The organism is Epilithonimonas caeni DSM 17710 (assembly GCF_000426465.1).
Taxonomy (GTDB): domain Bacteria; phylum Bacteroidota; class Bacteroidia; order Flavobacteriales; family Weeksellaceae; genus Epilithonimonas; species Epilithonimonas caeni.
Map to the genome: position 1 here is coordinate 1 of NZ_AUFK01000020.1, position 57,671 is coordinate 57,671.

Annotated in this window: 53 protein-coding genes and 2 tRNA genes (1 of these 55 running past the window's edge); 32 read left to right on the forward strand and 23 right to left on the reverse strand. The window is 36.9% G+C overall.

Going from position 1 to position 57,671, the window contains the following annotated elements:
- Positions 1–245: 245 nt before the first annotated feature.
- Both K319_RS20530 and K319_RS0114160 read right to left on the reverse strand, forming a co-directional pair.
- Entirely contained in the window at positions 246–1,175 is a 930-nt protein-coding gene (locus tag K319_RS20530; RefSeq protein WP_051230716.1) for an AraC family transcriptional regulator, read from the reverse strand.
- 74 nt (positions 1,176–1,249) lie between these two features.
- Positions 1,250–3,268 (reverse strand): M3 family metallopeptidase, encoded by a 2,019-nt coding sequence (locus K319_RS0114160; protein WP_027384183.1) that lies wholly within the window; start codon positions 3,266–3,268, stop codon positions 1,250–1,252.
- A 390-nt stretch (positions 3,269–3,658) separates the two neighbouring features.
- Between K319_RS0114160 and K319_RS0114165 the strand changes: the two genes are divergently transcribed.
- The gene (locus K319_RS0114165; protein WP_027384184.1) at positions 3,659–4,189 is read left to right on the forward strand and encodes an SRPBCC family protein; all 531 of its coding nucleotides are present in this window, start codon (positions 3,659–3,661) and stop codon (positions 4,187–4,189) included.
- Positions 4,190–4,250: 61 nt separating this feature from the next.
- Here the strand turns inward: K319_RS0114165 and K319_RS0114170 are convergent, their stop codons facing one another.
- Positions 4,251–7,073, reverse strand: a complete 2,823-nt coding sequence (locus tag K319_RS0114170; RefSeq protein WP_027384185.1) for an alpha-amylase family glycosyl hydrolase — start codon at positions 7,071–7,073, stop codon at positions 4,251–4,253.
- Between the two features lie 428 nt (positions 7,074–7,501).
- On the opposite strand from K319_RS0114170, the gene K319_RS0114175 reads away from it, so the two are divergent.
- Both K319_RS0114175 and deoC read left to right on the forward strand, forming a co-directional pair.
- On the forward strand, positions 7,502–7,972 hold the full coding sequence (locus tag K319_RS0114175) for an Lrp/AsnC ligand binding domain-containing protein (RefSeq protein ID WP_027384186.1): 471 nt from the start codon (positions 7,502–7,504) through the stop codon (positions 7,970–7,972).
- A 63-nt stretch (positions 7,973–8,035) separates the two neighbouring features.
- Positions 8,036–8,779, forward strand: coding sequence for a deoxyribose-phosphate aldolase (gene deoC, locus K319_RS0114180; protein ID WP_027384187.1), 744 nt, complete (start codon positions 8,036–8,038; stop codon positions 8,777–8,779).
- A gap of 57 nt (positions 8,780–8,836) precedes the next feature.
- Here deoC and K319_RS0114185 read toward each other — a convergent pair whose 3' ends face one another.
- From K319_RS0114185 to K319_RS0114220, 6 genes are all read right to left on the reverse strand, one after another.
- Positions 8,837–9,997 carry an FAD-dependent oxidoreductase gene (locus tag K319_RS0114185; protein WP_027384188.1) on the reverse strand — a complete coding sequence of 387 codons (1,161 nt, stop codon included), beginning with the start codon at positions 9,995–9,997 and terminating at the stop codon, positions 8,837–8,839.
- A gap of 25 nt (positions 9,998–10,022) precedes the next feature.
- Positions 10,023–10,772, reverse strand: coding sequence for a helix-turn-helix domain-containing protein (locus tag K319_RS0114190; protein WP_027384189.1), 750 nt, complete (start codon positions 10,770–10,772; stop codon positions 10,023–10,025).
- 20 nt (positions 10,773–10,792) lie between these two features.
- Positions 10,793–11,194: a VOC family protein gene (locus K319_RS0114195; protein ID WP_027384190.1), complete on the reverse strand. Its 402-nt coding sequence runs from the start codon at positions 11,192–11,194 to the stop codon at positions 10,793–10,795.
- Between the two features lie 36 nt (positions 11,195–11,230).
- The gene (locus K319_RS0114200) at positions 11,231–12,700 is read right to left on the reverse strand and encodes an alpha-amylase (protein WP_027384191.1); all 1,470 of its coding nucleotides are present in this window, start codon (positions 12,698–12,700) and stop codon (positions 11,231–11,233) included.
- A gap of 311 nt (positions 12,701–13,011) precedes the next feature.
- Positions 13,012–14,100 (reverse strand): DNA polymerase IV, encoded by a 1,089-nt coding sequence (gene dinB, locus K319_RS0114215; protein ID WP_027384192.1) that lies wholly within the window; start codon positions 14,098–14,100, stop codon positions 13,012–13,014.
- Between the two features lie 53 nt (positions 14,101–14,153).
- Positions 14,154–14,669 carry a TlpA family protein disulfide reductase gene (locus K319_RS0114220; protein WP_027384193.1) on the reverse strand — a complete coding sequence of 172 codons (516 nt, stop codon included), beginning with the start codon at positions 14,667–14,669 and terminating at the stop codon, positions 14,154–14,156.
- A 163-nt stretch (positions 14,670–14,832) separates the two neighbouring features.
- Here K319_RS0114220 and K319_RS0114225 point away from each other — a divergent pair, with 163 nt between their 5' ends.
- The 6 genes from K319_RS0114225 to K319_RS0114250 are packed head-to-tail and all read left to right on the forward strand — an operon-like array spanning position 14,833 to position 18,568.
- Positions 14,833–15,468 (forward strand): Crp/Fnr family transcriptional regulator, encoded by a 636-nt coding sequence (locus tag K319_RS0114225; protein ID WP_027384194.1) that lies wholly within the window; start codon positions 14,833–14,835, stop codon positions 15,466–15,468.
- Between the two features lie 56 nt (positions 15,469–15,524).
- Positions 15,525–16,364 (forward strand): DUF5777 family beta-barrel protein, encoded by an 840-nt coding sequence (locus tag K319_RS0114230; protein WP_027384195.1) that lies wholly within the window; start codon positions 15,525–15,527, stop codon positions 16,362–16,364.
- A 9-nt stretch (positions 16,365–16,373) separates the two neighbouring features.
- Positions 16,374–16,733 carry a c-type cytochrome gene (locus tag K319_RS0114235; RefSeq protein ID WP_027384196.1) on the forward strand — a complete coding sequence of 120 codons (360 nt, stop codon included), beginning with the start codon at positions 16,374–16,376 and terminating at the stop codon, positions 16,731–16,733.
- Between the two features lie 18 nt (positions 16,734–16,751).
- Complete coding sequence (locus tag K319_RS0114240) at positions 16,752–17,294, forward strand: YceI family protein (protein ID WP_027384197.1); 543 nt, start codon at positions 16,752–16,754, stop codon at positions 17,292–17,294.
- A complete protein-coding gene (locus K319_RS0114245; RefSeq protein WP_027384198.1) occupies positions 17,294–17,815 on the forward strand; it encodes an ankyrin repeat domain-containing protein in 522 nt (173 codons plus the stop codon). The genes K319_RS0114240 and K319_RS0114245 overlap by 1 nt, the downstream gene beginning before the upstream one ends.
- A 3-nt stretch (positions 17,816–17,818) precedes the next feature.
- Positions 17,819–18,568, forward strand: a complete 750-nt coding sequence (locus tag K319_RS0114250) for a T9SS type A sorting domain-containing protein (protein WP_027384199.1) — start codon at positions 17,819–17,821, stop codon at positions 18,566–18,568.
- 39 nt (positions 18,569–18,607) lie between these two features.
- On the opposite strand, the gene K319_RS0114255 is transcribed toward K319_RS0114250, so the two are convergent.
- The gene (locus K319_RS0114255; RefSeq protein ID WP_027384200.1) at positions 18,608–19,423 is read right to left on the reverse strand and encodes a purine-nucleoside phosphorylase; all 816 of its coding nucleotides are present in this window, start codon (positions 19,421–19,423) and stop codon (positions 18,608–18,610) included.
- Entirely contained in the window at positions 19,407–20,432 is a 1,026-nt protein-coding gene (gene lpxK / locus K319_RS0114260; protein ID WP_027384201.1) for a tetraacyldisaccharide 4'-kinase, read from the reverse strand. The genes K319_RS0114255 and lpxK overlap by 17 nt, the downstream gene beginning before the upstream one ends.
- Positions 20,433–20,668: 236 nt before the next feature.
- Between lpxK and K319_RS0114265 the strand changes: the two genes are divergently transcribed.
- The 6 genes from K319_RS0114265 (at position 20,669) to K319_RS0114290 (ending at position 25,556) form a co-directional block, all read left to right on the forward strand.
- Complete coding sequence (locus tag K319_RS0114265; protein ID WP_027384202.1) at positions 20,669–21,526, forward strand: YicC/YloC family endoribonuclease; 858 nt, start codon at positions 20,669–20,671, stop codon at positions 21,524–21,526.
- Positions 21,527–21,637: 111 nt separating this feature from the next.
- Complete coding sequence (locus tag K319_RS0114270) at positions 21,638–22,234, forward strand: hypothetical protein (RefSeq protein ID WP_027384203.1); 597 nt, start codon at positions 21,638–21,640, stop codon at positions 22,232–22,234.
- A 10-nt stretch (positions 22,235–22,244) separates the two neighbouring features.
- On the forward strand, positions 22,245–22,811 hold the full coding sequence (gene gmk / locus K319_RS0114275) for a guanylate kinase (RefSeq protein ID WP_027384204.1): 567 nt from the start codon (positions 22,245–22,247) through the stop codon (positions 22,809–22,811).
- A gap of 15 nt (positions 22,812–22,826) precedes the next feature.
- Complete coding sequence (gene nadA, locus K319_RS0114280) at positions 22,827–23,843, forward strand: quinolinate synthase NadA (RefSeq protein ID WP_027384205.1); 1,017 nt, start codon at positions 22,827–22,829, stop codon at positions 23,841–23,843.
- Between the two features lie 461 nt (positions 23,844–24,304).
- The gene (folB, locus tag K319_RS0114285; protein ID WP_027384206.1) at positions 24,305–24,667 is read left to right on the forward strand and encodes a dihydroneopterin aldolase; all 363 of its coding nucleotides are present in this window, start codon (positions 24,305–24,307) and stop codon (positions 24,665–24,667) included.
- A 157-nt stretch (positions 24,668–24,824) separates the two neighbouring features.
- Positions 24,825–25,556: an SIMPL domain-containing protein gene (locus tag K319_RS0114290; protein WP_027384207.1), complete on the forward strand. Its 732-nt coding sequence runs from the start codon at positions 24,825–24,827 to the stop codon at positions 25,554–25,556.
- A gap of 26 nt (positions 25,557–25,582) precedes the next feature.
- On the opposite strand, the gene dtd is transcribed toward K319_RS0114290, so the two are convergent.
- Both dtd and K319_RS0114300 read right to left on the reverse strand, forming a co-directional pair.
- Positions 25,583–26,032, reverse strand: coding sequence for a D-aminoacyl-tRNA deacylase (dtd, locus tag K319_RS0114295; RefSeq protein ID WP_027384208.1), 450 nt, complete (start codon positions 26,030–26,032; stop codon positions 25,583–25,585).
- 3 nt (positions 26,033–26,035) lie between these two features.
- The gene (locus tag K319_RS0114300) at positions 26,036–26,482 is read right to left on the reverse strand and encodes a hypothetical protein (protein ID WP_027384209.1); all 447 of its coding nucleotides are present in this window, start codon (positions 26,480–26,482) and stop codon (positions 26,036–26,038) included.
- A 98-nt stretch (positions 26,483–26,580) separates the two neighbouring features.
- Here K319_RS0114300 and greA point away from each other — a divergent pair, with 98 nt between their 5' ends.
- From greA to K319_RS0114335, 7 genes are all read left to right on the forward strand, one after another.
- The gene (gene greA, locus K319_RS0114305) at positions 26,581–27,048 is read left to right on the forward strand and encodes a transcription elongation factor GreA (RefSeq protein ID WP_027384210.1); all 468 of its coding nucleotides are present in this window, start codon (positions 26,581–26,583) and stop codon (positions 27,046–27,048) included.
- Positions 27,049–27,104: 56 nt separating this feature from the next.
- Positions 27,105–27,494, forward strand: coding sequence for an HIT family protein (locus K319_RS0114310; protein WP_027384211.1), 390 nt, complete (start codon positions 27,105–27,107; stop codon positions 27,492–27,494).
- Between the two features lie 48 nt (positions 27,495–27,542).
- Positions 27,543–28,718: an ATP-dependent Clp protease ATP-binding subunit ClpX gene (gene clpX / locus K319_RS0114315; RefSeq protein WP_027384212.1), complete on the forward strand. Its 1,176-nt coding sequence runs from the start codon at positions 27,543–27,545 to the stop codon at positions 28,716–28,718.
- Between the two features lie 88 nt (positions 28,719–28,806).
- Positions 28,807–30,786: a hypothetical protein gene (locus K319_RS0114320; protein ID WP_027384213.1), complete on the forward strand. Its 1,980-nt coding sequence runs from the start codon at positions 28,807–28,809 to the stop codon at positions 30,784–30,786.
- Between the two features lie 12 nt (positions 30,787–30,798).
- Entirely contained in the window at positions 30,799–31,023 is a 225-nt protein-coding gene (locus tag K319_RS21575) for a hypothetical protein (protein WP_156907111.1), read from the forward strand.
- A gap of 55 nt (positions 31,024–31,078) precedes the next feature.
- Positions 31,079–32,359 carry a peroxiredoxin family protein gene (locus tag K319_RS0114330; protein WP_051230718.1) on the forward strand — a complete coding sequence of 427 codons (1,281 nt, stop codon included), beginning with the start codon at positions 31,079–31,081 and terminating at the stop codon, positions 32,357–32,359.
- 45 nt (positions 32,360–32,404) lie between these two features.
- Positions 32,405–32,478, forward strand: a tRNA-Met gene (locus tag K319_RS0114335).
- A gap of 265 nt (positions 32,479–32,743) precedes the next feature.
- On the opposite strand, the gene K319_RS0114340 is transcribed toward K319_RS0114335, so the two are convergent.
- From K319_RS0114340 to K319_RS0114355, 4 genes are all read right to left on the reverse strand, one after another.
- The gene (locus K319_RS0114340; protein ID WP_027384215.1) at positions 32,744–33,820 is read right to left on the reverse strand and encodes a DUF3810 domain-containing protein; all 1,077 of its coding nucleotides are present in this window, start codon (positions 33,818–33,820) and stop codon (positions 32,744–32,746) included.
- Entirely contained in the window at positions 33,810–35,258 is a 1,449-nt protein-coding gene (locus tag K319_RS0114345; protein WP_027384216.1) for an MFS transporter, read from the reverse strand. Before K319_RS0114345 ends, K319_RS0114340 begins: the two co-directional genes overlap by 11 nt.
- Before the next feature lie 73 nt (positions 35,259–35,331).
- Complete coding sequence (locus tag K319_RS0114350; RefSeq protein ID WP_027384217.1) at positions 35,332–36,060, reverse strand: lysophospholipid acyltransferase family protein; 729 nt, start codon at positions 36,058–36,060, stop codon at positions 35,332–35,334.
- Positions 36,061–36,102: 42 nt separating this feature from the next.
- The gene (locus K319_RS0114355; RefSeq protein ID WP_027384218.1) at positions 36,103–36,561 is read right to left on the reverse strand and encodes a GtrA family protein; all 459 of its coding nucleotides are present in this window, start codon (positions 36,559–36,561) and stop codon (positions 36,103–36,105) included.
- A gap of 261 nt (positions 36,562–36,822) precedes the next feature.
- On the opposite strand from K319_RS0114355, the gene K319_RS0114360 reads away from it, so the two are divergent.
- From K319_RS0114360 to K319_RS0114395, 8 genes are all read left to right on the forward strand, one after another.
- A complete protein-coding gene (locus K319_RS0114360) occupies positions 36,823–37,071 on the forward strand; it encodes a hypothetical protein (RefSeq protein ID WP_027384219.1) in 249 nt (82 codons plus the stop codon).
- Positions 37,072–37,131: 60 nt separating this feature from the next.
- Entirely contained in the window at positions 37,132–37,992 is an 861-nt protein-coding gene (locus K319_RS0114365) for a BadF/BadG/BcrA/BcrD ATPase family protein (RefSeq protein WP_027384220.1), read from the forward strand.
- Positions 37,993–38,188: 196 nt separating this feature from the next.
- Positions 38,189–40,471: an NADP-dependent malic enzyme gene (locus K319_RS0114370; RefSeq protein ID WP_034671911.1), complete on the forward strand. Its 2,283-nt coding sequence runs from the start codon at positions 38,189–38,191 to the stop codon at positions 40,469–40,471.
- A 105-nt stretch (positions 40,472–40,576) separates the two neighbouring features.
- Positions 40,577–41,161, forward strand: a complete 585-nt coding sequence (ruvA, locus tag K319_RS0114375) for a Holliday junction branch migration protein RuvA (RefSeq protein ID WP_027384222.1) — start codon at positions 40,577–40,579, stop codon at positions 41,159–41,161.
- 43 nt (positions 41,162–41,204) lie between these two features.
- Positions 41,205–48,305 (forward strand): T9SS outer membrane translocon Sov/SprA, encoded by a 7,101-nt coding sequence (gene sov / locus K319_RS0114380; protein WP_034671878.1) that lies wholly within the window; start codon positions 41,205–41,207, stop codon positions 48,303–48,305.
- Between the two features lie 127 nt (positions 48,306–48,432).
- The gene (gene gcvH / locus K319_RS0114385; protein WP_027384224.1) at positions 48,433–48,810 is read left to right on the forward strand and encodes a glycine cleavage system protein GcvH; all 378 of its coding nucleotides are present in this window, start codon (positions 48,433–48,435) and stop codon (positions 48,808–48,810) included.
- A 58-nt stretch (positions 48,811–48,868) separates the two neighbouring features.
- Positions 48,869–49,171 carry a VanZ family protein gene (locus K319_RS0114390; RefSeq protein WP_316930941.1) on the forward strand — a complete coding sequence of 101 codons (303 nt, stop codon included), beginning with the start codon at positions 48,869–48,871 and terminating at the stop codon, positions 49,169–49,171.
- Between the two features lie 179 nt (positions 49,172–49,350).
- A tRNA-Cys gene (locus K319_RS0114395) sits at positions 49,351–49,421 on the forward strand.
- 135 nt (positions 49,422–49,556) lie between these two features.
- On the opposite strand, the gene K319_RS0114400 is transcribed toward K319_RS0114395, so the two are convergent.
- From K319_RS0114400 to K319_RS0114425, 6 genes are all read right to left on the reverse strand, one after another.
- Positions 49,557–50,342, reverse strand: a complete 786-nt coding sequence (locus K319_RS0114400) for a phosphatase PAP2 family protein (RefSeq protein ID WP_027384226.1) — start codon at positions 50,340–50,342, stop codon at positions 49,557–49,559.
- Between the two features lie 72 nt (positions 50,343–50,414).
- Positions 50,415–51,437, reverse strand: a complete 1,023-nt coding sequence (locus K319_RS0114405; protein WP_027384227.1) for a sulfite exporter TauE/SafE family protein — start codon at positions 51,435–51,437, stop codon at positions 50,415–50,417.
- Between the two features lie 78 nt (positions 51,438–51,515).
- Positions 51,516–53,345 (reverse strand): LTA synthase family protein, encoded by a 1,830-nt coding sequence (locus tag K319_RS0114410; RefSeq protein ID WP_235696113.1) that lies wholly within the window; start codon positions 53,343–53,345, stop codon positions 51,516–51,518.
- Positions 53,346–53,543: 198 nt separating this feature from the next.
- Complete coding sequence (locus K319_RS0114415) at positions 53,544–54,827, reverse strand: sensor histidine kinase (RefSeq protein ID WP_027384229.1); 1,284 nt, start codon at positions 54,825–54,827, stop codon at positions 53,544–53,546.
- A gap of 43 nt (positions 54,828–54,870) precedes the next feature.
- Positions 54,871–55,014, reverse strand: a complete 144-nt coding sequence (locus K319_RS21880; RefSeq protein ID WP_316930937.1) for a four helix bundle protein — start codon at positions 55,012–55,014, stop codon at positions 54,871–54,873.
- A 127-nt stretch (positions 55,015–55,141) separates the two neighbouring features.
- Positions 55,142–55,819 carry a response regulator transcription factor gene (locus K319_RS0114425; RefSeq protein ID WP_027384230.1) on the reverse strand — a complete coding sequence of 226 codons (678 nt, stop codon included), beginning with the start codon at positions 55,817–55,819 and terminating at the stop codon, positions 55,142–55,144.
- Positions 55,820–56,275: 456 nt separating this feature from the next.
- On the opposite strand from K319_RS0114425, the gene K319_RS0114435 reads away from it, so the two are divergent.
- Both K319_RS0114435 and K319_RS0114440 read left to right on the forward strand, forming a co-directional pair.
- The gene (locus tag K319_RS0114435; RefSeq protein WP_027384232.1) at positions 56,276–56,683 is read left to right on the forward strand and encodes a hypothetical protein; all 408 of its coding nucleotides are present in this window, start codon (positions 56,276–56,278) and stop codon (positions 56,681–56,683) included.
- A 110-nt stretch (positions 56,684–56,793) separates the two neighbouring features.
- Positions 56,794–57,671 carry the 5' portion of a UDP-N-acetylmuramate--L-alanine ligase gene (locus K319_RS0114440; RefSeq protein ID WP_027384233.1) on the forward strand. It continues 460 nt past the right edge of the window, so 878 of the gene's 1,338 nt are visible here — the first part of the coding sequence; the start codon lies at positions 56,794–56,796; its stop codon lies off the right edge, out of view.

A 57,671-nucleotide genomic window follows, 5' to 3' on the forward strand; every position in this document is an offset into this window, starting at 1 on the left:
TGGCTCAATCTATCGTTGTCAAAGACGCAGAATAAAAGCAGATAGAACATTTTCCTCCCATGGAGCACTTTACTATAGTGGTCAACATTGGTGGTCGCTGATAGATGGCTTAAAAGCGCCTCGGGAATGAAATCCAGAACCTGACTAAGGGAAACTTTGTGGTCATTGAATACTGACATAAATGTTTGATTATCAGTATAAATATACAAAATTTAAACGACAAAAACAAGTTAATTATTTGATTATCAGGTAATTGTAAAATTATTTTTTGCGCATATAAAAACAAAAAAGTCGGAAGAAAATCTTCCGACCATGACTAGTGTTAGTCCCGTTTTTTTACGAAATACTCTCACGAAATAAGAATATTCCTCGTAACCAAGACTGAAAGCAATATCTACAAGACTCTCATCAAGGTAGATCAGCAATCTTTTGGCTTCCAGAATGATGCGGTCTGATATAACTTCGGAAGCCGTTTTGTGAACTACGGTTTGCGTGATTCTGTTAAGATGTTTGGTGGAGATACTCATCCATTTTGCATATTGATTGGCAGATTTTTCTTTAATGAAATTTAATTCTAATAATTCTTCAAAATGCTGATAATGTTGAATATAAATCGGATTGGTCTGAGTTGTTTCGTTGAAGGAAAGTTCCGAAAACAATCTTGAACAATTGATGTATAATTGAGAAAGTAAAGAAATAATAAGGTTTTCTGATAATAGTTCGGAAGAAGAATTTTCGGTTCCTATCTGCTTAAATAAGTTTAAAATTCCAATTGTCTTTTGTTCTTCCAATTGTATTTTTCGAGGAAAAAGAACAGACCCGAAAAACGGATATTGCCTTAATTTTTCATTAACGAAATGAAGGTCGAAGAATTCCTGTGAATGAAAAAATATATAACCGTCCGTGTCTTCTGACAATTGCCAGCTATGGACCTGTCCCGGAGACATAAAGAAAAGGCTGCCTGGAGAAACATCATATTTTTGAAAATCAATTTCATGAATGCCTGTTCCTTTCGTAAAAATCATACAAGCATAAAAATCGTGACGATGAGGTTTCTCGATATGTTTATGGCTTTTTAAAAGATGCTCTTTGAGTGTGTTGAAATAAAAATCAGAACGTTTTGCTTCGGGTTGAAACAAATTGATATTCAGAACTGATATTTCATTGTTGTTCATTATTCTAAAAACAAATTCTGATTATTGAGAAAAAAGACATTCGGTTTCAAACGACCGAATGTCTTTATATGATTTTATCCAAAAGCTCTTTTCAAAAGACTCTCCACTTTTGGTTCTCTTCCACGGAAGTTTTTGTACAGCTCCATTGGATTTTTTGTTCCGCCTGACGATAGTAGGATTTTATATTTCGCAGCAATTTCCGGATTGAAAATCCCATTCTCTTTAAAGTATTGGAAAGCATCCGCATCCAGAACTTCCGCCCATTTGTAAGAATAATATCCCGCCGAATAGCCACCTTGGAAGATATGCGAAAAACTTGGACTTGCCGCAGTTTCCGGATTTGAAGGATAAAGATTGGTTGCCGCAGTTTTCTCCACTTCAAACTCCTTTACACTCTTATTCTCCAACGCTCCAACTTCGGTGTGATAAGCCATGTCCAATAACCCGAATCCAAGCTGTCTCAAAGTCTGATAACCTTCCATAAAAGATTTGCTCTGAGATAATTTCTCGATTTTTTCGGTTGGAAGAATTTCTCCCGTTTGATAATGTTTTGCAAATGTTTTCAAGAATTCCGGTTCGTAACAATAGTTTTCCAAAAACTGGGAAGGTAATTCCACAAAGTCCCATTTAACCGAAGTTCCGGAAAGATTCGGATATTGGGTGTCTGCCAAAACGCCATGAAGCGCATGTCCAAATTCGTGGAACAAGGTTGTTACTTCCTGGAAAGTCAGTAAACTTGGTGTGTCCTTTGTCGGTTTTGTGAAGTTGCAAACAACAGAAATATGCGGACGGGAATTTTCGCCGTCTTTTTTGTACTGATTTTTATAACTCGTCATCCAGGCGCCGGCACGTTTTCCTTTTCTTGGATGATAATCGGCGTAGAGTAGGGCTTTGTAATTTCCGTTTTCTGTGATTTCGTAAGTTTTTACATCGTGGGGATATTTTTGAACATCATCGATTTCTTTGAATTCCAGTCCGAATAATTTTCCGGCTAAACCAAAAACAGCTTCCTGAACTTTCTCCAACTGGAAATACGGTTTCAGTTCTTCATCATCAATATCGAATTTTTGTTTTCTTAATTTTTCTGCATAAAAAGCGTGGTCATAACTTTGGATGTCTTCGATTCCGTCAGCTTTTGCCAGGGACTTCAGTTCTTCGATTTCTTTTTGAGCATAAGGTGTTGCTTTTTCAAGAAGTTCATTCAAAAATTCGAAAACCTTAGTTGGCGATTGTGCCATTCTTTCTTCCAGAACAAAATCTGCATAATTCTTATAACCTAACAATTCTGCTTTTTCCTGGCGAAGTTTTACAATTTCTTTAATCAAATTCTGATTATCAAACTCTCCGCCGTCAAACGATTTTTTTCCGTTTGCTAAAGCTAATTCCTTTCTCAATTCACGGTTTTCGGCATAAGTCATTGCCGGAAGATAACTTGGATATTGCAAAGTAATCACATAACCTTCCAAATCTCTTTCCTTTGCATCTTCTTCGTATTGCTGAAGAATCGCTTCCGGAATGCCTTTTAATTCTTCCTTATTTATAATATGTTTGAAATAAGCATTGGTCGATGCCAAAGCATTTTGTCCGAACTGAAGCGATTTGATGGACAAATCCATATTGATTTTCTCCAGTTTCTTTTTATCTTCTTCATTGAGCAATGCACCGCTTCTTACAAAACCTTTGTAAGTTTCATTCAGTAAAGTCTGTTGCTCTTCATTTAAAGACAATCTGTCTTTTTGGTCGTAAATATTTTTGATTCTTTCGAACAGTTTTTCGTTTTGAGAAATTTTGGAAGAGAATTCTGTCAAAAGTGGCGAAACTTCCTGAGCGATTTTCTGAATCTCATCATTGGTCTCTGCAGAATTAATATTGAAGAAAATATTGGAAACTCTGTCGAGTTGCTCGCCGGAAAAAGCCATTGCTTCAATCGTATTTTCGAAAGTCGGAGCTTCTGAGTTATTTGTTATTTCATCAATTTCTTTTTCAGAATTTTTTATTAATTCCTGGAAAGCTGGCAGATAATGTTCTTCTTTGATGTCACTAAAAGGCGATGAAGTGTATTTTGTATTGAATTTTTCTAAAAGTGGATTCATAATTTTGTTGATAGTTGATAGTTGATAGTTGATAGTTGATAGTTGATAGTTAGGCCTTGTCAAGGTTTCAAACCTTGACAAGGCCTATAAATTAAAGCTCTTCGACTTCAATACTAGTCAAAGTCCTTTTCTTATAGATTCGAAGTCACAAATTTAGTACCTAAAGTTGAAAGTATGACAAAATTGCGCCCTACTTCGACAGGCTCAGTATAAACTCTTTGAGCGGAAATCCTTTTTTGCTTGTTTTCAAGTTCTATTTATGGTGGAATCTTCTGCAAAAAAGATTGAGAGCGGAAGACGGATAAAGGCGCCCTAATAAATATTATCATAGGAAAAGTTTTTGTGTTCAAATTCTTTTTAGATTTGTTTTGAACTTAAAACTAACTTATTATGAAGAAATTTCTAAAAATTATTAGCATCATCGTGGCGATAATCATTGCTTATTGCGTGATTGCAATGTTGTTTTTTGACAGTAAGTGTCATAACGAACAATCTCTCGTCATCAATGCCCCGAAAGAAAAAGTATGGCAAAATGTGAATTCTATGAAGGCTTTCAACACCTGGAATCCCTGGATGAAAATGGATCCGAACTTGGTTGTAACTTACAAAGGAACGACTGGTGAAGTGGGCGACGGCTACCATTGGAAAGGTAATGATGATGTGGGAGAAGGTGAACAGGAGATCACAGCGATTGTTCCAAACGTAAAGGTGGCAACAAAAATGCATTTTATCAAACCAATGGATGACAATGCGACTTCTGACCTGCTTCTTGCAACAGAAGGCTCCGGAACCAAAGTGACCTGGAATATTGATTATGAGATTGAAACGCTTTTCAAACCGATGAAACCGATGATGACCTGGCAGATGAACAAATCATTCTCGGAAGGTCTTGGAAAACTGAAAGAACTTTCTGAAAAATAGTAAACAAAAATCGCCTCAGCTAGCTGAGGCGATTTCATTTGATTTGAAAATTTATTTTGTATTATTTGATGATCAGTTTAGAAACTGCCAAACCTTCATCTGATTTCAACTGAACCAGGTAATTTCCTGTTCCGATTCCGTTGACAGAGAATGTTTCGTCTCCTTTAGCAGATTTCAGTTCGAAAGATTTTACCAGTTTACCGTTGAGGTCATAGATATTGATCTGTCCATTTTTAGCTTTGTTGTATCTGATTTTCAATAATCCGTCTGTAGCAGGATTCTGAACGATTTGTAATGATGTTTTGCTGGCATCGATTTTAGTTTCGTCAGTTGCCAAAGCCGTCTGGTTACCAAAAATTCTGAATTCTCCTGGCTGAAGAACTACTGTTGTAGAAGCATTTGCAGACATGGAGGAATTATCCATCAAGTTGTACCAAATTCCGGAATATGGGAAGCTGGGCGTAACAGTTTGAGCAGAAGTTGTGAAGTTGGCTACCACAACTACGTTTTTCAAAGAAGTTGAAGGTAAGGCATCATTCCAAACGAAAATCCTAGGTAAAAGATTTCCTGATTCTACTGTGAAAGTAGTTGTATCAAAAACCTGACTTGATAATCTGATCTGTAAAATTTTTGCCCAGGTATCATAGATAGCTTTTCTGCTTGCATCTGTATCGTAACCTAATGTGAAAGCAACTGGTTTCGGAGAAGTTCTGCAATCGTTGCTGATAGTTCCGTTCTCACATCTGTTGATGCTGAATTCGTAGCCTAATTCGCCAAACTGCCAAATCATTTTAGGGCCGGGAACTGTGAAGAAAACGGCACCAAATGCCTTTTGTCTTTCTAAAGCCGTTGCTAAGGTTTTTACGCTTCCGTTTCCGTAAGTCAGGTTTTTGTACATTAGGCGCTCTTCATCATGGCTTTCGCCATAAGTCATATTTCTTCTTTCGGCAAATCCGTGGTTTTCAAAATCAGCTCTGTTGAAGTTGCTATTGGAGTCATAGCCCATGGTGTTTTGACCAAAAGGTCCTGTCAGATTATCCCACATCATTACACCTTTCCCTTCATTGATTCTATAATTTGCCCATTGCTGTTCTTCTTGGTCACCTCCAAGATGCTCAAAAATGATATAAGAAGTCGGGTCGTATGACCATTGATAATCCGAATATAATTTCAGAACATCAACTCTGTCTTGTTGGTAAGAACCTGTGCAGGATTCGTCAGACGCGGTACAATTTTGAGTAAATCCTTTTGTTAAATCCCAACGGAACCCATCAATTTTATATTCAGTGATCCATTGTTCCAAAACTCTATTCACATAGTATCTGGTTTCAGCTTTTGAATGATTGAAATCGTAGAATACACTGTAAGCGTGCTTTGCTAACTGATTAAAATATGGGTTGTTGGACGCCACATCTCCGTAACTTCCGTCTGTGCTTGTTGACCAAAGTCTTTCTAATGGAGATCTTCCTGTTGCGTGATTAAGAGCAACATCTAGTATTACGGCAATCCCGTTTTGGTGACACTTGTCGATAAATTCTTTGAATTTTTCTGGAGTTCCGTAAGCTTTATCCAGTGCTAGATGGAATCCAGGATTATATCCCCAGGAATTGTTTCCATCAAACTCCATTACTGGCATCAATTCAATTGCATTCACATTCAATCCTTTGATGTAAGGAATCTTGTCAATTAAAGATTGCCAGTTTTGCTGAGCTGTGAAATCTCTTACCAATGCTTCGTACACAATAAGATTTTGTTTTGCTGGTTTTTGGAAGTTGGTAATTGCCCAGTTGTAAGCAGGTTTAGCTGTTTGAATTACAGAAACATCATATTGCTGCCCTGCAGGATACTTCATTGTAGTTTGAAGCTCCGGATAGGTCGTAGAAGATATCCAAGGGTCATCATCAGGAGATAGAACCAATGTTGAGTAAGGATCTGCAACTTTTACACCATCACTTGTTCTGTATTGGAAAGTGTAAACCTGTTGAGGTGTAAGTCCTGTGATCTCTATCCAATACAGGTTGGAATTGTTAGTGTCTCTTTTCATCAGATAATTGGAAGAGACCTGCCAATTATTGAAACTTCCAATAACATGAACATAACTTTTGAAAGGAGCATAAATGGCCAACCCTACTTTTGTAGCATCATTAGGGTCATAGCTGATACCTTGTCTCATGTAAGATGGCATTGCTGCCGTCTGCACACTTGGGGTTGGAGAGATGCTGAATTTTGACGTAAGTACGGTCCCATCTGCTACACTTGTTGCTGTAAGCTCGATTTGATTGTCTGTCGTAATATTGTAAGCAGTAAACATTGATGATACATTGTTCGCTGTATAAATAGTGTTTCCATTGGATTTTACAACATAATTTGCAGGCAAGGATGTGCTGTAAGAAATGGGATAGTTGCTTCCGGAAGCACTGAAATTAACTGTTCCGTTTTTCGGGGTTGTACTAACAAACTGGAATTTGCCAACCTCTGAGTAGATATCTTGTGATTGTCCGTTTCCGGTCTTTGTTTTAAGAAGGAAACCAATTCTTCCTAGTCCTGTTCTGTTGTAGAAAGTTCTTGGAACGAAGGTAATGGTGTATGTATCATTACCGGAATTGTAGGTCAGTTTGTTAGCTTCGTTGGAAGAAGCCCAGGTTCCATTGGTTGGACAATCTTGGCTATTGGCATCGTTGCTGTCATATGACCATGACCAAAGGTACAATGCGTTATTGGCGACTCCCCAGGTGGACTCGTTGATACTATTTCCATTAAATGTGATCGTAATGGATTCGTCTTCGTTAAAAGCAGCCGGACTGATGGAGTAGGTCACCGTCTGTGTCTGCGCAAAGGCTGAGATCGCAATAAAGAATGCGATCAGGTTGTAAAAAATTTTCATAAGGTCTATATATATAAAGTTTTTAAATATAGACTTTTTTCTTGATTTGATAAGTTTTTTGTTTTTCTGGTCTTTGTGTTTTTTAATATGCTGATATTTAAAGTTTTGTATTTTTGTTGATGATGCTGTGAAAATGTTTTTTCTTCACAATATGAAATTTATCTTAACCAAAAGTTAAGCTAAAGTTTCTTTTTTTTGTGATTATAATTGCTGGTTTTTGTGCCGTATTGAAAAATAAAATGTGATATATTTTTATAGTTTACGTTATTTTCTATATTTTTACAATTAAATAAAAAATAATAAACATTTATTTTAATTGAATGTTGAATATTGATATGTGATATTATTCTAATATATTTGACACTTAATTTAAATGTAAGGCTTGTTTACGATTAATTTAATTTCAATCAAAAAATCATCAATAAATTATGAAAAGTGCATCTGAATCAGGTTATCATCTAGACGGAGTTGATAAGGAGATTATTTATATGTTAATGGATAATGCTAAAACTTCTCTTGCACATATTTCCAAACATGTTGGGATTTCTACAACTGCAGTTCATCAGAGGATAAAAAAATTAGAACAGGCTGGAGTTATAGAGAATTCTATCTCTTTTCTTAACCCAAGAAAAATCGGCTACAAGGTCGTTTCTTACATTGGGGTTTTCCTGGATCAGCCCAGCCATTATCAAGAAGCGATCAAGAATCTTAACTTAGTGAACGAGGTAGTAGAAGCACATTACACAACAGGAAATTATACCATCTTTCTAAAGGTTCTTTGTAAAGACAATGATCATCTGATGCAGATTCTCAACAAGATCCAAAAGCTGAAGGGCGTTACCAGAACAGAAACGATTCTTTCTTTGGAGCAAAGTATCAACAGACAATTAAAAGTTTAAAAAAAATTATATAATCAACGAAAGGGTACAAGATATTTGTATCCTTTTGTTATTTTTGTATTTATGGAAATCAATCAATACTTAGACTCAACATATCTGAAAACTCCGGAACAATCCGGACTGACAGAGGAACAGACTTTCGAGGTAGTAAGAAAACTTACAGATGAGGCCATTGCCTACAACTTCAAGGAAGTAATGGTCCGTCCTAATTATGTTAAGCTTATAAAAGATTATTTATTGTCAAAAAACTCTCCAGTTTTAGTAGGGACGGTTATCGGTTTTCATGAAGGAACATATTCCTTGGAAGACAAATTGAAAGAAGCGAATCAAGCTATTTTGGATGGTGTAGATGAATTGGATTATGTTATCAATTATGAAGCATACAAAAAAGGAGAATTAGCTTTGGTTGAAAAAGAATTCATTGAAGGGACTAAATTAGGTCTTGATTTTGGGAAGACTGTAAAATGGATCATCGAGATTGCGGCACTTACAGATTCTCAAATTGCTGACTTGACAGCCAATATCTGGAAATGGGCCCAAGAGAATTTTGAAGAGAAAGATTTCGCAAAGATCTTTGTTAAATCTTCTACCGGCTTTTATATAACTGAAGGAGGGAAGCCAAACGGAGCTACTTTTGAAGGTGTAAAAATAATGTTGGATAATGCAGGACAACTTCCTGTCAAGGCTGCTGGTGGTGTAAAAACACCTGCCGATGCAGAAAAAATGATTACAATGGGAATCCGGAGAATTGGAACGTCTTCTGCGAAAGCACTTCTTGGAGAAGGTGAAGCAGGAGCTGGATATTAATAAATCTATTCTTAAGAAATAAAAAACCTCTCAAATTTTGAGAGGTTTTATTTTATATCAATGTCCATTAAAAAACTCCAGCATCGTTGACAAAGCATTTTCAGAATGCATCAGTTCACCATTTTCAAGAGATTCTTTGGCTGCGATTGAAGCTCTTTTCTGCATATTCTTTTCATAAACCGAAATCGCTTCCGTTAAAGAATTATATTTTTCAGATGTCAGACATTCACTTAGTTCTAAGGCATCCAGCATTGCCATATTTGCACCTTCACCTGCAAACGGAGGCATTATGTGAGCAGCATCACCAATCATTGTAAGATTTGGCAAGGTTTCCCAAGTCTGATCAAAAGGCATACAATAGATAGGCCTTGGGATAAAAGGAACTTCTGAGTTTTCAAACAATTCATACCAGATATGATTCCATTCAGGATAATTGATTTTGAACCATTCCAAAACTTGTTCTTTATTAAAATAATCCAGACCATTGGTCAAAGACCAGTTTTCATCTGCTTTGAAACTTGCATAGAAACCAATGTCACCATTTCCTTTTTGTCCCATCAATAGATTTTTCTCCTTTCCGAAAGCCATTATTTTTCCGCCTTTCAAAAGATTATTGATATTCGGAGCGGTTTCTTTTGCATTGTAGATATTTCCTTCCAGCATTGTTACGCCGGAATAGAAAGCTTTGATATCCGTAATGTAAGGACGGATTTTAGAGTTTGCTCCATCAGATGCAATAACGATATCTGCATAAGCTGATAAACCGTTCTTGAAATGCAATCTCCAACCTTCATTTTCTTTTTCCATCGAAACAAAACGGCTATCCCAAACTATGGTTTCGGATTGTATGGATTCAAGCAATATTTGTCTTAAAGTTCCACGGTCAATCTCTGGGCGAAAATACTCGTGTCCGAAATTTTCCTCAACTTTTGTGTCGTGGTCGCTGAAGAATATTTCAGCCTGTTCATTCATTATGAGTTTTTTGTCAGCTCCGGGAAGAAAATTATTTTTGAATTCTTCCAATAATTCTGCTTTGCGAATGGCTGCCAGACCAGATTTGTCGTGTAGATCCAAAGGAGAACCTTGAACACGTGCATTTTTATCAAAATCCCTTTCGTAAACTTTCACATCTGCCCCTTTTAATTGTAAAAGTCTTGCTAAAGTCAGTCCTCCCGGGCCACCGCCGACTATGGCGATTGATTTATTATTGATCAGCATAATTTTAAAATTTTATGCTGCAAAGTTATTTGGTGTGATAAACTAAAAATTGTAAAAAACGGTCGTTTTGATTTTTGAACAATTCTTTGGGAGAAACGCCGGAGAGTTTTTTGATTTCTTTGATGAAATGAGATTGGTCGGTAAAATTAAGCTGAGGGAAAAGATTACCGTCTTTGATATGATGAAGCGAAGCCTGAAAACGCAGGATTTTGCAGTAATACTTTAATGAAATTCCTAATTGTTTATTGAAATAGCGATTGATTTGGCGTTCGTTCCAGACGATTTTTTCAGAAAGTTCTTTCACGCTGATCTCTCCGTTGGTTTCAAAGATCAACTTGAATAATTTTCTTTTCCGTTCATCAATTTCTTTGGGTAAAAGCGATTGGACCTTCCGATCTGCTTTTTCACAAAACGATTCAAAATTATCTAGATCATTAATATTAAAGTCCCAGAAATTATTAGGTAATTCTTTCCCGCTATCCACAAATTCAGCAATAGATTGATGAAGAATGTATTCTAAAGCCAAAGGATTAAAACTGATTGAGAAAAAAGTTTCAATTTTTCTTTTGGGCATTGGTTTCGGTTCTGTTTCCAACCCCATTAAAATAATCTGGAATTGATTGTCGGTCGTTTTACAAAAGAGCAGGTCAATTTTCCCATTCGGAATAATTACACCATCATTGAAGTCGGACAAGTTTTCCAACGATGAATAGCAATATACAAAATCGGCCAGCAATGGGTCTGGCTTGATAAGTTTGTATTCTAATTCGTCCATTTTTATTAGACAGGCAGATTTTATTTATTTTCAGAAGGCTCCCAAAGCTCTATTTTATTACCGTCTGGATCTAAGATGTGAACAAATTTCCCATAATCAGAACTTTCGATTTCATCAAGAACGGTCACGTCATTTTCTTTTAGGTTTTTCACCAATCCTTCAATATTCTGAACACGGTAATTGATCATGAACTCCTTTTTCGAAGGAGAGAAATAGCTGCTTCCGGTTTTGAAGGGACTCCATTGTAGAGAATTGATTTTGTCAGGGTCATTAATGTTTCTTGATTCGAAAGTTGATCCCCACTCAGTGGTATCAAGGCCAAGATTCTTTGCATACCAATCTCTGGTTTCTTTCGGGTCATCGGAAAAAAAGAAAATGCCACCAATTCCGGTTACTTTTGGGGTTTTGTTTCGGTCTTCCATTTTATCATTTTAGTTATAGATTCAAATATAAATATTTTATTCCGCAACCCAAACACTCACATTTCCAGCAGGACAGGGAAAATCTGCCCAGCCATTTTCATCAATCATAATTTTATCCTGCAAGTGTCCGGTAAAATCATAAAACGTTTTTCCGGCATATCGTTTTCCTATTTCCATTGATTTTTGATTCACATCTTTGTTGCTCAGAATAACCGCACAACCTTGATGTTCATCATCACCTTCCCGGGTCCAGCCAATACAATGTGCGTCATCAAAATAGTCTCTTTGTTCACCGTAAGCAAAATCTTTTCTGGCTCGGATGAGCTGCTCGATCGCATCAACTTTATCAAGGAAAATTTCATATTCATTGCCGTCTTTTCCATGATCTTTGTAACTCGCTCCGTATAGATCGGGATAAAAAATACAGGGATAACCATCTTTTCTTAATAAGATAAGAGCATAGGCGATCGGTTTGAACCAGGTCTCAACCGGAGCTTCCAAAGCCTGAAGCGGCTGTGTGTCGTGATTGTCCACTACGGTTACTGCTTTGTCCGGATGAGATGCGACAAGTGTTTCTGTGAAAATCTCTCTTAGATCGTAATCCGGATTTTTGGAAGCATTATGAAGATTGTTCTGTAATGAGGAATCGAAAAGGCTCATACAACCTTCGGTAGAATCTATGTAAGCTTCCAAAAGATGAAGATATCCCGGTGCCCAGTATTCACCAACAGCGAAAATATTTTTCCCCGTATTGGCTCTTAACGTATGGAGCCATTCCTTATAAAAATCTGGTGAGATATGCTTCACGGCATCCAGTCTTACCCCGTCAAAGCCTGTCTCGTCGTGATACCATTTTCCCCAATGATTGAGTTCTTCCCGCACAAAGGGATTGCGATGTTCGATGTCGTTGTACATCAGGAAATCATAATTTCCTTTTTCATCATCAATGATATCGTCCCAGCCATCGCCGTGTTCATTGATGATTCTGTAAATGGCGCTTTCCATCCCTTCTGCATAATCTACTCCTGTGAAACAAGTAAAATTCCATTCAAAATCCGAATACTTTTTCTGTCTTCCGGGAAACGTGAACTTGGTGTAAGATTGAATTTCCATTACATCGGAAATGTCTTTGTTGCGGTCTTCCTCATCCACTTTTATGGCATTGAATTTTTCCAATTCATCGCCTCCGGCTTTATGATTCAGTACCACATCTACAATTGTTTGGATGTTTTTTTCTTTCAGAGATTTAATAGCTTTGAGATAGTCTTCTTTCGTTCCGTATTTTGTAGGAACAGTTCCTTTTTGGTCAAATTCTCCTAAGTCGAAAAGGTCGTAAGCACCATATCCGACACCATAACCACCATTGGTGGATTTGTAAGCTGGTGGAAGCCAAGCTGCGGTAATTCCCAGTTCAGAAAGATAATCAGCGGATTCTTTGACGTGTTTCCAAAGAAAGGAATCTCCATCGGTGTACCAATGGAAAAATTGAATCATAGTTCCGTTCATATTGTAGATTTTTTCAGTTGATTTTGATTTGATGTTTCAAACTATGAAAATATCAAGCCAACGAGTTTTGGAAAGGTTTAAGAGCAAAGTAAAAAGAATTAAAACAAGGCAAAAAGGTTCGTTTTCCACGCTAAAAGGCTCAGGAACTTTGCTAAAAGGGAGGATTTTCAACCTAAAAGGCTTAATCAAGAACCAAAAAATATGATTATTCAGCCAAAAAGGATGGTTTCCGGTCTAAAAGGCTCAAATTCCAGGCAAATAGACTCGATGATGAATCAAAAAGACTCATTGATGAGTATAGATCATTCGAGTTAATCATTGTCAAACTCCTCGAAAGGGATTTTTAACTGAACAGACACTTGTTTTTTCTCTTCCGTATTAAGGTTGGACAATGATAAGCCGAGTAAACGAATCGCTTTATCAAAAGGTCTGAGTTCCCACAGCTGTTTAGCGGTTTTGTAGAATTTCTCCGAATTTTCAAAATACAATTCCTGAGTTTTGCTTCTCGTGTAAAGCGAAAAATCTTTGTATTTGATTTTCAGAGTCAGGGTTTTACCTTGGATCTCTCTTCTTCCGAGACGTTCTTCCAGTTCCAGACTTAGAGATTTCAGTTTTTCATCAATCTGTTCATCCTCATTGATGTCATCCCAAAAAGTTCGTTCAACAGCCACACTCTTCTGGATTCGGTTTGGTTTTACCTCCCCATTATGAATTCCTCGAACGACATTGTAATAATATCTCCCGGATTTTCCGAAAAGCTTTTCCAGTTCATCCAGAGATTTGGCTTTCAAATCGGCACCTTTGAAGATGTGAAGTGTGTGCATTCTATTAGCTGTCACTTTTCCTACACCATAGAATTTCTCAATTGGAAGATTTTCCAAAAACTCATTGATCTTTGTTGGATGAATGGTTTTCTGTCCGTTGGGTTTATTGATGTCGGAAGCTACTTTCGCCAGGAATTTATTGACAGAAATTCCCGCAGAAGCCGTCAGTCCAGTTTCTTCAAAAATCCGTTTTCTTATTTCTTTGGCAATGTCGTTGGCTGATTCGATTCCTTTTTTATTTTCTGTAACATCCAGATAAGCCTCGTCCAGAGAAAGTGGTTCCACCAAATCAGTATAATCATGAAAGATGTTCCTGATTTTGCTAGAGATTTCTTTGTATCGCTGGAATCTTGGTCTTACAAAGATGAGGTGCGGACATTTTTCTTTTGCCGTTTTACTGGGCATCGCTGACCTTACTCCAAATTTTCTAGCCTCATAACTTGCTGCAGCAACCACACCACGATGACCTCCACCAACTGCAATAGGTTTCCCTCGCAAGCCCGGATTGTCGAGCTGCTCCACGGAAGCATAAAAAGCGTCCATGTCTACGTGGATTATTTTGCGTTGCGATTGCATCGAACAAATTTATGCAAAAAAAAATCCCAAAAATTTTCGGGATTGTAATATTGTTATTTTGTAAGCTTGTCGATTGTTGATTGTATTTCGGGATCATCCGGAGAAATCGCATAATATTTTGCAATATCCGACTTTTGGTCCACCACAATATATCTCGGGATCCAGTTGAGGTCAACATAATTGTTGAAATCATTCTTCCATCCCGATGCAAACCAATAATTCTCTTTGTCCTTCATTTCAAATTTATCAAGACTTTTATCAAAACCTTCTTTTGAGCGTTCCAGTGAAAGGAATACAAAGTCGATATTTGGATTTTGTGCTTCTAATTCTTTTGCCTTTGGAAATGCTTTCAGACAATCTTTGCACCAACCGGCCCAGAAATCCAGCACTAAAACTTTACCTTTGTGCTGGTCCAGAATATCTTTTATGGAAGTTTCTTTTCCATTTTCGTCCTGTAATTTTTGTGCTAAAGCTGCTTTGGAAAATTTGGTTTTCAGGACTTTTGGAACTTCCTGCGTAAATCCCAATTGAAAAACAAATAATAAGATGTAAACTAGTATCCTCTTCATTTTTTTTAATTTGTATGAAACGAAGTTAAGGAATAATACCCAATTTGTATATTTTGGGAAATGTTTATTGAGAGAAAATGTTTAATCCTTAAAATATTGTGAAAATCTTTTTGAATTTCATTGGAATTGTTAAAATATATTTAATTTTGAATAAAAGTTATTAATGGGAAACTCGGATTTCATCAAAAGGAAATTTGAAAAATTTGATGAAGGTTTTTATCAGGAACTCAAAGAGCACGGGATTTTTACCTCGGTCAATGCCAAACAGGAATTGATTGCCGAAGGTGATAAGGTGAAATTTATTCCCATACTTATAAAAGGTTCTGTAAAAGTGTATAATTTGAATGACGGAAAAGAGCTGGTCTATTATTATATATCGCCAGGAGAAAGTTGTATAATGACGTTCTCCACAATTTTTACGGATAAAGTGAGTAGAATATATGCCATCTCAGAAGAAAAATCTGAAATTCTATTGCTTCCCGTTCCTCAATTCCTGAATTGGCTTCAAACCTATCCTCAATTGAATCAAATGTTTTTTCTGGAATATGATTCGAGGTATAAATTTATGATGGAAACAATCAACAAGATTGTTTTCCAGAAGTTGGACCACCGGGTTTTAGAATATCTCCACGAAAGAATCAGAAGAAGTGGGGCAGATGTTGTAAAGGTCTCACATAAGAAGATCGCTGATGAATTGGGAACTGCGAGAGAAGTGGTCAGCCGCATTCTGAAAAAATTTGAAAAAGAGGGATTGATTACACAAAGCCCATTAGGAATAGAAATAATTGAAAAGCGGTGACTTTAGTCACCGTTTTTTTATGTACATACATCATAATTTTGAACAAAAAGGTTTATATGTCAAAACTTCTATCATTTATCTCTTTATTCATTCTGATTTTATCTTATGCGCAGGACGATCTGTTGAAAGAAATCGATACTGTAAAAACGGAAGAGCCTTATTCTCCCAGCTTCAAAGCATTGCAGGTTGTTACGGCACAATCCACAAAGTTACCTTCAAAAAAAGAATTTTATCTGGATATTTCTCACAGGTTCGGAGATGTAAGTGATGGGTTCAAGAATTTCTTCGGGCTTGATAATGCTACTACAAAACTTGGAGTGGTTTATGGTCTTACGGACTGGATGTCATTGAACTTTGCCAGACATACCTATCAAAAAACCTACGAGTTTGGTGCAAAGTACAGACTTTTCAAACAAGAAAAGGAATCGCCGTTTGATATTGTCGGTTACAATGTTTTGGACATCAATTCAGAACTTAAAAAAGATAATTTTCCAAAACTCGATTTTTCAGATAGATTTTCCTACTTGTCACAATTATTGATTTCCAGAAGATTCACAGAAAATCTGACTTTGCAGTTAACGCCCAGTTATATTCATAGAAATCTGATAGAACCGACAATTGACAGTAAAGATCTCTTCTCTACAGGTCTGGGAGGACGATACAAAATTTCGAAAAGGGTTTCTATCAACGCAGAATATTTCTACAACTTCGAGAATAAGAATTTCTACAAAAATCCTTTATCTGTAGGAATGGATATCGATACAGGCGGACACGTTTTCCAGTTGGTCTTCAGTAATTCCCAGGCCAATACAGAAACTGGTTACATAAGCAATGCGACAGGTGATTGGGCGAAAGGACATTTCTTCTTTGGATTTAATCTTTACAGAGTTTTTTAAATGCTGATTATGAAAAGTACAATAAAATTATTCATTCCGGTTTTGGGTTTTATGATATTAATAGGTTGTGATACAAAAACTTATGAAGAGATTTCTGATGTCAAGCCAATTACAGAAACCGTTACCTACAACAAAAATGTAAAGACGATCATTGATAATAATTGTGTCGTTTGCCACTCGCCGACGGGTTCTAATCCTTATTTCCCGCTGACGGATTACACGGCAGTGAAAAATTCGATTGACAATATTCTGGATAGAATCCAGAGAGCCAATGGCGACCCTTTGAAAATGCCTCAAGGCGGAACATTATCCCAGGATAATATCAATATAATCATCAAATGGAAAGCAGATGGTTTGCTTGAAAACTAATTAATAAATAAAGAAAAAATGAAAGTTTTAGTTTTTTTAACGGGTTTGATTCTAACAACGAATTTTGCTTTTGCTCAAAAATATTCCACCAAAACAGGGAAGATCACTTTTGAAGCTTCGGTTCCGTTGTTTGAAGATGTATATGCCGAGAATAACAATTCGACAGCAATACTGAATGCTGATACCGGAGATATTGCCTCGCTTGCAATGGTCAATGGATTTACTTTTAAATCCAGCCTGATGCAGGAACATTTCAATGAAAACTATGCAGAATCTGCCAAGTATCCCAAGACAAGTTTCAAAGGTAAGATTTTGAACTTTGATAAAAACGATTTGTCAGCCAAACCAAAAGCTTATACCATTTCCGGAACATTGAATTTTCATGGTGTTGACAACGCGGTTCAATCAACCGCTAATGTTTATCTGAAAGATAATAAAATTGTTGTTCAGGGGAAATTTGTTGCCAAAACTGCAGATTATAAAGTGAAAATCCCAAAAATGGTAGCTGCGAAGGTCGCTGAAAATGTGAATGTCAATTATAACTTTTTACTCCAGAAATAATGAAAAAATACGTTACGATAATTCTCTTATTAATGGCTTTTGGCCTGGGTTTTTCACAAACTAAAAATGTTTTTGATATTGCCCGGAGCGGAACCCTTGACGAAATGAAAACTTTGGTGAGTCAAAATCCTGATGTCATTAATTCTAAAAATGAAAGAGGTTTTACCCCGCTGATCTTGGCTTGTTACAGAGGTAATACAGAAGTGGCAAAATATCTGATTGATAATGTAAAAGATTTGAATTATGTAAGTCCCGAAGGAACAGCACTGTCTTCATTGTGTATTAATTATAACAAGGAGCTTGTAGAAAAAATCCTGTCCAAAAAAGCAGACCCCAATCTTCCGGATTCCAATGGAAATACTGCATTGATGTGGGCTGTAAAAAGAGGGAACATTGAACTTGCAAAAATTCTTCTCGACAACAAAGCTGATAAAACAATAAAAGATTCTATGGGCATCTCTGCGTTTGAGTATGCGATAAAGTCTAATAATAATGATATGATCAATCTTCTAAAATTTTAATATATGACAAAAAAAAATCTACTTTTATGTATTCCGCTTTTTATCAGCGGAATGGTTTCTTCTCAGTTTTCTACCGGCACTGTCAGTCTGCCAACAACGTCTATGAGCGTTAAAATCGATGTAGACGCTACCGATGTTACAATGACTCTGACGGGGAGCAGTACGAGTTGGCTGGGAATTGGTTTTAGTGATGAGGGAATGAAAGCCGGTGCTGACGGATTCATTTATAACAGTACTGCAAACAGAGACTACACTTTCAACGGTGTTGGCGTAACTCCTTCCGCAGATGCTGCACAAAATTGGACGGAACTTTCCAATACTGTTTCTGCTGGTACGAGAACTTTGGTAGTAAGAAGGACGCTTGCCGGCGGAAGCGGAGATTTTGCTTTTACAAATTCAGCCGGAACTCTTCCTGTCTTTTATGCAAAGGGAAGCGCTTTGAACTTAGCGAACCACGGTGGCGGAAACAGAGATTATGCTACTTTGACATTAGCTCCTTCTTTGGCTGTTGATGAAGCCAATGCTTCAGCGAAAAAAATAGGTGTTTATCCTAATCCTGTAAAAGATATCCTGAATTTTACCAATGCTGATAAAATCAGTTCGCTTAAAATTTATGATTCTACAGGGAAACAGGTTTTATCTCAAAAATCTGTAGTAAGTCTGGATGTTTCTCAGTTAACGAAAGGTGTTTATTTCATAGAATTTGAAAGTACAGACGGTTTGAAGAGCTACGAAAAATTAATTAAGAACTAACAAAAAACCTCAGAATTTCTGAGGTTTTTAATTTTATATTTAATTGTAATTTTTTATGAGTCCTTTTACGACCTTGATCACATTCGGCATTGCTTTATTCGCTGCTTCAAGAACTTCTTCATGAGAAACGGCGAAGGATATTTCCGGCCCTCCCAGGTCTGTGATGATCGAAAGACAAAAACAATCCATTCCCTGATGTTTTGCTACAATTACTTCAGGAACAGTGCTCATCCCGACAGCATCACCTCCGATTGCTCTTACCATTCCGTATTCTGCAGGTGTTTCAAATGTTGGTCCTGTCAAAGCAACGTAAACGCCTTCTTTTAAATCAATATTTTCTTGAGCCGCAATGGTTTTCGCGAGTGTGATCATTTTACGGTTGTAAGGTTCGCTCATATCCACGAAACGAGGCCCTAATTCGTCGATATTTCTTCCTCTCAACGGGTGTTCCGGCATCATATTGATGTGATCGGTCAGAATCATAATATCAGCGACTTTGAAATTTGGATTGACTCCACCGGCAGCATTGGATAGGATCAAGTTTCTAATTCCTAACAAATGAAAAACTCTAAAAGGAAAAGTGACCGTTTCGATAGAATGACCTTCATAATAATGAAAACGTCCGCTCATCATCAGAACTTTTTTACCCTCGAGGATTCCATATATTAATTTTCCACCATGACCGACCACTGTGGTCTGAGGAAAATTAGGAATGTCCTTGTAATCTAAAGTATGAATAGCATCAACCTCATTCTGGAGTTTTCCAAGACCAGAACCTAAAACAATTGCAAAATCAGGTGTTTCTCCAATGATATTCTTAATGAACTCAGCTGTTTCTTTAAACTTTTCTAACATAATTCTGAATGATTTTGTTGAAATCTTCTCTCTTGTCAATCTCTACGTTGATTGGCCAATAATAGATTTTGTCCCGAAGGTAATCAAATGTCTTTAGGCGAACGTAATCTTTTTCGGTTGTCAAAATAACTTTATACTCGCCCAGTTTTTTATATTCTGCAGATATTTTTTTGATATCATCATCCGTAAAATTATGGTGGTCCTTATATTGCAGATGTTTGATCTTCTTGTTGTATTTGGAGATCTCTTTCAATAATTGTGAAGGATTTGCAATTCCCGTGATCAGCAAGACATCATAATAATCCAGATTTTTTACAGGCATCATTTTATCAATTCCAAGAATGTTCTCATCATAAGCAATCGCAGAGAAGAATACTTTCTGATAATGCTGAGGTCTGATTCTGGAGATATAATATTGTTTTTTCTCCTCTGTAAGATCATCCGGGCATTTTGTGACCATAATGATGTTCGCACGATGCATGCCGTTTCTGCTCTCACGAAGATCACCCGCCGGTAAAATAAAATCTTTGAAATAAGGGTCGTTGTAATCCGTCAAAAGAAGATTCATTCCAGGTTTTATCGCCCGATGTTGATAGCTGTCGTCTAAGATCAGAACCTCAAGATCCATATCAGAAATGATCTTCTTTGCACCAAAGACACGATCTTCACAAACTCCGATTACGAATCGGTTCCGGAAACGTTCAAATAACTGCATTGGCTCATCACCAACGAGTTTATAGTTGCTTTCGTAGTTTACAATGCCATATCCTTTCGTAATCCTTCCGTATCCTCGGGAGAGTACGCCTGTTCTGTAATATTTGGATAGATATTCTGCCAGATACATGACCATGGGAGATTTTCCACTGCCTCCGACAGACAGGTTCCCGACCCCGATTATCGGCGTTCTGAATTTCGAAGAAGAAAAAATTCCCCAATCATACATTCGGTTTCTAATAGAAGTTCCCAAATGATAACCCAAGGAAAAAGGGTAGAGATACCATCTTTTCATATGTGGCAAAAGTAAGGATTTCTATGAAAATAAAATTATCTTATAGCCCTAAAACTTTTAATATTATTTATTGATGATAAGTTTCAAACTTTGTTTTTGCCCGGAACCGGTCCTTATATTGAGAATGTAATTCCCATTTGGGATATATTTGATTTATTTTTTATAAAAACAAGATGAAAGTCACCCCGATTATACCAATGGTTTTTTAATTATCTTTGCATACTTATATAGAACGTATGATATTATCTATGACAGGTTTTGGCCGTGCCGAAACTGTTTATGAAGGGAAAAAAATCACAATTGATATCAAGTCTTTGAACAGCAAGAACTTTGACCTTAATGTTAAAATTCCGTTGAGATACAAAGAGAAGGAATTTGATATCAGAAAATTATTGAATGACAAGATACTCCGAGGAAAAGTAGATTGTTATATCAACTGCGAAAGTCTTGAGGATAATAACGATGTAAAGATCAATCAGGATGTTGTCAAAAATTATATGGACCAATTGAGAGATGTAGGCTCCGATGCTCCTGAATTTGAACTGCTGAAGATGGCTGTGAGAATGCCGGATGCGCTTTCTACTAAAAACTCCGATCTGGAAGAAGACGAATGGAAGGCACTTCTGGAAACCGTAGAAAATTCAATATCAAAATTTATCGAGTTCAGACAGACAGAAGGTGCTAATCTCGCTGTTGAGATTGAGAAGATCGTCCAGAATATCGAATATAATCTAGGTCAGGTAGCTCAATATGAGGAGGAAAGAATTCAGCCGATTAAAGAACGTTACCAGACCGCGCTTAAGAATTTTGAGAATATCGATGAAACAAGATATTATCAGGAGATGGTTTATTTTGTTGAGAAACTGGATATCTCGGAAGAAAAAGTTCGTCTTTCCCAACACATCAAATATTATCTCGAAGTAATGAGAAACGAAGATTTCAATGGAAAGAAATTGGGTTTCATTGCGCAGGAAATGGGAAGGGAGATCAATACTTTGGGTTCAAAAGCCAATCATTCTGAGATTCAGAAATTGGTGGTCGAGATGAAGGATGATCTGGAAAAAATCAAGGAGCAAACACTGAATGTTTTGTAGAAAAAACAAGATAAAAGTCAAAAGAATCAAATAAGGAAGCTTCGTAGAAGCGAAATATTTGTAGAAAAGATAACCAGACGTAAGAAAGCTCCGTAGGAGCGATACATTTGTATGCAATTTTCACTTAAATTTTTTTTTCTGTTTTTATTTGCGATTTTAAAATCGCAAAATGTAGATGTATTTGCCAATATTTCTTCCGAATTGAAGGAAACTGAAATCAGAATTTACAAAGACAGAGGGATTACCAATATTGGAAATATTTTTAGGATTTATCAAGAAAATAAAATCTGGAAAGCGGAGTTGATTCAATGGTTTTTACCAAAAAAAATTAGTAACGATGAATTTGAAAGGATCGCTCCTAAATTAACTGTTCTTAAGCCTGACAAATCTATAGAAGAAATCTTTGTAAATTTTCAAGCAAGAAATATAAATTATTTACCAAAAGAAGAAACTTTTGAATATAAAAAAACAAGTAACAAAAAAGTTGTTTTTGATGAAGATGAAAATGAATTTGTATTTCAACAACAGATAACGTCAATCTTGGATGGAACAGGATATTTAGTAAAATATCAAGCAGGTAAACAAAAAAACGAGTTTGATTACAGTAATCCCGAGTCTTATCTAAAACATTACCCAGGGATTGATGAACTCAAAAGTTTTGTCGATATTTTAAAGTATATCAGAAAAGAATTTAACATAGAATTTTAAAAATCAAATTTTGAAAGAAAAAGTTATCATATTCTCCGCGCCGTCCGGAAGTGGAAAAACAACATTGGTAAAACATGGGCTTTCTGTGGTTCCGCAACTCAGTTTTTCAATTTCTGCTACCACAAGACAACCAAGAGGCGAAGAAAAACACGCAGTAGATTATTATTTTTTAACACCGGAAGAATTCAGAACCAAAATCTCGAAAGACGAATTTGTAGAGTTCGAAGAAGTTTATACCGATAAATATTACGGAACTCTCAAATCCGAAGTCGAAAGAATCTGGAAGGAAGGAAAAGTCGTGATTTTCGATGTCGATGTCAAAGGCGGAATCCGACTGAAAGAGATTTTCGGAGACAAAGCACTGTCGATTTTCGTAATGCCTCCAAGCATCGCCGAGTTGGAACAAAGATTGATAAAAAGAAATACCGACTGCGCAGAAACCATCAAAACCAGAGTCGAAAAAGCAGGCGAAGAAATGACCTACCAAAAACATTTCGATAAAATCATTGTTAATACAGATTTGAACAAAGCAAAGGCCGAAGTCGAGGAAATTATCAATAACTTTATCAATAATTAAAATCTGAAACACACAATGGATAATACATTAGACATCGCAATAAATAATATGCCTGTCAAAGGCTTTCTTGACCTCAAGGAGTTTGCGATTCCGACAGGAGATGATCTTGTAAAAGCAATTTTAGACCTTAAAAAAGAAAAAAATGCCGTGATTCTGGCGCATTATTATCAGCCGGGACCGATTCAGGATATCGCCGATTTTCTTGGCGATTCTTTGCAGTTGGCAAGACAGGCTAAAGAAACAGATGCTGATATGATTGCATTTTGCGGCGTTCACTTTATGGCGGAAGCAGCAAAGATCCTTAACCCGACCAAAAAAGTGGTTCTTCCCGATACTTTGGCTGGCTGCTCTCTGGCAGACGGCTGTTCGGCGGAAGGTCTCAACAAGATGCGTGAGCAATATCCCGATGCACTGGTGGCGACTTATATCAACTGTAATGCAGAAACCAAAGCCGCTTCCGATATTATTGTGACGAGTTCCAATGCCGAACAGATCATCAATGCTTTGCCAAAAGACCGACCGATCATCTTCGCACCGGATAAAAACTTGGGAAGATATCTCAGCAAAAAAACGGGACGTGATATGATTCTTTGGGACGGCAGCTGCATCGTTCATGAGGCGTTTTCTATGGAACGTATCGCAAAACAGTTGGCCGATCATCCCAATGCAAAACTGATTGCACACCCGGAAAGCGAAACACCGGTTCTGGAGCTGGCACATTTCATCGGTTCCACTTCCGCACTGTTGAATTATGTTGAGCAGGACGATTGTCAGGAGTTCATCATCGCCACAGAAGAAGGCATCCTTCACGAGATGAGAAAACGTGCACCGCACAAATCATTGATTCCGGCTTTGGTTTTCGACGAGAGCTGCAACTGTTCAGAGTGTTTCTTTATGAAGAGAAATACTTTGGAAAAACTCTATCTGTGTATGAAGTACGAACTTCCGGAAATCGTAATGGATGAAGAAGTTCGTCTCAAAGCACTCAAGCCGATCGAAGCCATGCTGGAACTTTCCAAAAGCATCAAATAAATTACACCTCGTCTTTTTAGATGAGGTTTTTTCATGGAACTATTTGGCAATACCTTCGCCAACCTTTTTCAGCCGCACGGGTCGTGGTATTCGTTACAAACCTAACGAAGTGGTTCTGCGAAACCAATCTTTTTTTGCGTCAACATTTGTCGGGCTGAGGCTCTCGAAGCTCCAAAAAAGAACTTCCACTACTATCCCTATTGCAGCTGCACAAGAAAGAAACCTTCAACAGTTTCCACGGTATTTGTCATTCCGTAAGAATCTAAACGAGATTCCTACGGAATGACAAACTTTATGTTTAAATTCGCTGCTTCTCTGAGCGAAGCGCTTTTGCGAACCTTAAAATATTTTCTATTTCGGTAAAAAATCTTTGCGGACTTTGCGTTCAAAATTTTTTTATATTTTTAAAGAATGAAACATTTATACTCCATCTAAACTTATAAAAACAATATAAAAGCTAGATGAAATCAAAAATCATTTTAGAAGACATAAAAATCTATGCTTATCACGGTGTTTTACCAGAAGAAGCTTTGATTGGAAATAATTATATCATCAATGCAGAGCTGCACGCTGATCTAGAAAAAGCATCGCAATCCGACAATCTTGATGACACCATCAATTATGCCGAGGTCAGTGAGATCATTCATCAGGAAATGGCAATCCGTTCCGAACTTTTGGAACATGCTATTGGGAGAATCATCAATAAAATTGAAAACGCATTTCCTCAAATCAATTTCGTCAGGATCAAATTGACCAAAACAGTTCCGCCGATGCCAGGCGAAATGAAAGGTGTAAGCTTGGAATTTGAAAAGGAAATTATATAATTGAATGGCTTCGAGAGCCTCAGCCTGACAATGTCCAAAATAGACAAAAAATGCTAAAGTTGTCACTCTGAGGCTCTTCGAAGAGTTTATAATAATGTTAACAAAATCTTAAAATTTGGTATCAAGTTTGATGCAAAGAACTCAAATACAAAATTTTATGAAGAATTATATCGCAGTAAGTATTGCTGCCTTAGGTTTTATTATCGCTGCAGCCTTATTGGGCGGCGCCATCAAGAACAGGAACAGGGCGGAAAATACCGTTTCTGTCACAGGACTTGGTTCCAAAACTTTTACTTCTGATCTAATCACCTGGTCCGGGAGTTTTTCCAAAAATGATTTTGACCTCAAATCAGCTTATGACGGATTGGCTGTTGACAGAAAAGTGATTTCGGATTATCTGGTGTCAAAAGGTGTGAAACAAAATGAAATGGTTTTCTCTGCTGTGGATATTCAGAAACAGTTTAGAAATTTTACAGATTCCAACGGCAATTATCAACAAGGAGAATTTTCTGGATATAATTTGACCCAAAGTGTTTCTATCCAGTCAAAAGAGGTTTCAAAAATCGAGAATATCTCCAGGAATATTACGGAGATCATCAATCGTGGCATCGAATTCACATCTTCTTCTCCACAATACTTTTATACAAAACTGGCAGAGGTCAAACAACAGATGATAGCTGATGCAACTAAGGATGCGAAGGAAAGAGCTGAAAAAATTGCAGAAAATGCAGGAAGCAGTCTGGGGAATCTGAAAAAAGCGACAATGGGCGTCATCCAGATCACAGCTCCAAACTCCAACGAAGATTATTCCTATGGCGGAACTTACAATACTACTTCCAAAGAAAAGGAAGCCAGCATTACCATAAAACTTGAATATGAGGTTGATTAAAGTAAAGGAGCGAATTTTTCGCTCCTTTATAATTTGGTCTTGCTGTCAAAAACCAATGTGACCGGTCCGTCATTAATTAATGAAACTTTCATATCTGCCCCGAAAATTCCGCTTTCTGTTTTCAGACCGGATTTTTTAATCTCATCTTTGAAATATTGAAATAACGGAATGGCTTTATCCGGTCTCGCAGCTTTTATATAAGACGGACGATTGCCTTTTTTATAATCAGAGATCAAAGTAAACTGGCTGATGCAAAGTATTTCACCATTGATGTCTTTCACAGAATGGTTCATTTTTCCTTCATCATCAGAAAAAACCCTTACATCGAGAATCTTTTTTACGAGCCAATCTGCATCAGATCGTCCGTCGGTTTCATCAACACCGATCAATAACATCAATCCTTTCCCTATTTTTCCTACAATTTCTTTGTCAACTTTTACGCTCGCTTCGGAAACGCGTTGTATTACTACTCTCATTTGTTAATTGTAAATAGAAAGGATATTGTTCGCGTAATTATATCCATAGGTTTTAGGAGCTGTCTTGGCTACTTTAGAAGGTTGTCCTGTGATCAATATCCATTCCGCACCATCTTTTGGGCAATAAACTGCGGTTCCGTTTTTAACTTCCAAAGTCGTGTCGGCGTCAGGACAAAGATGGGGTGCATTTCTATCATATACCTTGAACCCACTGGTTGTTCTTACCACAATCAATCCCCGAGTGCCTGATTGCTGTTCGGCTATATAGATCCAACCTCCTACAGTTTGTAATTCATAATATTGGGGCAAGCTTAGATTCAATTGTACGGAAATTACGGAATCTGGAAAACAACTAACTGTGTCATCCCTTTCCCTGCAAGAATTTATGATGCTTAAAGAACTGATTATCAAAAATAATGTAAATAGTAATGCTATTTTTTTGGTTTTCATTTCAAAATAAATTATATATTTGTAAACTCAATTCGAGACAAAATAGTATCCGGCAAAGGTCGGATTATTTTTTTATACAAACGATAAATTTTATTGTTATGAACTACGTGACCAAAGAAGGTTTGGACAAAATGAAAGCCGAACTGGAACAATTAGAGACCAACGAAAGACCAAAAATAACACAGCAAATTGCTGAAGCAAGAGATAAGGGTGATCTTTCTGAAAATGCAGAATATGATGCCGCAAAAGAAGCTCAGGGAATGTTGGAGATGAGAATTTCCAAGCTGAAGGACATTATTGCCAGCTCAAAAATTATTGATGTTGCACAATTGGATCTGAGCAAAGTATCTATCCTTACAACTGTGAGACTTAAAAATAACGCTACGAAAGGTGAACAGAAATTCACTTTGGTACCGGACAACGAGAGTGATATCAAAACCGGAAAGATCTCTGTGAATACGCCTATTGCTAAAGGGCTTTTGGGCAAGGTTGTTGGGGAAACAGCTGATATTGTTTTGCCAAATGGTAATAAACTTTCGTTTGAGGTTTTAGAGATTTCATTGTAAAAGTAAATCATCATTTGGTTTAATAATTGCTGAAAATCAAAATCAATATTAATATTATGAGCAGTATATTTTCAAAGATCATTAGCGGAGAGATCACTAGCTACAAAATTGCAGAAGACGATAAGCATATTGCTTTTTTGGACGCAATGCCGTTGGTGAAAGGTCATACCTTGGTGGTTCCTAAAAAGGAAACAGACCTGATCTTCGATCTAGATTCGGAGGATTATAGAGATCTTTGGGCTTTCACTCAGGATATTGCCAAACAGATCAAAAAAGCTATTCCTTGCAAAAGAGTAGGAGTAGCTGTTGTAGGCTTGGAGGTTCCGCATGCTCATATCCATCTGATACCACTTAACAGTATGGATGACCTTAACTTTAAGAATGTCAGGTTGATATTTTCGCCGCAAGAGTATAAAGAAATTCAGCAATCCATAATAAATGCATAAAAAGAAGTTTCAGGCTTCTTTTTTTAATTATAAGAATTATAAAGATCTATGAATCCAAATCAATGTTCATTTTGTGGGAGAAAAAAGAATGAGGTACAAATTCTGATTTCCGGGCAAAATGGCTTCATATGTGAAAATTGTATAGAACAGGCACATGCTATTGTAAAAGATAGTGTGAATAAAACTCCGGAATCGTCTATTGCCACATCTCTTGATGAACTAAAAAAACCTAGAGAAATAAAAACTTTCCTGGATGAATATGTAATAGGACAGGACCAGGCTAAGAAACAATTGTCGATTGCGGTTTACAATCATTATAAAAGGTTATTGCATGCGCAAAATGAGAACCGTGAAGTAGAAATAGAAAAGTCAAACATCATCATGATCGGTGAGACAGGAACAGGGAAAACCTTATTGGCAAAAACAATTGCAAAACAATTGAATGTTCCTTTCTGTATCGTAGATGCTACAATTCTGACGGAGGCTGGCTATGTGGGAGAAGATGTGGAAAGTATACTTTCAAGATTGCTGATGGTTGCAGATTACGATGTGGAAAAAGCAGAAAAAGGTATTGTTTTCATAGATGAGATCGATAAAATTGCCAGAAAATCTGATAATCCCAGTATTACTAGAGATGTTTCGGGGGAAGGAGTTCAGCAAGGTCTTTTGAAACTTTTGGAAGGCAGTATAGTAAATGTACCGCCTCAGGGAGGGCGTAAACATCCGGACCAGAAATATATCCAGGTCAATACGCAAAATATTCTGTTCATTGCCGGCGGTGCTTTTGACGGGATGAAGGAGATCATTGAAAGAAGACTTAATAAGCAGGCTATCGGTTTTTCTGCTGAGAAATTGAACAAGGTGGAAGAGGAAGATTATATCCTTAGTCAGATCAATGCGATAGATTTGAAGAGTTTTGGATTGATTCCGGAGCTTTTGGGAAGATTTCCTATCATCACTTATCTCGAAAAATTGACAAAAGAGACACTTGTGAGGATTATGAAGGAACCAAAAAATTCTATTGTCAATCAATTTACAGAATTATTCAAAATGGACAATGTCACTCTCGAATTCAGTGAGCAGGCAATTGATGAAATTGTGGAAGATACTATGAATAAAGGGCTTGGAGCGAGGGGACTAAGAGGGACGACTGAGAAAATTTTAGAAGATTATATGTTCAATATCGAAAATGAACAGCATGTTAAAATAGATTCTATATTATAAATTGTTTAAATATGAAGATATTATTTTCAAGTAATTAAAAAATTAATATCTTTGCCAGACAAACACACAAATAAAACTTAGACACACAATGATTAAAAAATTATTTATTACGCAATCAATATTTTTTTATATTGTTGCTTCTTCCCAAGTGCTTACCTATGTGGGCAATGCTGCGCATGTAACGATACAACCCCAAACATTATTATATAATGGAGGCGGATTACAGACGGAGGGGACTGCTATTGTTGATAACTCCGGTAATGTCATGGTAAATGGCGTTTCTTCAGATTTATTAAGTCTTGCAACAACATCTAATTTTAACCTGAAACTTGCGACCACATCCAGTTATGGACAGTTGTATATCACCGGGATTCCGCAAGGACAGATATCTGGTAAGGTTAATAAAGAGTATCTTGCCGATTATCAGAACGGAAGCACAGGTTCTCAACAGATAGGACTGCCATTTTATAACTTTAGCATCCAAGAGCTTGTAAGCGTTTTTGGAGAGGGAAATCTCAATGTTACAAACATTGCGAATAATTCTTCCGGACGTTTCAACCCTAGTTCTACTTTTTGGTGGAACAATGCAAGAGCACGTTTTGATCAGATAGCCTATGGAGGTACGGCTTATTATGCAAATGGTAATCCAAATCTTTCCTTCATTAGTCCAATGACTTATTATATCCTGCCTAGGAGAAAGTCGGATGCCACTTATTTCTGGGAATTTCCTAAAACAGAGAAAAAGATTTTCAAAGGAACACCGGCCTCTGATGTTATAGCTAGTGGGGTTAATAATGTGAATTTTGCATTGTCTGGAGGCTATAGCGGTAGTTTTGGAACAAATGGTAATGCTTCCAATACTTTTGGCGAGAAATATTACTCATATCTGGATGATCCTTTTAGGGTCAGAGGGACTAGTTGGCCTGCTGATTATGCTAAAAATCTTTATCAATTAGCAAATCCCTTTCTTACCAATATTGATCTCAAATATATTGGCATAGATTCTGAAACAGGTAGTGATGATAATTTCATATCCAATCTGGAAGGTGTAGCTTATTATGGAGATAATAATCTAAACTGGACCGCTCAGAATGGAACCCTTTATCCAGGTACAACTATGGTTGTGAAAGTTTCTGGCGGAGCTTTTCAAGCGGGAGATGTTGGAGCGAATAAATTGATTATAAAACCTATGGGGGCTTTTATGGTTAAAATGAGTTCGAATGCTGCACAGACTTTGAATTTGACAAAGACAAGACGTTTCAAACAGACATCTAGAGCTGATGGAATTGATTATTCTGTTACTGCCGCTAAAACGTCGGAGACTGTAGATGATATACCTTCGGATAAGATTGTAAAACAAGTAGCAGTTATAATGTATGACTTGGATGGATTAGAGTTGGATAGGACTTACTATGCAGTATCTCCTTCTGCTTTCACAGGCTACAGTCCTACGGCTACAACTTTGCAGGCATATAGTGATAATAAGAAAATCTATACAAAAGAGGAAAAATTAGCTGGTGGTGAAGATGCTACTTATACTGATAAATTGTATATCAATGAAGCAAATGAGATCACTTTTAAGACAAAAGAAATTCCTCTTTATATAAATTATACGGATCAGCCTTATCAATTAAAGTTTGAATTGTATGAAAAGGGAGAGAGAGTTGAGGATGGACTGTCTAATGGAAATAGTTTCTATATTAAAGATGCCCAGAATCAAATTATAAAAATTGTAGATGGTGGAAGTCTTCCTTCTATGAATGGTGCTCAAACTCTAGGTTTGTATTATGAAAAACCATCAAATGCAACTTTGGGTACGGATGTTTTTGCCGGTTCACAAACTATTATTGCTAAAAAAGATGCTCAATGGGTCGTTAGATTTGCTAAAGATTGGAAGAATGCCACAGTTGAGGTTTATTCTTCGGCAGGTCAATTGCTTAATAAGCAACAGAATATTTCAACAAGCTATGATTATGTAGTGCCTCTTAATTATCAAGCAAAATCTACTTTTGTTATTAAGGCTGTTTCTGAAAACGGAGAAGTTGTAATCAAAAAAATTCTAAATTAAACACAAGATTATATGATGGATTCATTATTTAAAAAAGCGTATAGCTTAATATTTATATTGATAAGTATGCTAAGCTTTGCGCAATCTGTACCGCCACCTCCGGAAAATCCAGAATCTGGTGGTATTGGAGCATATCCTGCTTCTCCTATCGATGGTTATACTTTTATTTTGTTTTTGGCAGCAATTTTAATGATTGTGGTGTTTGCTTTAAAATCAAGAAAAAGATTATTACAATAATTTTTTTAGTATATAAAACTCACTTAATTAAGTGAGTTTTTTTTATTTTTACATTATGAAAAAATTATTGATAACGAGTAGTATTATGCTATCTGCAAACATATTTGCTCAGTTTAATGTAAAAGTGGATATCCCATCTTATTTGTCTGATTCAGATGCCTATTTATATGGTTTTAATGGCTCTAAAGAAATATTATATTCCAAAGGTAAGATAGCGGGAAATACGGCGAGTTTCAAAGTTGATAAAAAATATATCGGGATGATGAGGGTTTTTTTTCAAAAATCCAACTCTTCCGTTAATATGGTATCAGAGAATGCCGATATAAAGTTTAAAATTGAACTCGATTCTAAAAATAAGATTTCCGATGTTGTTTTTGAGGATAAAATAAATCAACTTTTTAGTAATGAAGTTGAACTTCAGAAAAAACAAGAATTGATTTTGCCGGCACTTGTGCAGATCAAAGATTATTACAAACCAAATGAAAGTTTTTACAGATCTTTAGAGTCTGAGATTATTTCCCTTTCTAAAAATAATGCTTCTCTTTATGATTCTCACCCTTTCCTGGAATACTATCATAATAATCAAAAATACTCGGTACAGGAAAAAGCTCTATCGCTTAAAGCTGAAGATTTTATTGATTTCTATTCAAAATCAGGAGAATATCTGGAAACTTCAACAATTCTAAAACCATCATTAATCAACTTTCTTAACGTTTCCAAATCCAATGTTGAGGGAAATGTTGACAAATTATTGGCAGCTGTCAACTTAGAAACCCCTAGAGGGCAAACTATCCTTTCCGAACTGATTGACATTTTCAGTACATATAATATGGATAAGCTAAAAGATAAATACCTCACACAGGCTAATAATCTGAAATGTACCATCAATGACCGTCTTGCATCTACAATTCAATCAAATAAGAATATTGAACTTGGTGCCAAATTCCCTAATAATACTTTTGTAAACTCTGTTCATACAAAAGCTAAATCACTCTATGATATAAAAGCGGCTAAAAAGGTGGTTGTTTTCTGGTCATCTACTTGTTCCCATTGTGAAGCGGAATTACCAAAACTTTTGGAAAAATATGACAAGATGAAGGCTCAAAATATAGAAATTGTGGGGCTATCATTAGATAGCAATTTGAACGAATTTAAAAGCAAAGCGAACGTGTATCCTTGGGTAAGTGATTCTGAGGGAAGAGGTTGGTATAGCTCATATGGAGATACTTACAATATTGTTGCAACGCCAACTTATTTTATTTTAGATGCCAATAATATAATCGTTAGCAAACCGAATCATGTGGGGGATGTGATTGATTATTTAAAATTGAATTAAAATTTGTGGAAATGCAAAATATCCTTATATTTGCACCACAAAAATGGCGAGGTAGCTCAGTTGGTTAGAGCGCAGGATTCATAACCCTGAGGTCACGGGTTCAATTCCCGTCTTCGCTACTAAAAAACTCTTTTCAAACTTTGAAAAGAGTTTTTTGCTTTTATAGAATGGCCGTTTTTTATTATTGTTTCGTTATGAAGCAAAAAAAATAAATTATTTTAAAATTTAAATAATTGATAATTAATGCATTTTTATTATTTGTAAAATAAAATTTGTAAAAACATTTGGATGTTAAATTCAAATGTTGTACTTTTACATCGCTTTTGAGACAATCACTCAGGAGCAATAAATTTTTTTTCATCATTTGTGTTTTTAGAATCGTACCTAGTACGATTCTTTTTTTGTTTCATATGTGAATAAAAGGTTAATGAAGTAAGAATAAGTAATTCTCCCATCTTGTTGATTTGACTTCAAAAATAAATCATTTGTAAGACCAAAGAAGGCACTAATGATGCCTTCATGCTTTTCATAGAATTCCAATTCATTTTTTCTATCCTTCTGCATTTTTTCAGAATATTGGGATACTAATTTTAAAACAAAATCTTTATTGTCGCTATTTTTTGACAGAGCTCCTAACAGGCTCTTTAGAACATATAATTGTGCGCTGTATTGCAGATCTTTGTTTTTGGAGTTTTTAGCACACAAATAAGCTATAAAACTAGCTTCCTGCTCCCTTGCATATCCAAGCTGATGAGACATTTCGTGAGCTAATGTAAAAGGTGTGTTTGTAGAAGGAAGATTCGGGTTGAATTGCGATTCTGCTGTGAAAGGATTATAGTATCCCAAAATCCCGGTATAATTCATAAAATTATCATAGAGACTCGCTTTTACGGATAGAATACTGACAGGCTTCTTTGTGCTGATATAATTTGGTAATTTATTTTGCTGAGAAAGTATTTCGTATTCTAGGTTCTGGATATGATTGATTGTAAAAACACCGTTTTTATCTTCGGAAACCTTTTCTCTTGTCTCTTTACAAAGCTTCAGGTATTTGATTGCCAAATTTCTCAGATCTGAATCGTTGATTTCTATCTCTTTTGCTGAAAGTTTTTTGATGATCAGAGGCTGGAAATAGAGCATTCCCCAAAAGCATTGATACACAAAATAAAAAATGTTGGTGAAGATCAATATGCGCTTTAATGTTAAACTGTTTTTATTTCTTATTAAATTGATGATATCGAGCATCAAAAAAAGTAAAACAAGTGTATAAATAATATCTCCAATAGAAAACCCAGATTTTGAAAATAATGAGACATGGAAATTCTTTTTCCATTCAAATAAATTTGAAAAGAAATTAATCGCAAAATCTGACTTTGATAATATATAGAATAATAAAAATTGGGCAACCAGAATGATTGCCCAAAGTTTATTTTTGATAAAGATGTTTTTTTTAGTGTCCACCCGATATTTTTTTATCAAAACTAATACCTTGGTTCCTTAGTATTCCACTGACTCTCCAAGCATAGAATGCAAGATAAGCAAAACATAAAACTCCTACAATATAGCTGTTTTGGATACCAATGCTTTCAGAAACGACTCCTTGTAACCAACTTACGATTCCGCCTCCCATGATCATCATGATCAGGAAGCTGCTTCCTTGACTGGTATGTTTTCCTAAACCACTTACGGCCAATGTGAAGATACAAGGCCAAAGCGTGCTACAGAACAAGCCAACACTTGTGAAGGCATAGATGCTGATGATTCCATCAGTAAACATTCCAATCACTGTCGCAACGATTCCCAGCACTGAGAATATAAGTAACATTCTTGCAGGATTCCCTTTGCTCGCCATATCAGCTCCAATTAATACTAAAATGATCAATCCATAGATATAGAAAGGAGAAAGGTCGTGTTTAGCAACTGCATTTACCAAAAGGAAAAGACCGAAAGCTAAATATGGCGCAACAAAACGTAAGATTTTTTGAAGGCTCATATTGTCTGTGAAAGCTTCAACGGCTCCAGTCCAGCGGCCAATCATCAAACTTGCCCAATAAAGCGAAATGAACGGAGAAACCTCTTGCAGAGTATAGAGAACACCTGTTTGAGAATTCACGATAGTTTCCATATAAGCTGGAAGATTACTCGCAGTCGAAACCTCTACACCAACATAGATGAAAATCGCTAACATCCCCAATAACAACTGAGGATATTTCAAAGCAGACGTCTTTGCGCCGCCTTCTTCTGTAACTGCTTCTTCTATTGTTGCTGGATGTTCTGGTAAAGATGACAATTTAAGCAAAATGGCAACAGCTAAAAATGCTACACCTAAGACGAGGTAAGGAATTTTCACACTTTCGATACTCATATTGGTATTCTCAGAAGCGGCTGAGCCGAAGATGGCAAAACTCACAATTAATGGACCGATGGTCGTTCCAAGGTTGTTGATTCCTCCAGCTAATGTTAATCTTTGAGAACCAGTCTTTATGGGGCCTAATGCAATCGCTAATGGATTGGCAACGGTTTGCTGTAAAGAAAATCCTAAAGCCACAATAAACAATCCGGATAACATTAATGGAAAGGATTGAAGATTGGCCGCTGGGTAGAATAATAAGGTTCCTAGTGCAGAAATAGCAAGACCTAGCGCCAATCCGTTTTTGTAACCTATTTTGTTGACTAGATCTTTACGGATCGCCAACGAGATCAGCATATAAATGATAGAGCCTACAGTATAGGCAATATAAAAAGCGACAGATACGAGCTGACTTTGACCTTGTGTCAAATCAAATGCTTTTTTGAAAACCGGGATCAAGATATCGTTACTTGCAGCAACAAATCCCCAGAAGAAAAAAACGGTTACGAGCGGGATAAACTGAGCCCAATTGGTTTTTTGTGTCTCCATTATTTAATTTATTGTTAATTTAAGGTTAATATTTAAAAACAAATGTAAGTAAAAAGTCTTATTAGTAGAATAATTATTTTAATTTCTCAATAAGAGACAATTGGATTTCCTCAAATGCTTTTTCTTTCAGTTCTTTTTGTGTGGCATCGGGCGCCAAAATATCATTGAAAAAAACTTTGACAACGCCGGGATAGCCTTTTTTGTTATCAAAAGGAAACATTTCCTTCAAACCTCGGAAAGTGAAAACGGCAATAGGGAACTGATGTTTGGTTGCTAAAATAAAAGCGCCGTCTTTAAACTGGTCCAGAATTATACTCGTATCATCAGGAACGCCTCCTTCAGGAAAAATCACGATACTTTGACCATCCTGCATTCTTTCAGCGCATCTTCGGTAAACATCGGCACGGCTTCTGGCACTATTCCTGTCGACCATCACACAAACTCGCTTGTACACTGTTCCAAAGATCGGGATTTTTTCAATCTCTTTTTTCCCCACATAACAAAGCGGATGATCCGGGAAAAGAATGCATGGTAGCATTACATCCATAATGGAAGTATGGTTGGAGATTATAACGTAAGGTTGGTTTTTATCGATTTTTTTCGTGGTCCTGAGAATCTTTTTATAACGAAACCCCATTCCGTAAAACATCCCGATTGCCCAAAGACGGATGAAAAAGTAACAATATTTGTAATGCTCCTTTCGAAAAGATAAGATGTAAACGGGAAGAAAGAAGATTAATGTAAGAACGGTTCCTAAAATTACCATCCAAAATCGCCATGCATACACTAGAATTGTTCTCATTAATATTTCGTAAAAATTTAATTCAAATCAAAAATAGTTTTTTTATCCGTTAAAAATTACTTTTTTCTTTATAGAATAATTAAGGAGTGACACGATAATGATGGAAGTGATCTTGCTCATCATTTCTTGTGAAAGAACATAGATACCCAGATCGATGGCATCTTTGAAAACGAAATGATACAAAATCTGGAAAAGCAACAAACTGATGAAGGTAGAGACAACAGAAACAGAAATAAAGTATGCGAATTCCTTCCTCTTGGAATGTTTCCCCCTTTCAAATACAAACCAGATGCTCAGAAAATAGTTTGTGATGATTCCGCAGCTTGTGGACAAAATATTACTAAACGGATATTTAATTCCGGAGAGATTATATTCCCAGGAGAAGACTTTCGGGAGGTAAACACTCAGTATTTTGAAGCTGCCGATTTCGACAATCGCACTTAGCCCACCAGCGATGATGAAGAGTAGAACTTGCTTGTGACGGAGAATTAATTGTTTCATTTCATCTGCAAATTTATACGATTTGTTAAATGTTTTAAAATAATAGTTAAATAATTTTTTTGTCTCAAAAATATTTTTACTTTTATTAAGTGTTAAGGATTTTGCGATTTGGCTGAAAGATTAATTATTATATAGTCGATAAATTGTGAAAGTCTTAATGTTAATGGATGGAGATATACGGTCCTGACTAAAAATTGTTTGGTCAGGAAATTTTTTCATCATTTGTCAAGTCACCACAATCACAAAATAATTATTACAAAAATGAAAAATTCTAGCAGACCTTACAGAAAATTTCTGCCTCAGCAAAAAAAGATTGAGGAGTTGGAAAAAAGCAGTTCCAGATTCAAAAGGATCTATTCAGAATACGAATTGATGTCCGATGAACTATGGGATTTGGAAAGCAGCGAGAACACAGAAAGCATTCCCGACGATTTCATCAACGCTATCAAATTGCAGACTTCTTACCTTGAAGATGAGATTCAGGATTGGCTTATAGAGGATAAACAATAACAAATTCTCATCCATTCTCCCCGAAAAAATATTATTTTAGCATTCTAAATAATATATTATATGATTGCCATTGTTGACGGCGGTTCTACCAAATGCGATTGGGTTATTCTGGAAAACGACGGTACAGAAGTATTGAAAACCGAAACCGTTGGGTTCAATCCCAATATCATAAAACCAGAACTGATCACGGTTGAAATAGAAAAAAATCAGGCACTTATCAAATTCAAAGACTATCTGGAAAACATTTTCTTTTACGGTTCGGGCTGTGGAACTCCAGAAAATAGATTGATTGTAGAAAGAGAAATTCAAAAAGTTTTCAACAATGCACAGATCCGGGTAAAAGAAGATCTTTTGGCGGCGGCTTATGCAGCTTACAGAGGTGTTCCGGCAATTGTCTGCATTCTTGGAACAGGTTCCAACGCTTGCTATTTCGATGGCGAAAATGTCAAAACAGAATTACCTTCTTTGGGATTTCTTATAGGCGACGAAGGAAGTGGAAGTGCACTCGGGAAACAATTGGTCCGTCATTATTTTATGAAGAAATTACCGCCTGACCTGCATCAGCAATTTACTGAGATTTATCAGTTGAATATTGACGATCTGCTCAAAAACATGTATCACAATCCAAGAGCGAATGCCTACATGGCAGACTTCACGAGGTTCATTGTGGACAGAAAAACGCATCCCTATTTTCAGAATTTCATTTACAAAGAACTCAGGAACTTCCTTGAGTTTCAGGTCATGCCGTACGACGAATGCCGGGAAAGCGAAATCAATTTTATTGGCTCGATTGCCTACTTTTTTGAGGATTCTTTAAGAGCCGCGGCTTCAGATTTTCACTTCAAGATCGGAACCGTTGTTCAGCGCCCGATAGAAAGTCTGGTCAATTATCATCGTGACTATATCATTCCAAAGCTTTAACTTTGCAATAATAATTGGGGCGTATCCCTTTGTTTTTCCTGGCTGAATCAGCCACAAAAACAAGCGGGTCGGTCTTCGGGCAGTCGCTCTCCGCCTTTGGCGAGGAGCTCCAACAATGCCCTCCGCCCTTACGCAGATAAATAAAAACCCGTGACTCTATAATAATATATAGATGCACAACAAAAGTAAATCAACAATGTCAAAAAATTCAAGAGACCAAAACGCTTTTGATAAAGCCGCTTTAGATTATCACCGTCAGGAACCGAAAGGTAAGATTGAAGTTATACCTTCCAAACCGCATTCATCGCAGAGAGATTTATCTTTAGCCTATTCGCCAGGTGTTGCTGTGCCATGTATGGCTATCCACGATGATCCGCAAAGTGTTTACGAGTATACATCCAAAGGAAATTTGGTTGCCGTGATCTCCAACGGAACAGCAGTTTTAGGTTTAGGAGACATCGGTCCCGAAGCTTCAAAACCTGTAATGGAAGGAAAAGGTTTACTTTTCAAGATTTTTGCTGGGATCAATGTTTTTGATATTGAGATCAACGAAAAAGACCCGGACAAATTCATCGAAACGGTAAAGGCCATTGCACCAACTTTCGGTGGAATCAACTTGGAAGATATCAAAGCACCCGAAGCTTTCTACATCGAACAAAGACTGAAAGAGGAATTGGACATTCCACTGATGCACGATGACCAGCACGGAACAGCTATTATTTCTGCAGCAGCTCTAATCAATGCTTTGGAGATCGCAGGAAAGAAAATCGGGGAAGTGAAAATGGTGATCAATGGCGCTGGGGCAGCGGCGGTTGCTTGTGCTAAATTATACATTTCGCTTGGCCTTGATCCAAAAAATATTTTGATGTGTGACAGCAAAGGGGTCATCAATCAAAGAAGAGAAAACCTGACGCCGGAGAAATTGGACTTCATTGCTCAAACCGATATCGATACATTGGAAGATGCTGTCAAAGGTTCTGATGTTTTCATCGGTTTGTCAAAAGGAAATGTGATGTCTGCCGAGATGTTACTTTCAATGAAGGAAAATCCAATCGTTTTTGCTTTGGCAAATCCGGACCCGGAAATCAGTTATGATCTGGCATTGGCGACAAGACAGGATGTGATGATGGCAACGGGAAGAAGCGATTATCCTAATCAGGTAAATAATGTCCTAGGTTTTCCGTATATATTCAGAGGAGCATTGGATGTTCAGGCAACCGGGATCAACGAGGCGATGAAGCTGGCTGCGGTCCATGCATTGGCAGAAATTGCAAAAGAACCGGTTCCGGAAATGGTAAAACTGGCTTATAATGTAACCAATATAACTTTCGGGAAAGAATATTTTATCCCAAAACCATTTGATAACAGATTGATCACCAAAGTTTCTATTGCGGTTGCAAAAGCAGCTATGGAAAGTGGGATTGCCAGAAAACCAATTGAAGATTTCGAAGCTTATGAGAATCAGCTTCTCGACAGAATGGGAAGAGATGAGAAACTTGTAAGAATGATGCAAAACCGTGCAAAAGCGAATCCAAAAAGGGTAACGCTTGGCAATGGTGAAGAATACAACATTCTGAAAGCAGCGCAGATCCTACAAGAAGAAGGAATTGCCTATCCGAGTTTGTTGGGAAGTAAAAGGCTCATCAAAGAAAGAATGGAAGAATTTGGAATTACGCTGGATATCCCCATCATCGACCCGAATGATGATGAAAACAAGGAAACGAGAAAAAAATATAGAAAAACACTTTGGGACAAGCGCAACAGAAAAGGAATCAACGAATATAAAGCAAAACGATATGTGAGACAGCGTGATTATTTTGGACCATTGATGTTAGAGCATGGCGATACAGATGCTTTGATCGTTGGGTTTTCCAAAAGTTATTCGTCCGTTCTGAAGCCTATTTTGGAAATCGTTCCTAAGAAACCAGGCGTAAACAAGGTTGCAGCGATGATGATGATTTTGACAGAGAAGAAGCCATTGTTCTTTGCAGACACTTCCATCAACAAAAATCCAACCACAGAAGATCTGGTAGAGATTGCAAGAATGGCAGAATTTACAGTTAGGTCTTTTGCTATAGAACCAAGAGTTGCAATGCTGGGATTTGAAAATTTCTCGGCAAAAGCAGATACTTCCAAAAAAGTGGCAGCAGCTGTGAAAATTCTTCACGAGAAATATCCGAAGATGATTGTTGATGGAGAGATCCAGCCGGATTTTGCTTTGAATAGTGATCATTTGGCAGATTATCCTTTCTCAAAATTAGGGACCAATCCGGCTAATGTTTTGGTCTTTCCAAATCTTGAAAGTGCAAATCTATCTTATAAAATTATCAGAGGAATGAAAGCGGCTCAAACCATTGGACCAATCTTAATGGGACTTGATCAACCGGTTCACGTTTTACAAATGCGTTCCAGTGTAGACGAAATTGTAAATCTTGCAACAATTGCAGTTTTGGATGCACAAACGAAAGATAAAAAGTAAAGTTTTATTTTAAAATATTCATTTAAAGTCATTTTAAGAAATTAAAATGGCTTTTGTTTTTAAGTTAATTTATATCTTCGCAAAACCCTAATTTTTATTAATTCGATGATTTATTCGCTAAAAGGAGTTGTTCAGGAGTTAACGCCCACATTTGCTGTGATTGATGTTAACGGAGTTGGATATTATGTCGGAATCAGTCTGCAAACATCTCAAAACCTGAAACTAAACTCCGATGTCCTATTATACATTCAACAGATCATTCGTGAAGACGCGCACCTGCTTTTTGGTTTCTATACCAAAGAAGAGAAAGAAATGTTCAACCTGTTAATAAGTGTTAACGGAGTCGGGCCGGTTTCTGCGCTAATATTATTATCTTCGCTCAGTCTCTCCGATGCTTCAAGCGCAATACTTTCTGGCAACAGTGGTCTTATTCAAAAGGTAAAAGGAATAGGGGCTAAGACCGCAGAAAGAATTATTGTGGATTTGCGGGATAAGGTAGGACACTTCGGTAATTCCGAGGAAAAACTTTCTGATTTTGCAAACAATAAAATCAAGAATGAGGCGTTATCTGCATTAGAAGTTTTGGGTATCGCCAAGAGAATGAGTGAGAAGATCGCGGACAGGATTCTCAAGCAAAACCCGAATGTTTCGGTGGAAGAATTAGTGAAAGAGATTTTAAAGAACATTTAACAATTGATGGCTCAGTATCATCAGTTTCTTAAAAAAAATATAAGTGAAGAAAAATATCTACCTTAATAAATTAACCTTTTTATTTTTAATTTTTGTAGGTTTTACCAACATTTTTGCACAGGAAAAACCGGCAGATAGTCTTATAACCGGGCGACAGGATTTCAGTCTTGCAGACCCCATTCGTTACGATGCCTTCTACGACATTGGGACAGGTATGTACTATTTGTATCCTAAAGTGGGGAATACAATTGTAGGTGCGCCTATCGCCATGACGTTCGAAGAGTACAAAAACTACACCATGCAGAACAATCTTCGTTCTTATTATGAAGAAAAATCTTTGCTTAATGATCTTTCCAAAAGAAAAGATCAGACGGATGCCAAAAAGAAAGGACTGATACCTGCTGTTACCATCAAAAGTAAAATGTTTGAGAACATCTTTGGTGGGAACAAGATAGAATTGATTCCCCAAGGTTATGCTTCATTCGATCTGGGTGGACTTTACCAAAAGATAGATAATCCACTGATCCTCCCTCAGAACAGAACTAGCTTTGCCATTAATATCCAACAAAGGATTCAATTAGGAATTACCGGAAAAGTAGGAGAAAACCTTCAGCTGAAAGCCAATTACGATACACAAAGTGGATTCGCTTTTGAGAATCGTATGAATATGGTCTGGCAGGCAAAAGGTTCATGGAAAGACCTCCAATCCAAAGGTCTGAATGAAAAAGGACAGGACCCGGAAGATAAGATCATCAAAAGAGTAGAGGTTGGTAACATCAGTATGCCGCTTTCTACAAGTTTGATCAGGGGTTCACAATCTTTATTTGGACTTAAGACCGAGTTCCAGTTGGGTAAAACAACGGGGACTTTGGTGTTTTCACAACAACAGGGTGAGGCTAAAACTATTGTAGCGCAAGGTGGTGGAACGATGAGTACCTTTAAGGTCAATGCTTATGATTATGAAGATAATCAACATTACTTCCTGGATAAATATTTCCTTGATAGCTATGATGATGCACTTCTAAATTACCCGTTGGTCAATTCTAAAATTTCTATCACAAGATTGGAAGTTTGGATGTTAGATCAAGGTGGGGCAAATCTGGAAACCCAGAAACCAATTGTCGGGCTTAGAGATCTTGGGGATCAGGATGGAGTTGCTCCAAGTAATACCAATGGGAATCTATACAGCCAGATAACCTCTGCATTAGGGACAACAAGAGAAGTGACTGCTGCATATAATACTTTGAATGGGAGGTCTTTTCCGAATTCTCAAGGTAGCAATGAGCCTTATACTTCTGGGGAACATTTCATTACCAATGCAAAAGCAAGAAGGTTGACATCTTCTGAATATAAATTCAATCCACAATTAGGATATATCTCCTTAAACCAGAGATTAAATGACAATCAATTCTTGGCGGTGTCATTCTCCTATACGATCAATGGGGGAAGTACAGTCTATAAAGTAGGGGAATTCTCCGAAGAAAACGCGGTACTCCTTACGAAATTATTAAAATCCAATATTGCTGTAAAGCCAACTTCACCTATGTGGCAGCTGATGATGAAGAATATTTATTCTCTTAATTCCAGTCAGCTTAACTCCCAGGATTTCCTACTGAATGTCTATTTCAAAGATCCGGTTTCTGCAGGTAAGGTTAATTATTTGGCTGGTGCTACCTATAACGATGGCTATACAAAATTTGATCAAGAAAATCTTTTGAGAGTATTCAATTGGGATAGACTGAATGCCAATAATGATTTACAAACCAATAAAGACGGTGTCACAGGAGACGGTATATTTGACTTCGTGAATGGTACTACTGTAGATGCAGAAAATGGAAAAGTTATTTTTACAAAGGTTCAGCCTTTCGGTAGCTATCTGGAAAAAATATTAAAAAGCGACAATACAAAAAATTATGTCTATAGTGATCTGTATTCTAAGCTAAAGGAAACAGCAAAGCAGAGCAGCCTATCACAACGATATACCATAGAAGGACGTTACAAAGGAACTCAGGGACAAGGTATTTCTCTTGGTGCGATCAACGTTCCCCAAGGGTCTGTAAAAGTAACGGCCAATGGAACCCAGCTTGTGGAAGGTGTGGATTATACCGTAGATTATATGCTGGGAACAGTCAATATTATCAATGAAACGGTTAAGCAGTCCGGGCAGGCGATCAACATTTCTCTTGAAAATCAATTGACCTTCAACACTCAAAGAAAAAGTTTCTGGGGCTTGAACCTCGAAAGGAAATTCAATGAGCATTTTACATTGGGCGCAACTGTCGTTAATTATACAGAAAGGCCACTCACTCAAAAAGTGAATTATGGACAGGAAGCCGTGAGTAATACAATGGCTGGCTTCAATATGATGTACAATAATGAGCTGCCGTTCTTGACAAGGTTAACAGATAAGATTCCTTTTATCAATACGGAAGCACCTTCCAATCTGAATTTCAAAGCAGAGGGAGCATATTTGATTCCTGGACAAAGCAAAGGAATCAATGACCAGTCTTATATTGATGATTTTGAGCAGACCACTTCCAAGATCTCATTGAAAGAACCTGCAATGTGGAGTTTGGCATCTCGTCCTGAAAAAAATATCAATGATCCTGTTTTCCCTCAAACGGTGAATAATGATGATCTGAGGTCAGGCGATGGTAGGGGGCTATTATCTTGGTACACTATTGATCCTAGATTCTACGGAGTGGGAGGAAGAGCACCAAATGGAATCAATGCGCAGACTCTATCCAATTTTTCATCAAGAAGGGTACAGATGCAGGAGATCTATAATAATAGAGATTATGTTGCAGGGGAACAGACGCTTCTCAATACATTCGATATCACTTATTACCCAGAGCAAAGAGGCCCATATAATTTGAACACAAGTGCCGAATTGCCATCACAAAGATGGGCAGGACTTATGAGACCAATTTCTGTTACCAACTTCGTGACATCCAATATTGATTATGTAGAATTTTGGTTACAAGACCCTAATGCAGATGGCAATATCTCGGGAGATCCAAAACTGTTGTTGCAATTAGGGAACGTTTCAGAAGATGTCTTAAAAGACGGAAGATTGCAATACGAGAACGGATTGCCGACAACAAGCACCGCATCCACTACAACTTCTACAAAATGGGGTACACAGCCTAATCAGCTTCCTATTCTTTATGCTTTCTCTACAGAAGGAGATGAGAGAACACAACAGGATCTTGGTTATGACGGTCTGAACGGAGTTCAGGAACAAGAAAAATTCGGAGTTGATTTTGTGAATCCTGTAACCAATGAACTAGATCCGGCTTCTGATAACTTTGTATTCTATATGTCGGATAGATTCCAAGGTGATCTGGCTTCTTCGTTGACAGAGCGTTATAAATATTTCCGTGGACCGGAAGGTAACTCTGCAGCCAATACTCTGGAAGTAGCAACGCAGACGCCCGATGCAGAAGATCTTAACAGAGACTACAACTTGGATCAGACAGAAAATTACAACCAATATACGATCGACCTTTCTCCGGCACAAATGGTTTTGGGTCAGAACAAGATAGTGGATGTAAAAGAAGTGGATGTTAAGTTTGAGAACGGACAGGCAGGTAAAGTAAAATGGTACCTGTTCAGGATTCCCGTTGCAGATTATGACAAAACAGTTACAGATTCAGATGAATCTGTCCTTAATAATGTAAGATTTGCAAGGATGATGCTGAAGGGATTCGAGCAGACATCTACACTTAGATTCGGTTCTTTCGATCTTGTGAGATCAGATTGGAGAAAATATACCAACCTGATTTCTAGTACAAATGTGAGTGATCAAAATGAAGGGAACGCTGGAGCTTTGGATCAGAATGCTAATTTTGATGTTGGAAGTGTGAACTTGGAAGAAAATGCTTTAGGTACTCCTCCTTATGTTTTGCCTCCGGGAATCGATAGACAAGTATTGAGCGGAAATGCTGGTGCACAAAGACAGAACGAGTCTTCTCTTTATATGAAGGCAACTAGTCTGAAAAACGAAGCGAGAGGTGTTTTCAAGAATACAAGTCTGGATATGCGTCGTTACAAGAAGTTGGCATTGTTTGTACATGCGGAAGATAGAACCAATTCCAGTACGGCAAACTCTAATACATTGGATCCTGATGCGAAATTCTTTATCCGTTTCGGAAGCGATGCTACGGATAACTATTATGAGTATGAATCATCCTTGACTAGAACTGCACAAAATGCAACTTCGCCTTTGGATATTTGGCCGGATGCTAACACCGTTGATCTAGAAATAGAGAACTTTGTCAATGCAAAACTCAAGAGAGATGAACTTATGAGGGCTGAAAATTCTGGCGTGAAAATAAGTGATAGATATATTTTTGAATATGTGGATGATACCAACAAAAAAATCTATGTAAAAGGTCGTCCAAGCATCGGTAATGTAACGACGATAATGATTGGGGTAAGGAATAACAGTGGTACTGCCAAAGATCTAATTCTTTGGGTCAATGAGATTCGTCTTTCCGAGATAGAGAACAAAGGTGGTTATGCTGCTAATGCAAGTCTGAACTTTAATCTTGGAGACTTTGCAATGGTCAATGCCAATGCTTCTTATGCGTCTATCGGCTTCGGCGCAATTGATTCAAAACCTTCAGAAAGGTCACAGGATGAGAATTCTGCCTTTAGTATCAATACAACTGTCAATGTAGATAAGTTCTTACCGGAAAAAGCGGGTATGAAGATTCCTTTGAACTATTCCTACACACAAACCATCACAGATCCGAAATATAACCCACTGGACAATGATGTTGAGCTTAAAAAAGCGCCTAACGAGGCAGAGCTGAAAAAAGTGGTTCGTACATATACACAACAGAGAAGTATCGGTGTTGTGAACATGAGAAAGGAAAGAATGAATCCTGATAAGAAAGCGAAGTTCTATGATGTAGAAAACTTGAACCTGACCGCTATCTATAACGATGATTTCTATCGCGATATTTATACGGTCCGTAATTATAAGCAATATCTGAAAGGGACTTTGGAGTATAATTATACCTTCAAACCATATGTTCTGAAGCCATTCAACAAGATGATCAGTGATACTGCTAAATCTTACAAGTATCTGAGATGGATCAAGGAGTTCAATTTCAATCCGGTTCCTACAAGATTATCCTTCAGAACTATTTTGGACAGAAATTATAACGAGTTAGAATATAGGAATGTGGATGCACTACTTTCCGGAAATACTGGAGAAAGTTTTGAGGCTATCAAGAACAGGACCTTCTACTTCGGATGGCAATATAACTTAGGTTTCAACTTTACAAAATCCTTGAAACTGGAGATCAATTCTGAAACCAGAACATTGAATGACAATATCGATGTGAATGAGATGGATAATCGTTCGATTTTTGAAAATCCGTTCAGAGCCGGGCGACCTGTGTTGTATAATCACAGAGTGCAGCTTAATTACAGATTACCTTTCGAATATTTCCCATATCTGGATTTCGTGAATGCAGAATTGAGCTACCAATTCCAGTATAACTGGTCTGCAAGATCAACTGCGGTTAGAAACTTTGTGAATGAAGAAGGAGGTATTGAGAACCTAGGAAACTTGTCTCAGAATACGAATGCTATTATTGCAACTTCTACATTTGATATACCTAAGTTCTTCAGTAAGTTCAATTACTTTAAGAAGCTCAACCAGACGATGCAAAAACGCCGTCAGGAGATAGATTCTTTGGGGAATGTTTACAATCAGGCATTTACCAAGAAGAATAGCAGGTTCAAGTTCAAGAATTATAAATTCAAGAATAAACTGACTCCGATTCAGGCGATCGCTTATGCGTTGACATCTTTCAAACAACTGGATTTTAATTATACAGAGAACAACGGAACAGTATTGCCGGGACTTTTGTCTGCACCTAATTTCTATGGTTATGGCCAGACATTGGGAGGACCTACGATCGGATTCTTATTAGGGTCTCAGGCAGATATCAGAAGAACGGTTATAGAGAATGGCTGGATGTCAAATTCCACATTGATGACGGATGCTTACTCAGAACTGAATACCAGGTCATTCACGGGTAATCTACAAGTGATGCCGGCCAACGATCTGAGAATAGATTTCAATGTCTTGCAGACTTACAATAGGAATTATATTCAGAATGGATTCAACATTGTAGATGGAAATTATCTAGGGTATAGAGATGCTTTCGGAACGGAGATGATCACTTATTCTAATACAGCATGGACGTTCAATACTGCTTTCAAAGATGGGGCTGCAATTTACCAATCCATCAAAGACAACGCGCTGGCAATCTCTCAACAATATGACGGAATAAGGGATGCTGAAGGTTATGTGGCCGGATATTCCAGAAGTAATGCTTATATTTTGATTCCGGCATTCCAAGCGGCTATAGAAGGTAAATCGCCTAAGAAAATAGGCAACCCTACAAAAGCAGGAATACCTTTGCCAAACTGGAAATTGGTTTATTCAGGACTTAGAAACCTGCCGATCATCAATAGCAAATTTTCTAAGTTTGATATCTCTCATTCTTATGTTTCTACATCAACAATGTCCGGGATACAATCCAGTGTGGATTATTTTAATAGAGACCTTAGGGATCCTGAAACAGCTTACGATTCTAATGGAAACAGATATAATCCTTATACATTTACACAAGTAGGTTATGTAGAGGCATTCTCCCCATTGATCGGGTTTGATGTAACGATGAGAAATAACATGCAGTTCCGTTTCAATTACAACCGAGATAGAACTTACTTATTAGGGTTGGTAAATACCACACTTACTGAGGAATTAGGAAATGAGTTTGTAGTTGGTTACGGATACATTTTAAAAGATCTTAAGATCCGCCTTAATTATAAAGGTAGGGCAAGAGATATCAAAAGCGACCTTAATATGAGAGCCGATCTGTCGATCAGAGATAGTAAGACAACGATCACAAATATCTTGATAGATGATTCTCAGGTAACAGGTGGACAAAAGATATTCAGCCTCAAGTTATCTGCGGACTATAACATGTCACAGAATCTGAACCTGAAATTCTTCTATGATCAGATGATGACCAAGTACAAGATATCCACTGCGTTCCCATTATCTACACTTAGAGCAGGTATAACAGCTACATTGACATTCGGTGGAGCTGGAAATTAAATTAAGAATCTTGATTTTTATATAAAAAAGAGTGAACGAACAGTTCGCTCTTTTTTTGTAATTTATTTTGATTCTATTGTCATATCCTAATTATATAATTAAATTTGCGAAAACCTAATCAATAAAAATGAACACACCAGCAGAACTAAAGTACACCAAAGATCACGAGTGGATCAAAGTAGAAGGCGATATCGCAACGATCGGGATTACAGATTATGCCCAGGGAGAATTGGGAGACATCGTTTTCGTAGATGTTGATACCGTTGATGAAGATCTGAACGAAGGCGACGTATTCGGAAGTGTAGAAGCTGTCAAGACAGTTTCTGATCTTTACCTTCCGGTAGCCGGAACAGTTTTGGAAATTAATGCAGATCTGGAAGACCAACCGGAGCTGCTGAACACAGATCCTTATGGGAAAGGATGGATCATCAAGTTAAAGGTGGCAGACTCAGCGGATTTGTCGGCACTATTATCTGCAGAACAATATCAAGAGGTTGTTGGATAATCTGTTAAAGAAATATAGTAAGATCATATTGCCCATTTATTGGGCATTTCTTACTTATATGCTATTACGTCCGGGTATTGAGAACAAAGAATATTCTTTTATGTTCAGACATATAGATAAGCTTATTCACTTCTCGATATTTTTTCTTCTGGGATTTTTCTTCCGGCTGCGCTTTCCCAGAGCAAGCCTTTTATTTTTCTTGCTCATATTGGTCTCTTATGGACTTCTTACCGAGATCTTGCAGGATGTTATGAAATGGGGAAGGTCTTTGGAGGTTTTAGACGCCGTTGCAGATATCTTAGGCCTATTGCTGTCATATTATGCATATCACAAATATGAAAAATTTCAAAACAGAATTTAGAAATCCTTTTTGAATTGATGATGTTATTAAGTTCTGATCTAGACCAAATTCCACTTATTGCTTCATTTAAAAACCTGTTTTTTCTGATTTCAAATTTAGATCATCTAAATTTTCGAATAAAAAAGAAGATTAAGATTTGAAATTTGAAAAAAAACACTAAATTTGCAAACCAATAAAACGGTGCTTTGGCCGAGTGGCTAGGCAGTGGTCTGCAACACCATCTACAGCGGTTCGAATCCGCTAGGCACCTCACAATAAAACCCTAATTCATTTGTTTAGAATGTTTTAGGGTTTTTTGTTTCCAAATGTATGCAAAAAAAGTAGGAAGACCAACGAAGCATCCCCCTACTTAAAGTTTTATAAGCAAGTATTTTGCCAATATTGTTTAGAAATTTTTTACCAATCCTATTCCCGCTGTTTTGTTCTGGTAGAAAGGCATGATTATCGTAGAAGAAGTTTTATTTTTTCCGGATAACAGATGATTGATTTTAGGATATAACCAATAAGAAGCTTCCGTAGATAAAATCCCGATTCCTGCACCTGCAACCACATCACTGAACCAATGCTTGTCGTTCAGCATCCTGTAAACACCTGTGAATACCGCCAGAGAATAACCGGAAACTCCCAGCCAGAAATTAGTGTCTTTATATTCTTGGTACATAAACTGGGCAGCAGCGAAAGCAAATGCAGTGTGTCCGGAAGGAAATGACAGATTATTCGATTGGTCGGGTCTTTCTTCTTTTGCCAGATGTTTTATAGGCATGACAACTGCAGACACCAACAATAATGATGTCCCGTAAATAACGCTTCTATTCCGTATATTATGTTTTCCCTCAACGCCAAAAGCATTCAATCCATAGACCAAGGCTGCAGGAGCAAATTGTGTGTAATTGTCCAGTCGGATGTGGTCTGGCTTATGTTCGTTGATTTCGGTTCTTGTCGAGAAATTCAGTTGTTTCAATTTATCAAATTTCAAAGTTGCGACACCATAAGTTATAAATGCAACCGGAATTATCAGTTTTTTATAACTGAATTGATGCGTGTTATCGTTGTGCAATTCGGAAACAGAAACGCTGTCTGTAGAGTTGTTTTTTACAGCTAAACTGTCCTGAGCAAAAACGTTTTGAGAACTTAATAAAATAATTAATAAGCTCGAGAATATTAGTTTCATACGGAGATGTTTATTGTTTTTTAAGGTCATATGTTATCGCCAGGCGATTTCATAAATTAATTCTGAATTAGATTAAATTTCAAATTTGGTAAGCTGATTGTCTTTGTAACAATAGAATTCGTAAGAAGGTTCGTTTCGGAATGTGAATACCTTTTCCAGATGGATGACATCGTAATGATTTTTTAGAGAATCATATTTGGTTTTAAGATGATTGGGTAATTCTTCGGGATGAATCGGTTTTTCAATTTCCAATCCGTCATCGAAGGCAAATTCAATCACAAGATCTGTCGACCGCCAAGAGATAATCGATTCCTTTTTTGCAATCGTAACACCCAACTTATCTTGTTGAATGATTTTGTCAGAAGTACCAATTAATAGAGTGATTCCGGCAACAACCATTGCGCCGTAACCAATTTTTCTGAATAGATTTTCACTGAGATAAGGAAGAATATATTTCACCGTATAAGACGAAATAATCGTTGCAATAGCAATCGCTAACCCCAGCCAAAGAGCAAGATTAGAATATAATCCGAGCGAAATATAAATCACCAATTTGATAAGATGAAGAAAAACTTCATTTGCCGCGCGGGTTGCTACAATTCCTTCTTTTTCTAAACCGAATTTCAAATAAAATCGATTAAATAACAATCCGATGGCGCCTGTAATTCCGGAAACAAATCCTGCTAAAAAACCTATAATTGCCAAGGTATATTTTGGAGGAATTTTTTCTCCAGTTTCATTATCCTTTACTTTTTTGAAAAGCTGAGGAATATTGGCAATGAGAAAAAAAGCGACAATCAATTGAAGGTAATTCGGGTTAATATACTTGATGAGGTAAGCGCCAATCAAAACTGCAGGAATCGAAAACGGGACAAACCAAAAGAAAATCTTCCAGTTGATATGTTTTTTGAAAACGGCAATTCTTGATACAGAACTCGTAAACGTTCCAACAGTCAACGAAAATGGAACCACAGAAGCAGGGAGCAAAAGGTTTAAAATTGGAATCAGAATGAGACTTGCACCGCCTCCGCAAATTGCACTCAGCCAGAATGCGAAAATGGTTCCGAAGAACAACAAAACAACTTCAACAATCATTTTTACAAATAAAAAGGTTACACCATCAATTTTATTTGACAAAGGTGCAACCTGATTTAGAAGATATTTAGAAGAAAGCTATTTCGCTTTCATTTTTCCATTTTTGAATCTTTCGCTCGCAGTCTGGTAATAGGAAATCGTCTCGGAAACCAATTGCTGATTTTTGGATTTCAATTCAGACAAACATTGATTCGATTTTTTCACATCAAATTGTTTTACTCTTTTTCGGTCATCGATCTGAGTGAAGATATGGCCTTTCAACATTCCCAAAGTTCTGTAATTCCCGATGAAAGCACGTTCATCACCAACTTTTGTCTGATTGATATCTTTCCCGTACAAACTTGTCGTATAATTCCAGCCCAAATAACCGAATAAGGTCGGCATCAGATCGATCTGAGAAGTCAGGCGATTGATTTTTTCCGCTTTTTGAGGAAGATTATAAATGATCGCGGGAATATGATGCTTATCTATATTGATCTCCCATTTTCCGGCACTGCTTGCACAATGGTCGGCAACGATGACGAAAACGGTGTTTTTAAACCAAGACCTGGTTTTGGCGTCAGCCAGGAATTTCCCTAAAGCGTAATCGGTATATTTCACGGCAGCGTTCCTGTTTCCCTGCGGAAGGTCGATTTTTCCGGCTGGAAAAGTATAAGGCTTATGATTGGACGTTGTCATCACAAACTGGAAAAACGGTTTATTCAGCTTATTGCTTTTATCCGCATATTTGATCGATTGTTTGTAAAGGTCTTCATCACAGATTCCCCATGCATTTTCAAAACTCACTTCGTTGTCAGGGATATTGAAACGTTGTGTTTTGATCTCGTCTGATAAAGGATTTCCGCGGTTTCTGTCCACAATATCAAAACCTTGCCCTCCGAAGAAATTATTCATATTATCAAAATAGCCATCACCGCCATAAATGAAATAAGGTTGATAATTTTTCTGTCTGAAAACAGTAGCCACAGAGAACAGGTCCTGGTTGTCAGGTCTTCTCACAATACTGTTCCCCGGAGTTGGCGGAACGGATAGGGTCAGGGCTTCCATCCCTCTCACTGTTCTGGTTCCGGTTGCATAAAGATCAGTAAAGAAAATGCTTTTGTCAGCCAATTTGTCGTAATTCGGAGTGAGATTGTCTTTGTTTCCGAAGGCTTTCAGAAAATCTCCGCTGAAACTTTCTATCGCGATCAGAATGACATTCGGATGTTGTTCATTTTCGGATTTTGTATTTCTGGAGATATCGTCCCATTGGTTGGAAACATAAGTTTGATTGTCCTGGAGAAGATTTTTCTTCAGAACCGAATACGCTTCCTTATCATCGATTTTCGGATAAAAGGTTTCATAGTCTAATTCATTGGATTTGAAAGCAGTAAAGAAGGAAAATGTGCCGTTCTTTCCTAATTCATTTAGAACCATGTTGTTGCTGAAATCTGCCTGTTTGTTTTTCAATATTAAGTTTAAAATTAAAGCCGGAATCAATACAGAGAAAAGTGCCGATCGTTTTGAGATCGGTGCTTTGTCTGAAAATGTACTCCTGAATATTTTTCTTTTCTGGAAGAGAACGAATGTCAGAACGATCAAAGCAACCAAAACGAAAATGATCAATGGCAAGGGATAAGATTCGTTGATATTGGAAACTACTTCATAAGTGTAGATCAGATAATCCACCGCAATAAAGTTGAATCTTACGCCAAATTCATCCCAAAAAGGTATCTCCGCCAGCAAACTGAAATAGAAGATGAGAAGAATAATTGCCAGGTAAACGTAAGTGAAAATCTTATCGAACCGGGAACCGATCCATCGTTTCGGAAACAACAATAAATAAACTGAATACAGCAACAAAAACAAAGTTCCAACCGCAAAATCATAGCAGAATCCTGTGAAAAATGCCCTTAGGATATAAAGCAAATTGAAATCTAGATCTTTTGATGACCAGAACAGAAATCCAATTCTGATCGTGGTTGAGAATAGAATATATAAACTTAAAATTGAAAATAATACAGAAAATCTACTATTAAATATTTTTTGAAATTTTTTGAGAATCATTACTTTTTACCCGTTTAAAAACGTGTAAAGATGAAACTCAATTTAGAAGAAATTTAGAATTTACAGTTTTACCGAAAAAATATGATCATTATTTTCGAATCTGTAATCTATCGCCCAGTTCTGGGATTTGCAGATTTCTTTCACAATAGCGAGTCCAAGCCCGCTTCCGTTATTATCTTTCGAGAATCTTGAAAACCGTTTGAACAGCAGGTCCTGATTCAGTTTTTCTGTTCCCGAATTGGAAACTTCGAAAACGGAATTGGTTAATTCTATAGAAATTGAACCGTTGGTTGAAGTGTGCCTGATGGCATTTAGAATCAAATTATTGATCAGAACTTCGGTTAATCCGATGTTTCCATTGACTTTTACATCAGAAGAAATTTCGCTGTGAACGGAAATGTTTTTTTGTTCAAAATGTTCCTGCAGGATTTCCATGCTTTGATTCAGCAGCTCATCCAAAAGTATTTCAGAATTATCAAACTGATTGTTTTCGATCTTTGCCAAAAGCAGAAGGTTTTTATTGATTCTGGAGCTTCTGGACAAAGCGCGGTTCATCTCTTCAGCAATGTGATATTGCTTTTCTGTGAGGTCTTCATTCTGTAATAGAATATCGAGTTTGTTTTTTAGAATCGCCAAAGGTGTCTGCAGTTCGTGCGAGGCATTTTCCGTGAACTCTTTCTGCGTTTTATAAACCGTGATATTGTGTTCTATCAGCTTGCTCAGCGACTGATTCAGTTCATCAAATTCGGAAACATCGGTTGCTCCAAATTCAATTTTGGTCTGATTGTTAAGGCTGAAAGTTTTCAGTTTATCCAAAGTCTCATGGAACGGTTTCCAAACCGATTTTGAGAGCCTTCTGTTGAGAAACAATAATCCGCCAACAATCAGGATGAAAAGAATGACTGTCGTTGCCGAGATGAAGAAAATGGTTTCCTGGGATTCTTCGATATTGGTCTCTATGTTGAAACGATAAGGTTTTTTGTTAAGATAAATGATCTTTGACAAACATCGGAATCTGTCAATGTCTTCAAAATCCAGAAAATCGTGTTGTTTTTCTACAATGAAAATACTGTCCTTCAGATTGTCATTCGCTCCAATATTTTGGATGTTGGTGGTTGGTTGGATGTCATTCCAAAGCTTTATGGTTTCAACCAGTTTTTCATCAGATAACTTTAAGCTGTTGATCTGGGATGAGGTTTTTTCAGCAACGATCTTGTTATGTTCATCCAACTCGTGTTTCCAAATGGCATCTACTACCAGATAATACAAAGGAATACTGATGACCAGGATGATCAGGACATAAATGATGAAAGGTTTTGTCGTTTTATTTAAAAGTGGTTTCAAACTAATGATTAAATATTAATTGTTAATGTCTGATTTGGTGGATTTAAGAATCGTTGTAAGCGATTTTTATAATTTCAATCGCATCAATATTGATACTTTCAAATTGTCCAATGATTAAATAATACGTCTCTTTTAATGATTCAATCCAATAAATTGTTTCATTGATTTCTTTTTGGGCAATTGCCATTTTATGCGTAAATCTTTTTTCTGTTCACATAGATATTGATATGGTCTTACGATTCCAATTGCAAATAGGAAACTTTTATTTTTTATAATATTTCTCTTTCATAATATTTATAATTGATCATTAACCATTAATTTGACTCCCATTTATAACCAGTTCCGTAAACCGTTTTCAAATAAGGTTCGCAGCCTGCATCGTTCAATTTTTTCTTAAGGTTTTTGACGTGTGCATACACAAAGTCATGATTGTCCAGCATATCTGCAAAATCTCCGGAAAGATGTTCTGCCAAAGTGCTTTTAGAGATCACTTTGTTCTTGTTTCCGATAAAATAGATCAGCAGGTCAAACTCTTTTTTCGTCAACGCAACCACTTTATTATTGACGGAAACAGTTTTCGCCAAAAGGTCGATCTGTAATTCATTTTGAGTAATGATATTAGAATTATTAAATTGTTTCCTGCGAATGATAGAATAGATGCGGGCCATAAGTTCAGATAAATGAAATGGTTTTGTAAGATAATCGTCTGCGCCAAGTTGCAACCCTTTTATCTTATCATCCAGGGCATTTTTTGCCGAAACAATGATGACGCCGTCTTGTTTGTTCTGCTTTTTCAGTTCTTCCAAAATTTTCAGACCATTTCCATCTGGAAGCATTATGTCCAAAATAATACAATCGTATTCGAATGTTTCTATCTTGTACATGGCTTCATAAAATGTGAACGCAAACTCACACAGATAGTTTTCTTCCGAAAGGTATTCAGCAATACTTTTTGCCAATTCGGTTTCGTCTTCAATGATCAGGATTTTCATCAGTAATTATAATTTATAAATATCGGAATTTTTATTCAGCGAATTTATATTTTGAATTTAGAAGAAATTTAGAATGAAAATGAAAACGTAAATAAAAGTCGATTGCTACAGCGATCGCTTCCGATGTACCAGTTATGACAACGGTTTTATTATTAAGATTGTTTGGTTTCAAGTTCTTTGATTTTTTGCAATTCAATAGATTCAAAAAATATATCATCTGATTTAAAATTTGTTTTATCATTAGTATAACATAAAAGCAGGTTTTAAATAATTCATAATATGGTGATTAAGAGGTATCAACGGAAAATAGGAGGGGAATTTTACAGTGATGGCGGAGGTATGTCGAAATTAATTCTCTATTCATAATGTGATTTTATTATTGATTTTATATCATCTTGGCAAACGTTTTGTTAGATACCATTTACACACGTCTCACTTTAAAATCACACTACAGATATGGAAGCAACAGAACTTAGGTTAAACAACTTGCTGATTTATGGCAACGAAATCGTTCCGGTAATAGGAATGGAAAATAACAACGATCATCTACTTGTGAAAATAGATTCTGAAACGGCTATAGACCATAGAAGCCTTAAACCAATTGCCTTGACTGTAGAATGGTTTCAGAAATTAGGATTCAAAGAGGCTTATCGCTCATCCAGCAGAATAAGATTTGACCTTCCTAATTATTGCAGATATGACTTCGATCTGGATTCTAACAAGATCCTTCAGGGCTTCCTGTATTTCGGAAATTATATCAAGTGTAACTATCTTCATCAGCTTCAGAACATCTATTTCACGCTGACAGGCGAGGAACTCAAAATAGAATACGAACGACCAAAGCTCCAAACCACTCTATCATAAATATTCAAGAAACCTGATTGTGAAAAATCAGGTTTTTTATTTCCAAAAATCTGGCTTCCGGCTTCTGACATCTCACATCTTTCCTTACTTTTGTGTAAAATTATATCGAATTGAAAACCCATTTCATTGCCATTGGCGGTTCTGCGATGCACAATCTTGCCATTGCTCTCAAAGATAAAGGCTATCAGGTGACTGGTTCCGATGATGCTATTTTCGAACCTTCAAAATCCCGACTGGAAAGAAAAGGGATTCTTCCTGCAGAGTTAGGATGGTTTCCGGAAAAACTGACTTCGGATATTGATGCCGTAATTCTCGGGATGCACGCACACGCAGACAACCCGGAATTGGCAAAAGCGAAAGAACTTGGGTTGAAGATCTATTCTTATCCGGAGTTTCTCTACGAACAATCCAAAGAAAAAACAAGGGTTGTGATTGGAGGTTCCCACGGTAAGACAACAATTACATCTATGATCCTTCATGTTCTGAATTTTCATCAGAAAGATATCGATTATATGGTCGGTGCACAATTAGAAGGTTTCGATTGTATGGTGAAGATCACGAATGAGAACGATTTTATGATTCTGGAAGGAGACGAATATCTCTCTTCTCCAATTGATTTGCGTTCAAAATTTTTATTATATCAACCCAATATTGCTTTGATTTCCGGAATTGCCTGGGACCACATCAATGTTTTCAAGACGTTTGACGATTATGTTGAGCAGTTCAGAAAGTTTGTGGCGAGTATTACGCCAGGTGGAGTTTTAGTGTACAACGAAGAAGATGCTGAGGTTGTAAAAGTGGTTGAAAGTGCAGAAAATTATTTCAGAAAAATTCCTTATAAAACGCCACAATATGAGATCCTCAACGGCATTGTAAACCTGAAAACCGATATGGGAAATATTCCTTTATCAGTCTTTGGAAAACATAACCTTCTGAATATGGAAGGAGCAAGGTTCATCTGTTCTCAATTAGGAATTATGGAAGAGGA

Bases quoted from the DNA above. Each gene is read 5' to 3' on its own strand.
- K319_RS20530 (WP_051230716.1), bottom strand. From the start codon at position 1,175: ATGAACAACAATGAAATATCAGTTCTGAATATCAATTTGTTTCAACCC.
- K319_RS0114160 (WP_027384183.1), bottom strand. From the start codon at position 3,268: ATGAATCCACTTTTAGAAAAATTCAATACAAAATACACTTCATCGCCT.
- K319_RS0114165 (WP_027384184.1), top strand. From the start codon at position 3,659: ATGAAGAAATTTCTAAAAATTATTAGCATCATCGTGGCGATAATCATT.
- K319_RS0114170 (WP_027384185.1), bottom strand. From the start codon at position 7,073: ATGAAAATTTTTTACAACCTGATCGCATTCTTTATTGCGATCTCAGCC.
- K319_RS0114175 (WP_027384186.1), top strand. From the start codon at position 7,502: ATGAAAAGTGCATCTGAATCAGGTTATCATCTAGACGGAGTTGATAAG.
- deoC (WP_027384187.1), top strand. From the start codon at position 8,036: ATGGAAATCAATCAATACTTAGACTCAACATATCTGAAAACTCCGGAA.
- K319_RS0114185 (WP_027384188.1), bottom strand. From the start codon at position 9,997: ATGCTGATCAATAATAAATCAATCGCCATAGTCGGCGGTGGCCCGGGA.
- K319_RS0114190 (WP_027384189.1), bottom strand. From the start codon at position 10,772: ATGGACGAATTAGAATACAAACTTATCAAGCCAGACCCATTGCTGGCC.
- K319_RS0114195 (WP_027384190.1), bottom strand. From the start codon at position 11,194: ATGGAAGACCGAAACAAAACCCCAAAAGTAACCGGAATTGGTGGCATT.
- K319_RS0114200 (WP_027384191.1), bottom strand. From the start codon at position 12,700: ATGAACGGAACTATGATTCAATTTTTCCATTGGTACACCGATGGAGAT.
- dinB (WP_027384192.1), bottom strand. From the start codon at position 14,100: ATGCAATCGCAACGCAAAATAATCCACGTAGACATGGACGCTTTTTAT.
- K319_RS0114220 (WP_027384193.1), bottom strand. From the start codon at position 14,669: ATGAAGAGGATACTAGTTTACATCTTATTATTTGTTTTTCAATTGGGA.
- K319_RS0114225 (WP_027384194.1), top strand. From the start codon at position 14,833: ATGGGAAACTCGGATTTCATCAAAAGGAAATTTGAAAAATTTGATGAA.
- K319_RS0114230 (WP_027384195.1), top strand. From the start codon at position 15,525: ATGTCAAAACTTCTATCATTTATCTCTTTATTCATTCTGATTTTATCT.
- K319_RS0114235 (WP_027384196.1), top strand. From the start codon at position 16,374: ATGAAAAGTACAATAAAATTATTCATTCCGGTTTTGGGTTTTATGATA.
- K319_RS0114240 (WP_027384197.1), top strand. From the start codon at position 16,752: ATGAAAGTTTTAGTTTTTTTAACGGGTTTGATTCTAACAACGAATTTT.
- K319_RS0114245 (WP_027384198.1), top strand. From the start codon at position 17,294: ATGAAAAAATACGTTACGATAATTCTCTTATTAATGGCTTTTGGCCTG.
- K319_RS0114250 (WP_027384199.1), top strand. From the start codon at position 17,819: ATGACAAAAAAAAATCTACTTTTATGTATTCCGCTTTTTATCAGCGGA.
- K319_RS0114255 (WP_027384200.1), bottom strand. From the start codon at position 19,423: ATGTTAGAAAAGTTTAAAGAAACAGCTGAGTTCATTAAGAATATCATT.
- lpxK (WP_027384201.1), bottom strand. From the start codon at position 20,432: ATGAAAAGATGGTATCTCTACCCTTTTTCCTTGGGTTATCATTTGGGA.
- K319_RS0114265 (WP_027384202.1), top strand. From the start codon at position 20,669: ATGATATTATCTATGACAGGTTTTGGCCGTGCCGAAACTGTTTATGAA.
- K319_RS0114270 (WP_027384203.1), top strand. From the start codon at position 21,638: ATGCAATTTTCACTTAAATTTTTTTTTCTGTTTTTATTTGCGATTTTA.
- nadA (WP_027384205.1), top strand. From the start codon at position 22,827: ATGGATAATACATTAGACATCGCAATAAATAATATGCCTGTCAAAGGC.
- folB (WP_027384206.1), top strand. From the start codon at position 24,305: ATGAAATCAAAAATCATTTTAGAAGACATAAAAATCTATGCTTATCAC.
- K319_RS0114290 (WP_027384207.1), top strand. From the start codon at position 24,825: ATGAAGAATTATATCGCAGTAAGTATTGCTGCCTTAGGTTTTATTATC.
- dtd (WP_027384208.1), bottom strand. From the start codon at position 26,032: ATGAGAGTAGTAATACAACGCGTTTCCGAAGCGAGCGTAAAAGTTGAC.
- K319_RS0114300 (WP_027384209.1), bottom strand. From the start codon at position 26,482: ATGAAAACCAAAAAAATAGCATTACTATTTACATTATTTTTGATAATC.
- greA (WP_027384210.1), top strand. From the start codon at position 26,581: ATGAACTACGTGACCAAAGAAGGTTTGGACAAAATGAAAGCCGAACTG.
- K319_RS0114310 (WP_027384211.1), top strand. From the start codon at position 27,105: ATGAGCAGTATATTTTCAAAGATCATTAGCGGAGAGATCACTAGCTAC.
- clpX (WP_027384212.1), top strand. From the start codon at position 27,543: ATGAATCCAAATCAATGTTCATTTTGTGGGAGAAAAAAGAATGAGGTA.
- K319_RS0114320 (WP_027384213.1), top strand. From the start codon at position 28,807: ATGATTAAAAAATTATTTATTACGCAATCAATATTTTTTTATATTGTT.
- K319_RS21575 (WP_156907111.1), top strand. From the start codon at position 30,799: ATGATGGATTCATTATTTAAAAAAGCGTATAGCTTAATATTTATATTG.
- K319_RS0114330 (WP_051230718.1), top strand. From the start codon at position 31,079: ATGAAAAAATTATTGATAACGAGTAGTATTATGCTATCTGCAAACATA.
- K319_RS0114345 (WP_027384216.1), bottom strand. From the start codon at position 35,258: ATGGAGACACAAAAAACCAATTGGGCTCAGTTTATCCCGCTCGTAACC.
- K319_RS0114350 (WP_027384217.1), bottom strand. From the start codon at position 36,060: ATGAGAACAATTCTAGTGTATGCATGGCGATTTTGGATGGTAATTTTA.
- K319_RS0114355 (WP_027384218.1), bottom strand. From the start codon at position 36,561: ATGAAACAATTAATTCTCCGTCACAAGCAAGTTCTACTCTTCATCATC.
- K319_RS0114360 (WP_027384219.1), top strand. From the start codon at position 36,823: ATGAAAAATTCTAGCAGACCTTACAGAAAATTTCTGCCTCAGCAAAAA.
- K319_RS0114365 (WP_027384220.1), top strand. From the start codon at position 37,132: ATGATTGCCATTGTTGACGGCGGTTCTACCAAATGCGATTGGGTTATT.
- K319_RS0114370 (WP_034671911.1), top strand. From the start codon at position 38,189: ATGTCAAAAAATTCAAGAGACCAAAACGCTTTTGATAAAGCCGCTTTA.
- ruvA (WP_027384222.1), top strand. From the start codon at position 40,577: ATGATTTATTCGCTAAAAGGAGTTGTTCAGGAGTTAACGCCCACATTT.
- gcvH (WP_027384224.1), top strand. From the start codon at position 48,433: ATGAACACACCAGCAGAACTAAAGTACACCAAAGATCACGAGTGGATC.
- K319_RS0114390 (WP_316930941.1), top strand. From the start codon at position 48,869: ATGCTATTACGTCCGGGTATTGAGAACAAAGAATATTCTTTTATGTTC.
- K319_RS0114400 (WP_027384226.1), bottom strand. From the start codon at position 50,342: ATGAAACTAATATTCTCGAGCTTATTAATTATTTTATTAAGTTCTCAA.
- K319_RS0114405 (WP_027384227.1), bottom strand. From the start codon at position 51,437: ATGATTGTTGAAGTTGTTTTGTTGTTCTTCGGAACCATTTTCGCATTC.
- K319_RS21880 (WP_316930937.1), bottom strand. From the start codon at position 55,014: ATGGCAATTGCCCAAAAAGAAATCAATGAAACAATTTATTGGATTGAA.
- K319_RS0114425 (WP_027384230.1), bottom strand. From the start codon at position 55,819: ATGAAAATCCTGATCATTGAAGACGAAACCGAATTGGCAAAAAGTATT.
- K319_RS0114435 (WP_027384232.1), top strand. From the start codon at position 56,276: ATGGAAGCAACAGAACTTAGGTTAAACAACTTGCTGATTTATGGCAAC.